We start from the raw sequence: 55558 nt of genomic DNA, 5'->3' as shown, positions 1-55558 counted from the left end.
GCCACGCCGTGCACTGGCAGGAGGCCCGCGGCGGCTCCGGCAGCCCCGTGGGGGCCCTGACCGCCCTCACCCCGGCCGTGCGCCGGGCCGGGCGGATCGTCGTCGGAGACCCCTTCTCGCGGCTCGTGCAGCTGCTGCTGGTCCCGGCCCGCACCGCCGAACTGGTCGTCGTGGACGACGGCACCGCCACCATGGAGTTCATCGCGCAGCTCGGGCGCGGCGAGCGGCTGCGCCGCTGGCACCGCACCGGCGGCGGGACCCTGTCCCGGGCGCGCGAGCTCGCGTACGCCCCGGTGTCGGGGACGGCGCGGCGCCGGCTGACCCCGCGCGGCGGGCGCGTCACCGAGGTCTTCACCTCGATGCCGGTCACCCCGCTGCCCGGGATGCGGCTGCGCGTGAACGACTTCGCCTGGACCCGCTCCCGCTTCGGCCCGCCCCGTCTGACCAAGGGCACCGACCTCGTGGGCACCTCCCTGGTGGAGACCGGGGTCGTCGACCCGGCCCGCTACCTCGACGCGGTCCGCGCCCTGACCCTGGAGCACGGAGCGACCCGCTACTTCGCGCACCGCCGCGAGTCCCCGGAGAAGCTGCGCGCACTGAGCGCGGCGACCGGGCTGGAGATCGTGCGCCCGGACCTGCCGCTGGAGCTGATCGCCCGGCGCGGCCCGGTCGGCCGTACGATCGTCAGTTTCCCGTCCACCGTGGTCCACACGCTGCCCTACGCGCTGAGCGGGACCGGCGTGACGGTGGCCGTATGCGATATCGACCCCGCCTGGCTCACCGCCGCCGCCTCGCCGAGGGCCCGCAGCTTCCTCGCGGGCGTCACCGAAACGGCCCGTGATGTGCGCAGACTCCCCGCTCAGGCAGCCCCCGCGGCCGGATGAGCGCGCGAGTTTACCCCCGGCAGCATACGGTCATGCGTCCAGAGGCCGGGTTTCTTTCCCCTAACGGCATGAACTTTTGGTGATCTCCGGCCAGTTGACCCATCCGTGGGCCTACCCTTCAACGGGTGAACCAGTTGATGTCCCGCGAGTCCCAGACCGCCCTGCCCGGCACGCCCGACCGGCCCGAGCTGCCCGGCAAGCTTCCGGACCACCTGCGTGCCGAACTGATCGCCTTCCGACGGGACTTGCACATGCATCCCGAGCTAGGACACCAGGAGTTCCGCACCACGGCGGCGATCAAGGCCCGGCTCGAAAAAGCAGGCCTGCGCCCACGCGTGCTGGACTCCGGCACGGGGCTGATCTGTGACGTCGGGACCCGGGACGGGGGGCGGCCGATGCTGGCCCTGCGCGCGGACATCGACGCCCTGCCGATTCCGGACGCCAAGACGCACGTCGCGTACCGCTCCACCGTCCCGGACCGCGCCCACGCCTGCGGGCACGACGTGCACACGGCCGTGGTCCTCGGCGCGGGCCTGGTGCTCGCCGAGCTCGACCGCCAGGGGCTGCTGCCCCGCCCGGTGCGGCTGCTGTTCCAGCCCGCCGAGGAGGTACTGCCGGGCGGCGCGAGCGAGGCCATCGAGTCCGGGGTGCTGGACGGCGTGGGGCGGATCATCGCGGTCCACTGCGACCCGCGCGTCGACGCGGGCCGGATCGGACTGCGCACCGGGGCGATCACTTCCGCTTGTGACCGTCTGGAGGTCAGCCTCTCCGGCCCGGGTGGTCACACGGCCCGCCCGCACCTGACCACCGACCTGGTGACGGCCGCCGCCCGCCTCGCCGTCGACGTCCCCGCCCTGCTGACCCGGCGCATGGACGCCCGCTCGGGCATGTCGGTCACCTGGGGCCGGATCGAGGCGGGTCACGCCTGCAACGTCATCCCCATGCAGGCGGAGCTGTCCGGCACCGTCCGCTGCCTGGACCTGAACGCCTGGTACGAGGCCCCCGACATGATCCACGCGGCGATCGACGAGGTCGCCACGATGCACGGGGCGAAGTTCGAGATCAACCACGTGCGCGGGGTCCCCCCGGTGGTCAACGACCCGGTCGTCACCGAACTGCTGCGGGAGGCGATGGCGGCCCGCTGCGGAGCCGGGTCGATCGAGGACACCGAGCAGAGCCTCGGCGGCGAGGACTTCTCCTGGTACCTGGAGCACGTCCCCGGCGCCATGGCCCGCCTGGGCGTCCGCAGGCCCGGCGACACCGCCAAGCGCGACCTGCACCGGGGCGACTTCGACGTCGACGAGAGCGCGATCGCCGTCGGCGTGGAGTTCTTCACCGCCGCCGCGCTGCTCGACGGCTGCCGCGCGGGCGTGGCCGGATAGCGCACGAGCGGCAAAGCGGGGGCAAAGTCCGTACCCCGATCCGTTCTCCACCAGTGGGGCTGTCCAGCCCTTGGTACACAAGGGCTGGGCACATGTCGCGTTACCGATCGGTCACTGTCCGGTTCGCGACGATCCGATAACGACTCATGAACGGGCCTTTAACTGACATCTACGCGCGTTACGATCGCCGCTAAACCAGCGCCGGTCGTGGCGCTTCGGTCAGGTTTTGAAGGAGCCTCCCCTTGCGCCGGATCACCAGGATCGCCACCGTGGGCATCGCGTCCGCGGCGCTGGCCCTCTCGGCCACCGCCTGTGGCGGAAAGAAGTCCTCGGACGCCTCGTCCTCGTCGTCCTCCTCGTCCTCGGAGACGAAGAGCGCCGGCGCCGCCATCGCCTACGACGTCGGCGGCCGCGGCGACCAGTCGTTCAACGACGCCGCCTACGCGGGCCTCGAGAAGGCCGAGAAGGACCTCAAGGTCAAGACCGCCGAGGCGGAGCCCACCGAGGGCGAGAGCGAGGCCGACAAGGTCCAGCGCCTCACCGAGCTGGCGCGCAAGGGCAACAACCCGGTCATCGGCGTCGGCTTCTCCTACGCCCCGGCCATCAAGAAGGTCGCCGCGAAGTTCCCGAACACCACGTTCGGCATCATCGACGACACCTCGGTGACCGACAAGAACATCGCCAACCTGGTCTTCAACGAGGAGCAGGGCTCCTACCTGGCCGGCGTCGCCGCCGCCAAGGCGTCGAAGTCCAACACCGTCGGCTTCATCGGCGGCGTCGAGGTTCCGCTGATCAAGAAGTTCCAGGCGGGCTTCGAGCAGGGCGTCAAGGACACCAACCCCAACGCCAAGGTGCTGTCGGCCTACCTGACCCAGCCGCCGGACTTCTCGGGCTTCGCCAAGCCGGACCTCGGCAAGGCCACCGCCAAGGGCCAGCTCGACGGCGGCGCCGACGTGATCTACGCCGCCGCCGGTCTCGCGGGCTCGGGCGCCATCGAGGCCGCCTCCAGCGCCGGCAAGTGGGCCATCGGCGTCGACTCCGACCAGTACAACCAGGCCGGTCTGTCGAAGTACAAGGACCACATCCTGACCTCGGTCACCAAGGACGTCTCCGACGCGGTCTACAACCTGATCAAGTCGGTCAAGGACGGCAAGCCGGAGTCCGGCGAGGTCCGTTACGGCCTGGACAAGAACGGTGTCGGCCTGGCCGACTCCAACCCGAAGTACAAGGAAATGACGGACGTCACCGCCGCGGTGGAGAAGGCCAAGGCCGACATCATCGCGAAGAAGATCACCGTCAAGACCGCGCCGTAAGGCCCTTGTCTGACGCGTAGTCGTGGTCCCCGGGGTCCGGAAGCGGTCAACCCGCTCCCGGACCCCGAACCGCGTCTCCGCCCCCAGTCCGTGCGAACTTGTGGCCAGTTGGCCGCAAGTTTTCACTTTCGACAGTGCTACGCGCGTAGAGGCATCGTGGACGCGATACCTTCTCTCCCCCGCCCTGTCCCCCCTGCCAACTTGGCTTTCCAGCTCCTTCCGCGCCAAGGAGAGTGCGTCATCAACGCGTCCAGCCCCCCTCTCGCCGTAGAACTGCACGGCATCACCAAGCGTTTCCCCGGCGTCGTCGCCAACAAGGACATCGCCATCTCCGTCCGCAAGGGCACGGTCCACGCCCTCATCGGCGAGAACGGTGCCGGCAAGTCGACCCTGATGAAGATCCTCTACGGCATGCAGAAGCCGGACGAGGGCACCATCGCCATCGACGGGGAGCAGGTCTCCTTCAACAACCCGGGCGAGGCCATCGCCCGCGGCATCGGCATGGTCCACCAGCACTTCATGCTGGCCGACAACCTCACCGTCCTGGAGAACGTCGTCCTCGGCGGCGAGAAGCTCTACGGCATCGGCTCCAAGGCCCGCAAGAAGATCATGGAGATCTCGGACGCGTACGGCCTCGGCGCGCGCCCCGACGCCCTGATCGAAGACCTCGGTGTCGCCGACCGCCAGCGCGTGGAGATCCTCAAGGTCCTCTACCGCGGCGCGAAGACCCTCATCCTCGACGAGCCCACCGCCGTGCTCGTGCCGCAGGAAGTGGACGCGCTCTTCGACAACCTGCGCGAGCTCAAGGCCGAGGGCCTGACCGTCATCTTCATCTCGCACAAGCTGGGCGAGGTGCTGAAGGTCGCCGACGACATCACCGTCATCCGCCGCGGCACCACGGTCGGCACCGCCGACCCGAAGACGGCGACGACCAAGCAGCTCGCCGAGCTGATGGTCGGCACCGAGCTGCCCTCGCCGGAGACCCGCGAGTCCACGGTGACCACGACCCCGATGCTCAAGGTCGAGAGCCTGACCGTCGCCGAGTCCGGCACGGTCACCACCCCCGAGACCTCCGCGCCGGCCCCGGGCGACTCCGACACCGACCTGCGCGAGGCCCCGGTCGCCGGCCGCCTCCTGCTCGACGGGATCGGCTTCACCATCCACAAGGGCGAGATCCTCGGTATCGCCGGCGTCGAGGGCAACGGCCAGACGGAGCTGATCGAGGCCCTCATGGGCATGATCAGCCCCGACGCGGGCGTCATCACCCTCGACGGCGCCGACATCACCAAGATGCCGGTCCGCAAGCGCCGCGAGGGCGGCATCGGTTACATCCCCGAGGACCGCCACCGGCACGGCCTGCTCCTGGAGTCCCCCCTCTGGGAGAACCGCATCCTCGGCCACGTCACCGAGCGGCCCAACTCCAAGGGCGGCATCCTCGACCCGAAGGCCGCCCGCAAGGACACCGAGCGGATCGTCCGCGAGTACGACGTCCGTACCCCCGGTATCGACGTCACCGCGGCCTCGCTCTCCGGCGGCAACCAGCAGAAGCTGATCGTCGGCCGCGAGATGAGCCACAACCCGAAGTTCCTCATCGCCGCCCACCCCACCCGTGGTGTGGACGTCGGCGCGCAGGCGCAGATCTGGGACGCCATCCGCGAGGCCCGTCGCGAGGGCCTGGCCGTGCTCCTGATCTCGGCCGACCTGGACGAGCTGATCGGCCTGTCCGACACGCTGCGCGTCATCTACCGCGGTCGCCTGGTCGCGGACGCCGACCCTGCGACGATCACCCCCGAGGAGCTCGGCACCGCCATGACCGGCGCAGCCAGCGGGCACCTCGAAGCCCAAGACGACCACTCCGCCGGGGTCGACGGCGACACCACGGAGGACGAGGCCCGATGAAGAAATTCGACAAGGACCGGCTGCTCCTCGCAGCTGCCGGACCGGTGCTCGCGCTGGTCAGCGCCCTGGTGCTGACCATGATCGTGCTGGCCCTCTCGGGCGTGGACCCGATCGACCCGCTGCGGATCATGATCGAGCAGGCGAGCTACGAGGACATCCAGGTCCTGATCATCAATCAGGCCGGCATCTACTTCCTGGCAGCCCTGGCCGTAGCCATCGGCTTCCGGATGAACCTCTTCAACATCGGCGTCGACGGCCAGTACCGCCTCGCGGCGATGATCTCCGCCGTGGTCGGCGCCTCGGTCTCGCTGCCCGGGCCGCTGCACGTCCTGCTGATCGTGCTCGTCGCCATGGTGACCGGTGCCTTCTGGTCCGGCATCGCGGGCATCCTCAAGGCCCGCCGCGGCGTGAGCGAGGTCGTCTCCACGATCATGCTCAACGCCATCGCGACCTCGCTGATCGCCTGGCTGCTCCTGCCGAAGAACCTCGGCGTGCAGCCGCCCGGCTCGAACGACCTGACCACCGGTGACATCCCGGAGTCCGGCTGGTTCCCGGCCCTGTCCCTGTCCGGCGGCGACATCTACGGCTTCACCTTCATCGCCTTCGCGCTCGGCGTCGTCTACTGGTTCGTGCTCAACCGGACCCGCTTCGGCTTCGACCTGCGCGCCTCCGGCGCCAGCGAGTCCGCCGCGCAGGCCTCCGGGGTCGAGCCCAAGAAGATGATCATGACTGCGATGCTCATCTCGGGCGCGGTCGCGGGTCTGACAGGCATGCCGCTGCTGCTGGGCGAGTCGCACACGTACAACCTGTCCTTCCCGCTGGGTGTGGGCTTCACCGGCATCACCGTCGCTCTGCTCGGCCGCAACAACCCGATCGGCATCTTCTTCTCGGCCTTCCTGATCGCCTTCATCGACAAGGCGTCCGCCGGTCTCGACACCGAGGGCTACGCCAAGGAGATCGGCACGATCATGCAGGGCCTGATCGTGATCGCGGTCGTCGTCAGCTACGAGCTCGTCCGCCGCTACGGCATCCGCCGCCAGCAGCAGAAGGTCGGCGAAGAGCTGGCCGCCGGCCACGCCCTCAAGACCGACAACAAGGAGGTCGCGGCGTGAGCACCAGCACCGTTTCCGCGACGAGCGCCGCGCCCAAGGGCGGCGGCCGCCGCAAGCTCACCCTGCCCTGGATCCTGCTGATGATCGCGGGAGGCCTCGCACTGATCTCGGTCGTCCGGCTGATCTCCGGAGCCAACGACCTGACCTCCGTCGGCCAGGTCTCCGGCGCCCTCCAGCTCGCGGTGCCGATCGCCCTCGCGGGCCTCGGCGGCCTGTGGGCCGAGCGCGCGGGCGTGGTCAACATCGGCCTCGAAGGCATGATGATCCTCGGCACCTGGTTCGGCGCCTGGGCCGGCTACCAGTGGGGTCCGTGGACCGGTGTCCTCGTGGGCATCATCGGCGGCGCGATCGGCGGTCTGCTGCACGCGATCATCACCGTCACCTTCAACGTGAACCACATCGTCTCCGGTGTGGCGATCAACATCCTGGCCGTCGGCTTCACCCAGTACCTGTCGAACTTCACCTTCGACAAGACCCCGGGCGGCTCCTCCAAGCAGTCCCCGCGCATCGATTCGATCACCGAGATCACGATCCCGGGACTCTCGGACTGGATGGCGACCCTCCAGGGCAAGCACTGGTTCCTGATCTCGGACGCCGCAGGCGTCATCGGCGGTCTGGTCACCAACCTCTCGCTGCTGACCGTCGTCGCGGTGCTCCTGGTCCCCGCCACCTGGTGGGTGCTGTGGCGCACGGCCTTCGGCCTGCGACTGCGCTCCTGCGGTGAGAACCCGATCGCCGCCGAGTCCCTCGGCGTCAACGTCTACAAGTACAAGTACATCGCGGTGATCGTCTCCGGCGCGATGGCCGGCCTCGGCGGCGCCTTCCTCGCGATCGTCTCCACCGGCATCTACCAGGAGGGCCAGACCGGCGGCCGCGGCTACATCGGTCTCGCCGCGATGATCTTCGGTAACTGGATGCCGGGCGGCATGGCCCTCGGCTCGGGCCTCTTCGGCTTCACCTACAGCCTCCGCCTGCGCGGCGGTGCCGAGAACGTCCACGCGATGCTGCTGCTCCTGGCGATCCTGCTGGTGCTCGTCGTCGTCTGGCAGCTGTACAAGAAGAAGCACGTCCAGGCCGCCGTCGCGGCGGTCTGCGCCGTCGGCCTCTTCATCTGGTACGCGCTCACCGACCAGGTGCCGAGCCAGTTCGTCGACGCCGCCCCGTACCTGACCACGCTGCTCGTGCTCGCCCTGTCGGCGCAGCGCCTGCGGATGCCCAAGGCGGACGGCATGCCGTACCGCAAGGGCCAGGGCAAGTGACCGCGGAACACGCGGTGGACTGGGAAGGCCTGCGGGCCGCCGCCCGGGTCGCGATGACCCGGGCGTACGCCCCCTACTCGGGCTTCCCGGTCGGGGTGGCCGCGCAGGTCGACGACGGCCGGGTCGTCACCGGCTGCAACGTCGAGAACGCGAGCTACGGACTCGGCCTGTGCGCCGAGTGCGGCCTGGTCTCCTCCCTCCAGGCCACCGGCGGCGGCCGTCTCACCCACTTCACGTGCGTGGACGGCAAGGGCCAGAGCCTCGTCCCCTGCGGGCGCTGCCGCCAGCTGCTCTACGAGTTCGGCGGCCCGGACCTGCTGGTGGACACGCCCGACGGGATCCTCCCGCTGAGCGCGATGCTGCCGCAGGCCTTCGGGCCCGACCACCTGAGATAGCCGTGCCGACGGCCCTCCGCCCCTGCCGGGCGGAGGGCCGTCCCGCTTCCGGTGGGCCGGTCGGGCCCCGCTCGAACCCCCCTCGAACATTTCCTGAACTCCCTCCCCCATCTCTATGCGCGTAGAAGGAAGTCACCTCATGGACGTCATCTCCGTCATCCGGACCAAGCGGGACCGTGGTGAGCTGAGCCCCGAGCAGATCGACTGGGTCATCGACGCCTACACCCGCGGGGTCGTCGCCGACGAGCAGATGTCCGCTCTGGCCATGGCCATCCTGCTCAACGGCATGAACCGGGCCGAGATCGCCCGCTGGACCGCCGCGATGATCGCCTCCGGCGAGCGGATGAACTTCGACTCCCTCTCCCGCCCCACCGCCGACAAGCACTCCACCGGCGGCGTCGGCGACAAGATCACCCTCCCGCTGGCCCCGCTCGTCGCCGCCTGCGGCGCGGCCGTGCCGCAGCTCTCCGGCCGCGGCCTGGGCCACACCGGCGGCACCCTGGACAAGCTGGAGTCCATCCCGGGCTGGCGCGCGCTGCTCTCCAACGAGGAGATGCTGAACGTCCTCGACACCACCGGCGCCGTCATCTGCGCGGCGGGCGACGGCCTGGCCCCGGCCGACAAGAAGCTGTACGCCCTGCGCGACGTCACCGGCACCGTCGAGGCCATCCCGCTGATCGCCTCCTCGATCATGTCGAAGAAGATCGCCGAGGGTACGGGCTCGCTCGTCCTGGACGTCAAGGTCGGCACCGGCGCGTTCATGAAGAACATCGAGGACGCCCGCGAGCTGGCCTCCACCATGGTGGCCCTCGGCACCGACAGCGGCGTCAAGACGATCGCCCTGCTCACCGACATGTCCACCCCGCTCGGCCTGACCGCGGGCAACGCCCTGGAGATCCGCGAGTCCGTCGAGGTCCTGGCCGGCGGCGGCCCCTCCGACGTGGTCGAGCTGACGCTGGCCCTGGCCCGCGAGATGCTGGACGCCGCGGGCATCAAGGACGCCGACCCGGCGAAGGCCCTGGCCGACGGCTCCGCGATGGACGTGTGGCGCCGGATGATCTCCGCCCAGGGCGGCGACCCGGACGCCGCCCTGCCGGTGGCCCGCGAGCAGCACGTGGTCACCGCCTCCGCCTCGGGCGTCCTGACCCGCCTCGACGCGTACGCCGTCGGCGTCGGCGCCTGGCGCCTGGGCGCGGGCCGCGCCCGCAAGGAGGACCCGGTCCAGGCCGGCGCGGGCATCGAGCTGCACGCGAAGCCGGGCGACACGGTCACCGCGGGCCAGCCGCTGATGACCCTGCACACGGACACGCCGGAGAAGTTCGAGTACGCCCTGGCCTCCCTGGAGGGCTCCTACGACGTGGCCCCGGCGGGCACGGCCTTCTCGGCCACCCCGATCGTCCTGGACCGCATCGCCTGACGCGCGGCCCACCCGTACGGCTGAACGGGACCGGTGGACGCCCACCGGTCCCGTTCGTCATGCTGGGATTGGTGACGAACCGATTGAGGAGCACACCATGAGCGCACTCACCGTCCAGCACGAGCCATCCGGTGGCGAGGGCTGGGACGCGCTTGTCCGCCTCTGGGAGGAGTCGGACTGGCCGGAGGGCTGCAAGGTGGAGATCATCGAGGGGATCGTCACCGTGGCACCACCGCCCGCCAACCAGCACAACTACATCGCAGGGAAGCTGCACCGGTCACTACTGGCTGCCGTTCCCGACGACTGGGATGTCTACCAAACCCTCAACGTCGCAGTGCCGTCGCGCAGTGGGCTCTACGTTCCGGATCTGGCTGTGGTACCCGCCGAGGTGGTCAACGCGGAGGGGAACTTCGTTCCGGCCGCGGCAGCCGAGCTCGTCGTCGAAATCACGTCCAGGTCGAACGCCGTCAACGACCGCGTGTGCAAGCTCAACGGCTACGCCGCCGCAGGCGTCCCCCTGTACCTCCTCATCGACCCGCACGCGACGGGCGGGCCCGCCATCTACCTCTACGGTGAGCCCAGCGACAGCAAGTACCGCGTCCTGCACGCGGGCAAGTTCGGTGAGGCCGTCCTGCTGCCCAAGCCGTTCGAGCTCACTCTCGACACTTTCAGCTTCCCCCGCCCCTGACCCTCAGCGCCGCGGCAGCGCCTCCCCGCCCCGTGGGCGCGCCGCTGGCCATTGTGTTGACCCCCGATGAGTTCCAGGCGCGCCGCCGGTCAACCCGTCATGAAGATCGGACGGCTCGTACTGCCCGGACCCGCCCCCGGTGCCGAGGACGCGGCGCGGCTCTGCGCGCGCCTCGCCCTGCTCTACGACGGCGGGGCCGACGCGGTGGTGTGTGACGCGACGGCCGTGACCGCGCCCGGACTCGGGGCCGTCGAGGTGCTCGCGCGGCTGCGGCTGGCCGCGCGGGGGCGCGGGGCCTTCACCGTGACCGGCGCCGGCCCCGCACTGCGGGCCCTGCTGGGCCTCGTAGGCCTGTCAGAGCTGCTCGGGGAGGCCGAACAGCGGGAACCAGCGGGCGGTGTCGAGGAAGGCGTTGAGGCCGACGATCTTCCCGTCTGAGATCTCCAGTACCTGGAGCGCCCACGGCACGTGCCCGGTCCCCGAGGGGGCGGGCCGGTACTGGCCGAAGGCCGGCATGCCGTTCGCCGTGGTGGGGACCAGACGGGAGCCCTTGCAGCCGATGCCCTGGTTCAGGTGCCACGCCGCGATGTCGGCGTGGCCCCGCAGCCACAGGTCGAACGGCGGCATCGACAGCACCGCGTCCTCGTGCAGCAGGGCCGTCAGCCGCGTGATGTCGTAGGCCTCGAAGGCGGACAGGTACCGCCCCAGCAGCTCGGCCTGCGCGGCGTCGAGGGGGTCGGCCGCCTCGCTCTCGCGGACGCGCTGCCCGGAAAGGGTGGCCCGGGCCCGCTGGAGGGCGCTGTTCACCGACGCGACCGTGGTCTCCAGGAGCTGCGCGACCTCCTCCGCCTTCCAGGCCAGCACCTCCCGCAGGATCAGCACGGCCCGCTGCTTGGCCGGCAGGTGCTGGAGGGCGGCGACGAAGGCCAGCCGGACGGACTCCTTGGCCAGCGCCAGCTCCGCCGGGTCGGCGGTCTGCGGCAGCACCCGCGCGTCGGGCACCGGCTCCAGCCAGGTCACCTCGGGCCGCTCGCTGAGCACGGCGGAGGCCTGGTGCTGCGGGGCGGTGAGGTCCATGGGACGGGCCCGCTTGTTGCCCGCGTTCAGCAGGTCCAGGCAGACGTTGGTGGCGATCCGGTACAGCCAGGACCGCAGCGAGGAGCGGCCCTCGAACTTCTCGTACGCCCGCCAGGCACGGATGTACGTGTCCTGCACCGCGTCCTCGGCGTCGAAGGCGGAACCGAGCATCCGGTAGCAGTAGCCGGTCAGTTCGACGCGGTAGCGGTCCATCGCGGCGTCGAGGTCCGGCGGTGTCGTCGCGAGGTCACTCATGGTGTCGCCCCCAGGTAGTTCCGTCTGTGACGGAAACTACCCGAGGGGTCCGACAACGGCAGCCGGGAGCGCGGGGGACTGTCAGGTTCCGGGCTTGCGCCCGTACACGAAGACGTCCTCGCCGTTGCCCAGCAGGCTCCAGTACGCCTTCGCGTCGGCCGTCGTCATGTTCACGCAGCCGCCGGAACCCGGAGGGTTCCACATGCTCTTGGTCACCGAGTGGAAGGCGATCCCGCCGTCGAAGAACTGCGCGTACGGCATCGAGACGTTGTAGAGCGTCGACCAGTGGTCGATGGACCGGTAGTAGATCTTCTTCAGGCCGGTCCGCGTCGGGGTCTCCGCCTTACCGGTGCGCACCGCCACCGGCCCGTACTTCAGCGTCGCGCCGTCCTGGATCCAGCTGAGCTGCCGGGTCAGGTCCACGCAGGCGATCCGGCCCAGGTTGGTGGGACAGGTCCCGGCCGCGTTCGGGTTCTTGCCCGCGGCCCGCTGCGCGAGCATCGTGTTCATCGTCTGCCAGGTCAGCGGGCCCGCGTACCCCATCGTGGGGGTGATCCCGTGGGTGGCCTGGAAGGACTGGATCGCCGCGCAGTCGGCCGCCGACTGCACCCCGTCCACCGGCCGCCCCAGGAACTGCTCCACCTGACGCTGGTAGGGCCCGGTGGTCACGTTGCACGAGGCGGTGGCGGCGGCCTGGGCCGTCCCGCCCCCCGTCAGCACCACCGGTACCGCGAGGGCCAGCGCCCCGCCGAACACCACCGCGGCACGCCGCTTCGCGCGCACCCGTATCCCCGCCATGGGGTCCTCCCCTGCCCTCGCCCCGGGCGTTCGGGGGCCCCATGCCCCGGAAACACGGCGAGTCGCAACGCGAGCGTAGGGTCTGGAGCCGCTTTCGTCAGGAGGTCCGGCACAGTGAAATATGCAGATCGGACGGCCGTTCGCCCGGCCGTCCGATCTTCTGTCCCGGTAGTTCCGGGTCGGTCCCGTCGGTCCCGTCGGTCCCGTCGGTCCCGTCGGTCCCGTCGGTCCCGTCGGCGCCGTCGCTCAGCGGGCCGCCGCGGCCGGAGCCGCGAGCCGCCGTCCGCGCGCCCGCTCCACCCGGGCCGCGTGGGACCCGTAGAGGGTGATCGACGCGACGCCCACCACCGCCAGCAGCGCGATGCCGACCGTGGCCGCCCAGCCCGAAGCGTGGTAGGCCAGCGCGCCCAGGGTGCCGCCCGCGCTGGAGCCCAGGTAGTACGCGGACTGGTAGAGCGCGGAGGCCTGCGCCCGGCCCGACTTCGCCGTCCGGCTCACCGCCGCCGAGGCCACGGCGTGGCCCGCGAAGAAGCCCGCCGTGATCAGCACCAGCCCCGCCAGGATCGCGGCGAGGGAGTCGGCCAGCGACAGCAGCAGACCCAGCGCGGTCGTGGTCACCGCCAGGTACAGCGCCCCGCGCCGACCCGTACGGGCCACCAGCTGACCGGCCGCGGCCGACGAGGCCGTACCCACCAGGTAGACGAGGAACACCGAACCGACCACGCCCTGCGGCAGCGAGAACGGCTCGTCCACCAGCCGGTAGCCGATGACCGTGTACACCGCCCCGAAGACGGTCATGAACAGCGCGCCGATCCCGTAGAGCCGCAGCAGCAGCGGATCGCGCAGGTGCCCGGCGACGGTACGTCCCACCGCGCGCGGGTTCAGCGAGGCCGGCCGGAAGAACCGTGCCCGGGGCAGCAGCACCAGGAAGGCCGCCGCGCAGGCCAGCGCCATCAGACCGACGGCAAGCAGCCCGGCCCGCCAGCCCCACAGCTGCGCGGCCCAGCCGGTCACGATGCGGCCGCTCATGCCGCCGATGGAGTTGCCCGCCACGAACAGGCCGATCGCCCCGACCAGGGCCTTCGGCTTGACCTCCTCCGCGAGGTACGCCATCGCGGAGGCCGGGATCCCGGCGATCGCCGCGCCCTGCACCGCGCGCAGCGCCACCAGCCACTCCAGGTTCGGGGCGAAGGGGACGAGGAGGCCGACGCCGACTGCGATCACCATCGACCAGGTCATCATCCGGGTCCGCCCGAACCGCTCCGACAGCGCGCTGAGCGGCAGGACGAACAGGGCGAGCGCGCCGGTGGCCGCCGACACCGTCCAGCTGGCCTGACCGGCCGTCACGCCGAAGCCGGCGGAGACCGCGGGCAGCAGCGCCTGGGTGGAGTAGAGGAGGGCGAAGGTCGCCAGTCCGGCGGCGAAGAGCGCGAGGCTCATCCGGCGGTAGCCGGGGCGGCCGGGGGAGTGGGCTTCGGGCTGCGGGAACGACGCGGTGGAGGCACCCGAGGTGACGGGTGCCCCGGTATGAGCGGGAGGCATACGTCGAAGGTAGGCCCCTGTTTTTCATGCGTCCAATGCACGAATTCGCGATAATCGATCCACTCGCGCATCACCACAGCTCAGGGGCGTACATGTCAACGAACCGTTACGAAGAAGACATGGCCGTGACACGCCTGCTGGCCCCGCGCCTCGCGTACTTCACCGCCGTCGCCCGGCACGAGCACGTCACCCGCGCCGCGCACGAGCTGGGCGTCCCGCAGTCCACCCTGTCGAGGGCGATGGTCCGCCTCGAACAGGACCTGGGCGTCACGCTGTTCGCCCGCAAGGGCCGCACCGTCGCCCTCACCACGGCCGGCCGCACCTTCCTCGCCTCCGCCGAACGGGCCCTGGAGGGCATCGCCCGCGCGGCCGGCTCCGTCCAGGAGGACGCCGACCCCTCCTTCGGGAAGGTCGCCTTCGGCTTCCTGCACACCCTGGGCCCCGAGACCGTGCCCGGCCTGATCCGCGCCTTCCGGGCCGACCACCCGCGCGTACGGTTCTCCCTCGTCCAGAACTACGGCGAGGCCATGCTGGAGAAGCTCCGGGCCGGAGAACTCGACCTGTGCCTCACCTCGCCCCTGCCCGACGCCCCCGACCTGGTGGCCCGCCGGCTCGACGAACAGCGGCTGCGCCTGGTGGTCCCGGACGACCACCGCCTCGCGGTGCGCAAGCGGATCCGGCTCGCCGAGGCCGCGGAGGAAACCTTCGTCACCCTGGAAGCGGGCTACGGCCTGCGCCGCATCACCGACGACCTGTGCGCGGAAGCGGGCTTCACCCCGAAGGTCGCCTTCGAGGGCGAGGAAGCCGAGACCCTGCGCGGCCTGGTCGCGGCGGGCCTGGGCGTGGCCCTGCTGCCGCCGCCCGCCGTGCCCCGGCCGGGGGTGGTGGAGCTGACGGTGACGGCGCCGCGCGCGGTGCGCCAGATCGGCGTCGCCTGGCTGGACGGCCACCCCGACACCCCGCCGGTGGCGGAGTTCAAGCGCTTCCTGCTGTCCCGCCGCGGGCGCCTGATCCCCGAACTGGAGCCGCTCGTCTAGCCGGGCGGTCGCGTTTCAGTACGGCAGCCCGATCAGCCCCCAGCCGCGCTCCCCGGCCCCCGTGGCCACGTCACCCCACTCGCGCAGGAGCGCGCCGGCGACGTCGAAGGTGGCGAACCAGGCCGGCCGGCGGCCGGCCGAGGCGGCGAAGGGCTCCCGGAGCTCCTCCAGCCGTGGCGCGGCCGTCTCCCAGGCGCGGGTCAGCGCCGCCACCTCGTCCGGGGAACCGAGCGCGAGCACCTCGGGGCGCCACGGTGCGGGGTCGCCCGGGAAGCCGGGGGCGGGCCGGGGGCCGTCGTCCGGTTCCGCTGCCGCCTGCTGGTCCGGGCCGTGCCAGAACAGGCCGCCCAGGAAACGGTCGAGGGCCTCCCGCAGCGCGGGTGAGGCCGACGGGCGCAGGTCCTCCCAGGCCTCGGCGAGCCGGAAGTGCCAGGCGTAGGTACCGGTGGTCCCGAAGAACCGGTACTCGGCGCACCACGGCGTCCGCCGCTGCCACACCCAGCCGCCCGGCACGGTGCGGTCGGCCTCCTCGCACGGATCGCAGCAGTAGTCCGGGCACACGGCGTCGATCAGGGCGTCCAGGCGCGCGGCGGCCGGTATCCGGGCCAGGTGTTCCCAGTCGGCCATGACCACGGTGATGTCCAGTCCCATCGCCGCAGACTAACAACGCGTCAGCGGACCGGTCCGCCGGTTCCGGGGTCCCGGTCCGGGCGGCGGTCCGGGTGGTGGTCCGCGGCAGCGGAGAGCAGGTACCCGGCCTGGAAGCGGGACTTGGCGCCCACCGCCCGCATGATTTCCGCGATGTGCCGCTGGCACGTCCGCTCCGACATCCCCAGCCTGCGCGCGATCACCTTGTCCTCCAGCCCCTCCGACAGCAGCCGCACGATCGTCTGCCGCAGCTCGTCCGAGATCGACCGGGCCGCCTCCGGACTCACCGTCGTGGCGAACGGCTGCGCCCCCAGCCAGGACCGCTCGAAGGCGGCCGTCATGAAGTGGACGACGCTCGGCTCCCGGACCACCAGTGCCGCCCCCGTCCGGTCCGGCACCGCCATCAGCCCGGTCCGCGCATCGAAGATCAGCATCCGCATCAGCCCGTCGCCCAGCGTCCGCACCTGCGCGCCCAGCGCCGTCACCCGCTCGACGTACGCCGCCGTCGGCCGTGAGTAGCGCGCCGTGTGCTGGTAGATCGTCCGCATCCGGACCCCGCGGGCCAGCAGCGACTCGTCCCGCCCGACCGCCTCCTCCAGGGTTTCCTGCGGCCGCCCGCCGCCCGGCTGGGAGGTCAGCAGCTCCCGCTCGCACCCTGCCGCCAGCTCCGTGATCAGCCCGCGCACCGCCCCCAGGTCCGTCACCAGCTCCAGCCGGCCCGCCCCGCTCAGGTCCCGGTGCGCGGCCCCCGCCTCGTACGCGGGCACCAGCGCCTCCAGCCGTCCGCGCAGCCGGTCCATCTCGTCGTGGGTCTCCCGTACGAGCAGCGCCAGCGGGGCCAGCGCGCGGGCCGCCGCCGCCCGGGGCGCCACCGCGGTCCACCGCTCGGGGCCCGTCCCCGGGGCCCGCTGGAGCAGGTGGCCGGCGGCCAGCTCGGTGATCGCGGCACCCGCGCGGACGCCGAGGGCCGAGGTGGCCTCGGCGGCGGTGAAGGCCGGCCGCTCCACCGCGTAGGCGTAGAGGCGTTGCGCGGCGGGGCTCAGATCGCCCCCGCCCTCCGCCCGGTCGACTTCCTCGGCATCCACTGGCATATGCCTATTCGTCCCTGTGTGTGTCTGTTTATAAACCCCTCGTGTTCCCGCAAGGCGGCAACTCGACGCCTGAAAGGGCGACTCAGGCATATGCCGGACCGGCACAGTGGGGGCACGGCGTGACGGGGGGAGCGCGGTATGCGGCAGCAGGGGACGACCACCGGACCACGGCACCGACCCGTGGCGGTCCTGCTCGGCCCGCGCCCGGCCGAGGTGGCCGCCGCCCGCCGTGCGGGCGCGCGCGCCGTGGTGGTCGCGCCGGATCCATCGGTGCCATCCGACCGTGAGGGGGCGGAGCGGCGGGTACGGACGGACTGGCGCGACCACCCCCGCCTGGTCCGGGCCGTCGCCCGGCTGGCGGAGGCCGGCCACGGCCGGGCCCGCGTCTTCGGCTTCGGCCCCGCCACGGCCCTGGCCGCCGCCCGCGCCAACGAGGCCCTCGGTCTGCCCGGCACCCCGGCCTCCGCCGTCTCGGCCCTCATGGACAAGGCCGCCCTGCGCGCCCGCGCCAACACCCTCCACCCCGCCCGGCCCGTCTCCTTCGCACGCTGCGGACGGGCCGCCCTGATCCCCTTCCTCACCACCCTCATCGGCTACCCCTGCGTCATCAAGCCCCGGGCGGGCACCCACGGCGAAGGCGTGCTCGTCGTCCACGACGAGGCCGGGGCACGGGCCGCCGCCCCGTACTACCCCGAGATCACCGACCTGCTGGTGGAGGAGTTCCTTGAAGGCCCCGAACTCGCCGTCCAGACCCTCTCCCGGCAGGGCCGCCACCGCGTCCTCGGCTGGACCAGGACCCTGCCCGCCCCCGACCCCGACCGGGGCCCCTGCCCCGACCCGGGCCCGCCCGCCCACGCCCCCACCGCCGCCGGCCACGACGCGCCCGTCGCCCTCGACCCCGCCACCGCCGAAGCCGTACGGGCCCTCGTACGCGGCGTACTCGACCTCGCCGGCCACCGCGACGGCCCCTCCCACACCGAGGTCGTCCTCACCGCCCGCGGCCCCCGCCTGATCGAGACCCACCCCCACCCCGGCGCCGAGGAGGTCACCCAGCTGCTGCGCCTCGCCCACGGCACCGACGTACTCGCCCACGCCCTCACCGCCGGCCTCGGCCTGCCCGCGCCCGTCCGCAAACCGCCCGCCACCGCCCACGCGGGCCTGCGCTACGTCGACTTCCCGCCCGGCGGCGGCCCCGCCGGCGCCGCCGAAGCCCTCGCCGCCGCCCGCGCCCTGCCCGGAGTGGTCCGCGTCCGGCTCCAGGTCCCGCCGGACGCCACCGTCCACCGGGCCCCCACCGGCACCCTCCACCACGCGTACGTCCTCGCCACCGGCCCGACCCGTCCCGCCCTCACCCGCAGCCTGGACCGGGCCACCACCCTCCTCCACACCCCCACCCCGGCCCCGCGCACCGGCTAGGCCCTGTCGGCCCAGACCCCGCCCCACACACCGAATCCACGCGGGATTCACCTCACCCGGTCACCCTGGGGACATGGCGATGACCCGACGCGATCTGCTGGCGGCCGCCGCGGCCGCCCCGCACGTCCCCTCCGCCGTCACCGGCACGGGCACCGGCACCGGCACCGGGGGAGCCCCCACGACCAGGACCCTGCGCGGCACCATCCCCGCGGGCGCCCCGGACTTCGTCGAAGTCCCCCTGGACGTCCCCGCCGGCGTACGCGAGCTGCACGTCTCCTACACCTACGAGAAGCCCCCGGTGCCGTCCGGCACCCCCGGCAACGCCCTCGACATCGGCATCTTCGACCCGCGCGGCACCGCCCTCGGCGGCCACGGCTTCCGCGGCTGGTCCGGCGGCGCCCGCTCGGAGTTCTTCCTGCGCACCGACGCGGCCACCCCCGGCTACCTGCCCGGCCCCATCGACGCCGGCCGCTGGCACCTGCTCCTCGGCCCGTACACGGTGGCCCCGCGAGGGCTCCCGTACGAGATCACCGCGACCTTCACCTACGGACCCGCCGCCCCCGCGGCCCCGCGCCGCTACCCGCCCCAGCGCGCCCGGGGCCGCGGCCGCGCCTGGTACCGGGGCGACTGCCACGTCCACTCCGTGCACTCCGACGGGCGCCGCACCCCGGCCGAGATAGCCGCCCTCGCCCGCGCCGCCGGCCTGGACTTCATCAACTCCTCCGACCACAACACCCACTCGGCGCACACCGCCTGGGCCGACGTCGTCCCCCCGGAGCTCCTGGTCCTCACCGGAGAGGAGGTCACCACCCGCACCGGCCACGTCCTCGCCGTCGGCACCGACCCCGGCACCTTCGTCGACTGGCGCTACCGGGCCCGCGACGACCGCTTCGGCCGGTTCGCCCGTACGATCCGGGGCGCGGGCGGCCTCGTCGTGCCCGCGCACCCGCACGCCACCTGCATCGGCTGCGCCTGGAAGTTCGGCTTCGGCGAGGCCGACGCGGTGGAGGTCTGGAACGGTCCCTGGACCCCGGACGACGAGGTCGCCCTGGCCTCCTGGGACGCCACCCTGCGCGGCGCCCGCGGCGACCACTGGCTCCCGGCCGTCGCGGCCAGCGACCACCACCGCGACCCGGACCGTGTCGGCACCCCGCAGACCGTCGTCCTGGCCGACGACCTCACCCGCGAGGCGGTCCTGGCGGGCCTGCGCTCCGGACGGTCCTACGCCGCGGAGTCCGACCGCGTCACCGTCTCCTTCGACGCAGTGACCGACCGCGGCGCCCACGCCGGCATCGGCGGGCGCCTGTCCACCCCGGGCCCGGACACGGACGTGCTCGTAAGGCTCTCGGTGACCGGCTCCGCCACCGCTGGCTGCGAGCTGCGGTTGGTGACCGACCAGGGCGTGGTCCTCACCGTCCCCGCCGCCGCGCCCGACGCGGTGCCCGCCCCGTTGGAGTGGCACACCACGCCGGCGCGCTCGGCCTACGTGCGGGCGGAGGTCCGCCACCCGGCGGGCGCCCCGCCGCTGCCGGGCGCCCCGGCGGCGCTCACCAATCCCGTCTTCCTCGACGGGTGACGGATCAGGACGACGGCTTCGCGAAGTTCCCGTACCCGGTCCAGTCCAGGACCACGCACGGCTCGTCGCCCAGCACCCAGGCGTCGTGTCCGGGCGCGATCTGCAGGAAGTCACCGGTGCCGAACTCGCTGCTCTCCCCGTCGTCCATGACGACCTGGATGCGTCCGCTCACCACGTAGCCCGTGTGCGCGGCCTCGCAGCTGTCGGTGCCCGCCAGCGGCTTCACGTGCTCGGACCACTTCCAGCCCGGCTCGCACACGGCCCGCCCGACGGGCCCGTCGGCGGTCTGGAGGAGGTCCATCCTGCCCTTGCCGCCCTCGAACGACCGCGTCTCGTCGGCGCTGTCGAAGCTTCTGCGCACCAGTCCGGCCATCGGTGACCGCCTCCCGCAAGGCACCCCGAGCCACCCCGAGTCCACTCCTCACTCTACGCTCGCGCCGCCCGCCCGACAGTGGATCCTCAGCCCCGCAGGGACCGCCCGAATCCCGAGGCCAGCGGCATCCGCAGCCCCAGCGGCGGCGGCGCGGCCAGGGCGTCGGTCACCGGCCGCGAGTACCGCCCGGAGAACATGGACCCGAGGACGAAGTCCACGCAGAGCGCCACCACTTCCGCCTGGTGGTCCCGCAACCCGTGGCCGTCGGAGTGCACCTCGAACCGACAGGTAGAACGATTCGCCTTCTTGGCCCGCGCCGCCAGCCGGAAGGAGGCCTCCGGGTCGCTGCGCGCGTCGTTCGTGCCGTGCACGATCAGCACGTGCCGGCCCGCGAGCTGTTTCACCGGTTCAGGGGAGGCCCCGCGCGCGGCCTCCGTCAGACAAGGGGCTAGCGCCAGCACCGAGTTGACGGCATCGTGCCCCGCCTCCCGCAGTGCCGCCCCGCCGCCCGCGGAGTAGCCGGCCAGGCACACGGGCACGTCCCCGTAGAGCCGTAACGCCTCGTCCACCGCCCACCGCGCGGCCTCCTCCCGGGAGCCCGCGCCGTGCGCCACGGTGTGCGCGACCAGCCCGTCCCGTCCGCCCGTCCGGGCCAGTGCCCGCGCGAGCGGACGCACCGGACCGGGGGAGAATCTGGACGCTCCGGGAAGCAGGAGCACCACACCACTGACCGTCGAACCCGAGCCGTTCGCGCCGGCCGCCCGCCCCAGACGGGCCCCGCGCGCCGGCGGCGCATGCTGTGCCATGGCGGAACAGTCTCAGACTGACAGGTGTACGCCACCCGTCCGTACGGTCTCTGTTACATATCGACCCCCTGCGCCAACCGGTGCTCTACGCGCGTAGGAGCTAGAGTGCGCAGATGACGAGCGAGACCCCCAACCTGCCCACCCCGGATCAGATCCGCCGCTCCCCGAAGGTGCTCCTGCACGACCACCTCGACGGTGGCCTGCGCCCCGGGACCATCATCGAGCTGGCCCGCGAGGTCGGCTACGAGAACCTCCCCGAGACCGATGCCGACAAGCTGGGCATCTGGTTCCGCGAAGCCGCCGACTCCGGCTCCCTCCCGCGCTACCTGGAGACCTTCGCGCACACCTGCGCGGTCATGCAGACCAAGGAGGCCCTCTTCCGGGTCGCCGCGGAGTGCGCCGAGGACCTGGCCGAGGACGGCGTCGTGTACGCCGAGATCCGCTACGCCCCGGAGCAGCACCTGGAAGCCGGCCTGAGCCTCGAAGAGGTCGTCGAGGCGGTCAACGACGGCTTCCGCGAGGGCGAGCGCCGCGCCAAGGCCAACGGTCACCGCATCCGCGTCGGGGCGCTGCTGACCGCCATGCGGCACGCGGCCCGCGCGCTGGAGATCGCCGAACTGGCCAACCGCTACCGCGACAACGGCGTGGTCGGCTTCGACATCGCCGGTGCCGAGGCCGGGTTCCCCCCCACCCGTCACCTCGACGCGTTCGAGTACCTCAAGCGCGAGAACAACCACTTCACGATCCACGCGGGCGAGGCCTTCGGCCTGCCGTCGATCTGGCAGGCCCTGCAGTGGTGCGGCGCCGACCGGCTCGGCCACGGCGTGAAGATCATCGACGACATCGAGGTCGCCGAGGACGGCTCGGTGAAGCTGGGCCGCCTGGCCTCGTACGTCCGGGACAAGCGCATCCCCCTGGAGATGTGCCCGACCTCGAACCTGCAGACGGCCGCGGCCGCCTCGTACGCCGAGCACCCGATCGGTCTGCTGCGCAAGCTGCACTTCCGTCTGACGGTCAACACCGACAACCGGCTGATGAGCGGCACCAGCATGAGCCGCGAGTTCGAGCACCTGGTCGATACCTTCGGCTACTCGCTCGACGACATGCAGTGGTTCACCGTCAATGCGATGAAGTCCGCGTTCATTCCTTTCGATGAACGACTGGCCATGATCAACGACGTGATCAAGCCGGGCTATGCGGAGCTGAAGTCCGAGTGGCTGTTCCGTCAGACCGCTTCGACCAGCGGAACTGTATCGGCCTAGGCCACGGAATGACCCACGGAAAGCGCCCGGGAGCACCAACTCCCGGGTGCTTTCTCATATGGTCTTATGTTTGCGGCCGAGGGTTTGGAGTGACTAGCTTGCGGAGCCGCTCAATTCCCCGTCGCAAGGACAATTCATGAAGCTGTCAGCTGCCAAGTCCCTCGGTCTCGCTGTCGTCGGAGCCGCCCTCGCCGCGGGCGCTGCCGGTACCGCCTCCGCCGCCGGGCTTCCGGCCGCCAACCTGACGGACGCCCTCAGCACCGTCACGGGGGCCACCAGCTCGCTCACGAACCAGACCGAGCACGGCCAGGACGGCCAGCAGTCCTCCGACCCGACCGCGCCGGTCACCGGCCTGCTCGGCGGCCTGGCCCCGGCCACCGGCGCCCTGAACGGCCTCGGCGGCTGACGCTGCCGCGATGCGCACGCGCGTGCGGCGGACGCACACCCCTTCGAACGGGTGTGTACTCCGCCGTGCGGTGTGCCACGATCGCCCCCAACTGCCCGCCGACGCACGGGGTATGAGGTCTAGGTCATGCGCATGAAGGCACGAGCGACGATGGTCGCGCTGGTTCCCTGCCTGCTCCTCGCGGCGGTGGGGTGCAGTGGATCCCCGGCCCCCGCCGCGGGCAGGTCACCGGACCCGAAGGGTTCCGCGGCGGCCCCCGCCCCGGGCGCCTCCGGCGCCCCGGTCGTCTCCGCCGCGCCCAAGGCGAAGGACGCCACCCTGGAGGCGGCTGCCCTCCGGCAGGGCGACCTGGCCGGCTACCAGATCTCCGCGCAGGGCAAGAACCCCAACGCCCCCGAGGGTCAGCCGCAGGCGGACAAGAAGGCCTGCCAGCCCCTCGCCGACGTCATGGGCGACAAGCCGGACCCGGCGGCGCACGAGACCGTCAACCGCGGCATCGGCTCGCAGAAGCAGGCCGGGCTCGCGGTCTCCGCCTCCGTCAGCTCCTACAGCGAGAGCGACGCCAAGCGGGTCCTCTCCCGGCTGCGCGAGGCCGTGGCGGCCTGCGGCGCGGGCTTCACCGCCACCGTCCAGAAGCAGACCGGCAGCTACCGCGACGTGAAGGCGGCCCCCTACAAGGCCGACGGCGACGAGAGCGTCAGCTGGACCACGACGGCCGCCGCCGCGGGCGTCTCGGCGCAGGTCCACCTGGTCGTCGTGCGCGAGGGGGACCGGGTCGTGCGCCTGATGGCCCTCAACGTGGCCTCCGCCGACAAGAAGGTGCTGGTCCCGCAGGAAGTGGCCGACAAGCAGCTGGAGAAGGTGCGCAAGGCGGGCTGAGCGCCGCTCGGATTCCGCCGGGGCCCGCCGGGGACCGCGGCGGGTCCACCCCCGCGACCGGGGTGGCTGCGGCGGGTACTCACCGCGGCCGATCTACCAGGCCGTCCGCACTTACCAGGCGGTCCGCACCTACCAGGCGGTCCGCGCCGAACCGGTGGCGGAAGAGGCCTTCTCGTTCGGCATCAGCAGCCACAGCGCCAGGTAGATCAGGAACTGCGGGCCGGGCAGCAGGCACGAGAGCACGAAAATGATGCGCATCGTCCGCGCTTTGATTCCGAAGCGGCGCGCGAGGCCGGCGCAGACGCCACCGATCATCCGTCCGTCACGGGGGCGGGTCAACGCGCTCATGGTCTGTCTCCTTCGTGTCGGGACTTTCGTATCGGAACCGCTCGGAATCCCGTGTCCCGTGCGATGTCTCAATACTCCCGCGGTACCGCCGACAGCACCTCGGCCCAGGGGGCGAGGCCGACCCTGGTAATTCTCGGGGTGGACCCCTGAGGCCGCAGCGAGCGCCGCATCCGGGCCCTCAGGGCCGGCAGCACGGCGAGGTGGACGAGGACCACCCCGAGCGTGTTCAGCAGCAGCGAGTCCACGTCCACGACCCGGCCCGGGACCGCGCTCTGCAGCATCTCGATGCTCAGGGAGATCAGTACCGTCGCGGCCGTCGTGCGGCCCAGCGAGGACCACGCGCCCAGCGACGTATGGGTGAGCCGGCCGCCGACCAGCGGCAGCAGCGCCCCCAGCGGGGCCAGCAGGGCCACCCCCTCGCCGATCCGCTGCGCGGCCTCCAGCGGCCCGTAGGCGAGGTCCGCGCGGATGCCCTCCAGGAACTCCAGGTTCGCCGCCGCCGCCCAGGGGACGTCCAGCGGGCGCAGGGTGAGCCATCCGACGAGGACCAGATGAGCGGCCAGCAGGGCCCCGCTCAGGAGGCGGAGCCGGAGCGGGAGCTGTGTGGCGGTGGCGGCGCTGCCGCTGCCCTCAAGACGGTGCACACCCGGGAGGACGCACCCCCCGGCGGCGCCGGTTCCGGACCTGCCGGGGGAGTGACGTAATTCGCCGGTCGCGCGCCGGGTCAGCCCGTGGCGAGCAGGACGATCAGCGCGACCGCACCGACGACGGCGGGGGCGATGATCTCGTAGGCCCACTTCACGGTGACGGAGCCCTGCGCCGTCGGCCGCCCCGCCCCGCGCTCGGCGAGCTCGCGCAGCTCGTCCACGACCTGGTCGGCGGCGGCGCGCTGGGGCCCGGCCGCGGCCGCCGCGTCCGCGGCGTCGTCCTGCCCGAGCCCCTTGCCGCTCAGCGCGTCACGGCGGCTGAACTTGCGGCTCGCCTTCTTGCGCTCGCGCAGCGACACCGGCACCGACCAGAGCTGGTACTTCGACCCCTCCGCGAGCACCTCCGCCGAGTACCCGGCGCGGACCGCGTCCACGGCCGCCCAGGGCAGCTCGATGACGCGGAAGGGGTTGCGCACCCGCATCCGGTCGTCGTTGGCGAAGACGGCCGGCCGCAGGGTGAAGGCGACCGTCAGAGGTACGGCGAACAGCGCGATGGCGAGTCCGACCCAGCGGGCGCTCCCCTCGCCGCGTACGACGGCGTCCCCGCACAGCCACGCGATCAGGGCCAGCAGCCCCACCCCGGTGACGACGGCCATGGGGGAGCGGTAGACGCGGTCGGCGTAGACCGGCTCGTGGGGGGAGGGCGTAGTCATGCCGCCGATTGTGCCGTACACCCGGCCGGGTGCACCGATGACGGATGTCACGCGCAGATGTGCGCGAGGGGGGTGACAGGAAGCTACGCGCGTAGATATGCTCATGTGGTGACCATGCCCACCACCCTCACCGCATTCGCTGACGTGACGACGTCCGACAGCGCGCTGCGCCGCTTCCTGCACGGGCTGCCCGGCGTAGACGCAGTCGGCCTGGAGGCCCGCGCGGCCTCGCTCGGCACCCGCTCGATCAAGACGACGGCCAAGGCGTACGCCATCGACCTGGCCATCTCGATGATCGACCTGACCACGCTCGAGGGTGCGGACACCCCGGGCAAGGTGCGGGCGCTCGCCGCCAAGGCCGTCAACCCCGACCCGACCGACCGCGGCACGCCGATGACCGCCGCGGTCTGCGTCTACCCCGACATGGTGGCCACCGCCAAGGCCGGGCTGAACGGCGCCGACGTCAAGGTCGCCTCCGTCGCCACCGCCTTCCCGGCCGGCCGCGCCGCCCTGCCCGTCAAGCTCGCCGACACCCGTGACGCCGTCGCCGCCGGCGCCGACGAGATCGACATGGTCATCGACCGTGGCGCCTTCCTCGCCGGCCGCTACCTGGACACGTACGAGCTGATCAAGGCCGTCAAGGAGGCGTGCGTCCGCGAGGACGGCACCGCCGCCCGGCTCAAGGTGATCTTCGAGACCGGCGAGCTGTCCACCTACGACAACATCCGCCGCGCCTCCTGGATCGGCATGCTCGCGGGCGCCGACTTCATCAAGACCTCCACCGGCAAGGTCGGCGTCAACGCCACCCCGGCCAACACGCTGCTGATGCTCGAAGCCGTCCGCGACTTCAAGGCGCAGACCGGCATCCAGATCGGCGTGAAGCCGGCCGGCGGCATCCGGACGACCAAGGACGCGCTGAAGTTCCTGGTCCTGGTCAACGAGACCGCGGGCGCGGACTGGCTGACCAACGAGTGGTTCCGCTTCGGCGCCTCCAGCCTGCTGAACGACCTGCTCATGCAGCGCCAGAAGCTGAGCACCGGGCGTTACTCCGGTCCCGACTACGTGACGGTGGACTGATCACCATGGCATCCCTCTTCGAGTACGCACCGGCCCCCGAGTCCCGCTCGGTCGTCGACATCGCCCCCTCCTACGGGCTCTTCATCGACGGCGAGTTCACCGACGCCGCCGACGGCAAGGTCTTCAAGACCGTCTCCCCGTCCTCCGAGGAAGTCCTCGCCGAGGTCGCCCAGGCCGGCGCCGCCGACGTCGACCGCGCCGTGAAGGCCGCCCGCAAGGCCTTCGAGAAGTGGTCCGCGCTGCCGGGCTCCGAGCGCGCCAAGTACCTCTTCCGCATCGCCCGGATCATCCAGGAGCGCAGCCGCGAGCTGGCCGTCCTGGAGACCCTGGACAACGGCAAGCCGATCAAGGAGACCCGCGACGCGGACCTCCCGCTCGTCGCCGCGCACTTCTTCTACTACGCGGGCTGGGCGGACAAGCTCGACCACGCGGGCTACGGCGCGAACCCGCGCCCGCTGGGCGTCGCCGGCCAGGTCATCCCGTGGAACTTCCCGCTGCTGATGCTGGCCTGGAAGATCGCCCCGGCGCTCGCCACCGGCAACACCGTCGTGCTGAAGCCCGCCGAGACGACCCCGCTCTCCGCGCTGTTCTTCGCGGACATCTGCCGCCAGGCGGGCCTGCCCAAGGGCGTCGTCAACATCCTCACCGGCTACGGCGACGCGGGCGCGGCCCTCGTCGAGCACCCGGACGTCAACAAGGTCGCCTTCACCGGCTCGACCGCCGTGGGCAAGAAGATCGCCCGCCACGTCGCCGGCACCGACAAGAAGGTCACCCTGGAGCTGGGCGGCAAGGGCGCCAACATCGTCTTCGACGACGCGCCCATCGACCAGGCCGTCGAGGGCATCGTCAACGGCATCTTCTTCAACCAGGGCCAGGTCTGCTGCGCGGGCTCCCGCCTGCTGGTCCAGGAGTCGATCCACGACGAGCTGCTGGACTCCCTCAAGCGCCGCCTCTCCACGCTGCGCCTGGGCGACCCGCTCGACAAGAACACCGACATCGGCGCGATCAACTCCGCCGAGCAGCTCGCCCGGATCACCGCGCTCGCCGAGACCGGCGAGGCCGAGGGCGCCGAGCGCTGGTCCCCCGCGTGCGAGCTCCCGTCCGCCGGCTACTGGTTCGCCCCGACGCTCTTCACGAACGTCACCCAGGCGCACACCGTCGCCCGCGACGAGATCTTCGGCCCGGTGCTGTCCGTGCTGACGTTCCGCACCCCGGACGAGGCCGTCGCCAAGGCCAACAACAGCCAGTACGGCCTGTCCGCCGGCATCTGGACGGAGAAGGGCTCGCGCATCCTCGCGGTCGCGAACAAGCTCCGCGCGGGTGTCGTCTGGGCCAACACGTTCAACAAGTTCGACCCGACCTCGCCCTTCGGCGGCTACAAGGAGTCGGGCTTCGGCCGCGAGGGCGGCCGCCACGGCCTGGAGGGCTACCTCGATGTCTGAGTCGACCCGTCTGAACGTCTTCAAGACCTACAAGCTGTACGTCGGGGGCAAGTTCCCCCGCTCCGAGAGCGGCCGGGTGTACGAAGTGACGGACTCCAAGGGCAACTGGCTGGCCAACGCCCCGCTGTCCTCCCGCAAGGACGCCCGTGACGCGGTCGTCGCCGCCCGCAAGGCCTTCGGCGGCTGGTCCGGCGCGACCGCGTACAACCGCGGCCAGATCCTCTACCGCATCGCCGAGATGCTGGAGGGCCGCCGCGAGCAGTTCGTCCGCGAGGTCGGCGAGGCCGAGGGCCTGTCGAAGTCGAAGGCCGGCGCGGTCGTCGACGCGGCCATCGACCGTTGGGTCTGGTACGCGGGCTGGACGGACAAGATCGGCCAGATCGTGGGCGGGGCCAACCCGGTCGCGGGCCCGTTCTTCAACCTCTCCACCCCCGAGCCGACGGGCGTCGTCACGGTCGTGGCCCCGCAGGACTCGTCGTTCCTGGGCCTGATCTCGGTGATCGCCCCGGTGATCGCCACCGGCAACACCGTCGTGGTCATCGCCTCGGAGGAGTCTCCGCTCCCCGCCCTGTCCCTGGGCGAGGTGCTGGCCACCTCCGACCTCCCGGGCGGCGTGGTCAACATCCTCTCCGGCAAGGCCGGCGAGATGGGCCCCCACCTGGCCTCCCACCAGGACGTCAACGCCATCGACCTGGCGGGTGCCGACGCGGCCCTCGCCAAGGAGCTGGAGATCGCGGCGGCGGACAACCTCAAGCGCGTCCTGCGTCCACAGCCTGTGGACGACTGGAGCGCCGACCCGGGCACCGCGCGCATGACCGCCTTCCTGGAGACGAAGACGGTCTGGCACCCGACGGGCTCCCTGGGCGCGGGCGGAAGCTCTTACTAGGCCGGCTTCGCCGACGCGGCCCCTTCGGTTCAGCCGACCGTGGGGGCCGCAGGCGTAGGCGGCAGGCCTACTTCGGCAGGACCGGGGACAGCAGGGAAGTCACGGCGGCCGTCGGGAGCTCCTTCACCGACGGGCCCTGCGTCAGGATGCCGGTGACCGCGGTGGTCCCGACCGAGGGGAAATCGGCCACCTTCGTGGCCACGCCGTTGTCCAGGGGGTCCACGCCGGTGTGCGCCAGCGGGTTCACCTTCAGGTTCCCGATCGGATTGGCGACCCCCGCCACGGCCGCCGGGACGTCGAGTTCCCCGGCCTGTGCGGCGCCCGCCGCCATCGCCAGGGCCGCGCCGGCCATCGAGAGGGTCAGGCCGGCGGCGCGGAGCCGCTTCGGCGAAGGGTCGGAGGCTGCGTGACGTGCCATGGGTTCCCGCCTGTGCTCGTAGTCGAGTGCGCACGCAGCGTAGCCGAGGGCGTCCGCCCGATTCCAGCCGCCGATCGGTGTGAGGGTCGTCGCAGCGGCTGTCCGCGGTGTGTTGATACGCCGGGTAATGCCGCACACTTATGACCCGTGAGCTGTTCATCTCCCCTTCCCACGCGCGTCGTCCTGCTGACCGGTCCCTCGGGATCCGGCAAGTCCTCGCTCGCGGCCCGCTCGGGCCTGCCCGTACTGCGCCTGGACGACTTCTACAAGGAGGGGACGGACCCGACCCTCCCGCTGGTCGAGGGCAGCTCCGACATCGACTGGGACTCCCCGCTCTCCTGGGACGCGGACGCCGCCGTCGCCGCCATCGAGGAACTCTGTGCGACGGGTCGTACGGAGGTCCCCGAGTACTCCATCGCCACCTCCTCGCGCACCGGCTCGGAGGCCCTGGACATCGACCGGACCCCGCTGTTCATCGCGGAGGGGATCTTCGCCGCCGACATCGTCGTGCGCTGCCAGGAGCTCGGGCTGCTCGCGGACGCGATCTGCCTGCGCGGCCGGCCCTCGACCACCTTCAGGCGGCGGCTCGCCCGGGACCTGCGGGAGGGCCGCAAGTCCGTCCCGTTCCTGCTGCGCAGGGGCTGGCGGCTGATGCGGGCCGAGCGCGGCATCGTGGCGCGGCACGTCGGGCTCGGCGCGCACGCCTGCGCCCGTGACGAGGCCCTCGGCCGTCTCGCCGCCGCGGCGGCCGGCCGTCACCGTACGGCGAACACCCCGGCCTGATCCGCCTGAACCGCGGGGGAGAAATGAAAAGGCGGGATCACGCGGACCCCCGCCCGCTTGATCCCGCCTCTTCTCCCCCCGCGGCCCCCGCCCCACCCCCGTAGGACGGACCCCCCGACCGCTTGGTCTTTGAGCGTTACGCGACGAGCTCCCCGAAGGACTCCGCCTCGTCACGCCCGAAGCTCAGCGCCTCGTCGTCCCGCAGCCGACGCAGCGACCGCCAGATGCTCGACTTCACCGTGCCGACGCTGATGCCCAGGATCTCGGCGATCTCCGGGTCGGTGCGGCCCTCGTAGTAGCGCAGCACCAGCATCGTGCGCTGCGGCTCCGGGATCCGGGCCAGCGCCTGCCACAGGACCGCGCGCAGTTCCGTGCCGCGCATCGCGTCCGTGTCGGAGGCCGTCTCCGGCAGTTCCTCGGTCGGGTACTCGTTCAGCTTGCGCCGACGCCAGGCACTGATGTGCAGGTTGGTCATCGTGCGCCGCAGGTAGCCGCCGACGGCCGCCTTGTCGCTGATCCGGTCCCAGGCGCGGTACGTGGAGAACAGCGCGCTCTGCAGCAGGTCCTCCGCCTCGTGGCGGTCGCCGGTGAGGTGGAAGGCCGTCGCGTAGAGCGCGGCCCGCCGCTCCTGGACGTAGGCCGTGAACTCCGCCTCCGAGGTGGAGGACGGGGTGCGCGGTGCGGGAACCGCCTGGTACTGGTTCGCGTCAATGGCTGTGACGTGTGCGGGCCGCGGACGGGCGACCGTGACGTTACGGACACCCGCCCGGCGGTTCACATCGTGCAGCCGCGTGACAACCGCGCTGGTCGTGGTGCTGTGCAGCGTGTTCATCTCGCGCCCCCCGTCGTGGAGTCTGCTTCGGTCCGTGCTTGATGACAGAAGCCTGCCCGCCCGAGATAACCGGGGTGTCCTTCGACTGTCACAGGCCTGTCACAGCCACCCGCGGCCGGATCCGGGACGCCACGACGGTCGAGTCCCGACGGCCGATGGGACAGAATGAGCCCGTGCCTTTCCTGTTGCTGATCGAGGACGACGACGCCATCCGCACGGCCCTCGAACTTTCCCTGTCACGCCAGGGCCACCGTGTGGCCACCGCGGCGACGGGAGAGGACGGCCTGAAACTGCTCCGCGAGCAGCGGCCGGACCTGATCGTGCTGGATGTGATGCTGCCCGGGATCGACGGCTTCGAGGTGTGCCGGCGGATCCGCCGCACCGACCAGCTGCCGATCATCCTGCTCACGGCCCGCAGCGACGACATCGATGTCGTCGTGGGCCTGGAGTCGGGTGCCGACGACTACGTGGTCAAGCCCGTCCAGGGCCGGGTGCTCGACGCCCGGATCCGGGCCGTGCTGCGCCGCGGTGAGCGCGAGGCGAGCGACTCCGCCGTGTTCGGGTCCCTGGTCATCGACCGGGCCGCCATGACGGTGACGAAGAACGGCGAGGACCTCCAGCTGACCCCGACCGAGCTGAGGCTGCTGCTGGAGCTCAGCCGCCGGCCCGGCCAGGCGCTCTCGCGCCAGCAGTTGCTGCGCCTGGTGTGGGAGCACGACTACCTGGGCGACTCGCGTCTCGTCGACGCCTGCGTACAGCGGCTGCGCGCCAAGGTCGAGGAAGTGCCGTCCTCACCCACGCTGATCCGTACCGTCCGGGGTGTCGGCTACCGGCTGGACTCCCCGCAGTGATCAGAGCCCTGTTCGCGGGCCGGCGCTGGACCAGCCTGCGGCTGCGGCTGCTGGTGGTGTTCGCACTGGTCGCGCTGACGGCCGCGGTCTCCGCGTCCGGGATCGCCTACTGGCTCAACCGCGAGGCGGTGCTCACCCGTACCCAGGACGCGGCCCTCGGGGACTTCCGCCAGGAGATGCAGAACCGGGCCGCGGCGCTGCCCGCCGACCCGACCGCGGAGGAGATGCAGCGCACCGCCGATCTGATGGCGGGCAGCAGTCCCGGCTACAGCGTGCTGCTCGTGCACGAACGCAAGGACGGCCGCAAGGTCTTCGGGGCCGCCGGCGCGGACTCCTTCGGGCTGGACGACGTACCGAAGTCGCTCCAGCACGCGGTGAACGACCGGCAGAAGACGACGGCCGCCAACGACGCCGAGTACCACATGTACTGGCAGCGGACGAAGCCGAACGGGAACCCGTACCTCGTCGGCGGCACCCGGATCGTGGGCGGCGGGCCGACGGGCTACATGTACAAGTCCCTCGCCACGGAACGGGCCGACCTCAACGCCCTGGGCTGGTCGTTGACCATCGCGACGGGCCTGGCGCTGCTCGGCTCGGCGCTGCTCGCGCAGGCGGCGGCGCGGACCGTGCTCAAGCCCGTACAGCGGCTCGGGGACGCGGCGCGCCGGCTCGGCGAGGGGGAGCTGGACCACCGGCTGGAGGTGTCGGGCACCGACGAACTCGCCGACCTGGCGCACACCTTCAACAAGACGGCGGAGGCGCTGGAGAAGAAGGTCGCCGACATGAGCGCGCGCGAGGAGGCGAGCCGGCGGTTCGTGGCGGACATGTCGCACGAGATGCGCACGCCGCTGACGGCGCTGACCGCGGTGGCCGAGGTGCTGGAGGAGGAGGTCGAGTACCTCGATCCGATGATCGCGCCGGCGGTGGGGCTGGTCGTGAGCGAGACGCGGCGGCTGAACGACCTGGTGGAGAACCTGATGGAGGTCACCCGCTTCGACGCGGGGACGGCGCGGCTGGTCCTGGACGACGTCAACGTCGCCGACCAGGTGACGGCCTGCATCGACGCCCGCGCCTGGCTGGACGCGGTCGAACTCGACGCCGGGCGCGGGATCGTGGCGCGGCTCGACCCGCGCCGGCTCGACGTGATCCTGGCCAACCTGATCGGCAACGCCCTCAAGCACGGCGGCTCGCCGGTGCGGGTGTCGGTGGCCGTGGAGGGGGAGCAGCTGGTGATCGCGGTCAGGGACAACGGCCCGGGCATCCCCGAGGAGGTGCTTCCGCACGTCTTCGACCGCTTCTACAAGGCGAGCGCGTCCCGGCCGAAGTCGGACGGCAGCGGGCTGGGCCTGTCGATCGCGATGGAGAACGCGCACATCCACGGCGGTGACATCACGGCCGAGAACGGCGCGGACGGCGGGGCCGTCTTCACCCTGCGGCTGCCGATGGACGTGGGGAAGGTGGTCCCGGATGACGTGGACGCGTAGGGGGCCCGCCGCTCTGGGCGGCTTCGTGGCACTGCTGGTGCTGTCCGGCTGCGGGATCCGGGCGACGACGGTGCCGGTGGACGTGGGCGCGGCGCCGTCCCGGGTGTCCTGCGACACCCCGGCGCAGCCGGCCGGCGCGAGCGGGGTGCAGGGCTTCCGGGCCACGGTGGAGCTGGTGTGCGGTTCGCAGCTGGTCGGTGTGGAGCGGGTTGTTCCGGTGCCCGAGAAGCGGTCCGGGCGCGAGCCCGTGGCGCTGGTCGCGCAGGCGCTGCTGGAGGTGCTGGAGAAGCGGCCGGCGGGTGAGGAACGTGACGCGGGCTTCACCTCCGTGGTTCCGGACGGGCTGTCGGTCGCCCCGGCGCGGCAGGGCGACCCGGCGGGGACGCTGAGGCTCAGCCGCAAGCCGGAGGACCTGGAGCCGGTGGCGCTGGCCCAGGTGGTGTGCACGCTGGCGGCGAGCGACGCGGTGTCGGCGGGCCCGGGCCCGGTGGTCCTGGGCGGCCCCGACGCGGACCCGCCGCGCGCGTGGGAGTGCACGGAGGCGGTCCGCTCCCGCCCGGAGTCGGTCCCGACGCTGGGGGAACTGGTACGGCCTTCGGCTTCGCCTTCGGGGTCGCCTTCGGGGTCGGCTGGTTCGGCCGGGTCCTGAGGGGCGACTGCGCACCCGTCTTCCGGGTGCGGGCGGGCGGTGGGGGAGCGGGACCCGGCCGGTCGGCATCGGGGAGGGGCTGGGGGTTTCCCGCCGGTCCATCGTCCTTCCGTGCCGGTCCGGTCCCTCAAGGGCGCTCCCTGCGGTCGCGTCGCTTCGCGATGGCCTTCGGCCACCCTTGACCGACCGGCCCGTCCCGGAACGCCAAAGAACCGGCGGGAAGCCCCCGGAAGGACGGTCACGGGGGACGAGCGGCAGGAGCGGCCGCATCAGCGAACCGGCGGGCCGCCTGCGGCCGGGCGCGGGCCGATACGCCGCCGATCCGGGTCTGGGGACGGCCTCCCCGCATGAAACGGCGACTTGAGCGTCCTGCGGGGCATTCGGGCGCGGCGGATCGCTACGCGCTTCGCTCGGTGTGGCGTCCGGCGGCCGTCCGGGGCCGATCGCGGTCAGTTCTGTGGCCACCGGCGGTTGAGGGTGGCTTCCAGGGTGTCGATGTAGTCGGCGGGCACGATGTTGCTTACCGCGGTGGTGAATTCGAGACCGGACGGGTCGCGGACGTAGGCGAGCCGCACCCATCGGTCCGCTCCGGCATCGGAGACGTTCTCGTTGACCACGGCCATCAGCTCGCCTTCGGTACCGGAAGCGATGTCCCTGACCCGGCGGTGCAGGAGGCGGTGGGGGACGTACTCGTACTGCTCACTCATCGGACGCCCCCTCGAAGGAATCGAGGAACCGCTCCCAGCCGGTACGAGCACGATCGAGGAGTTCCAGGCTGGGCGCCTTGGTTCTCGACTTCGTACCGTCGGGATCGAAGGATCGGATTGCTGTCGTCTCGTGTCGCGTTGTCGCCATGTCGCACCCTCAAGTCGTCTGCCGGACGGTGTGATGTTCTCGTCGGCTGGCGAGGAGCTACAGGGATGCAACGTCCTACTTTTGCGCCCTTAGTCAGTGATGCCCAGGAACTCGGCCAGTTGCCGCAGGCCCGGGGGGCGGTGCGGTCCCTCCCACAGGTCCGACACGATTGCCACGGCCAAGGTGTGATGGCGCAGCCACGCCGGCGCTACCTTGCGCAGTCTTTCCAGTGCTTTCACGGCCCCGGCGGCGTCTCCCATGTCCGTGTGGGCGCGGGCCAGATCCAAGAACAGCCACGTGCGCCAAGAGGGTGGGGTGTCATGGCTGAGCCTTATTCCGCGGGCCAGCGTCAGGGCTTCTTCCGGCCTCTCGTGCTGGACTGCGAGGCGTACTCGTTCAATGCGTACGGATGACCGGCTGAAGACCGAGACCAGCCTGCCGTCGACTGGCGGAGGCAGCGTGGCCAGACGGCTCGCCGCCTTCTCCGCAGTGACCATCATGTCGTTGGCGGTCTCGTAGTCGTCGCTGCGCGCGTACGAGGTCGCTGCGGACATCAACAATCCCCCCCACACGCGGACACCTTCTGAGGTGTTGGTGTGTTCGCGCTCCACAGAATCCGCAGCGTGCACGGCCAGGTTCCTGGCGTCGTCCAGGCGGGCCTGGCGTTGGTAGGCCCAGGCAACGGAGTTCGACAACATCGGGGCCAGTAAGGGGTCCGACGAGTCACCGGCAGCAGCGTAGGCGCGCTCCAGGGCCGACAGTGCGAGGTCCGTCTTTCCCAGCCGGATGGCCAAGTGCCCACCCAACTGCAGAGCCTTGCCGAGGGCTGCCTGCCCGGCTGCTCGCTGGTCGGCGTTGCCGATGGCTGCCAGGAGGCGGGCGTCGGCGATGATGTCGGGCAGCGAATCCATGAGGCGGCCGAAGCCTGCCGAGTGGTAGAGGGCCCATCCGTCCGCCAGCTCGGCCCGTAGGAGGGGAAGCGAGAGCCGCTCAACGCCTCTGGGTTCCACGGGCGGAGCGAACAGGGGCGGCATGATCGCGCGTCGGACTGCAACGAGCGCAGGCGAATCGGCCTCACCGTTCGACGGCACCGCGGGAGGATCGCCCAGCAGGCTCGTGAGCTCGACGCCCAATCCCTTCGACAGGGCGTGCAGCGTGGGCAGTCGAGCACTGTGCTTGCGTTTCTGTTCCAGCTTGCGCACGACGTCCACGGACACGCCGGACCGCTCCGCCAATCCCTCCTGCGTGAGATCGGCGAAACGGCGGAGTCGGCTCAAGCGGTCGCCCAAGTGCTCATTGGCCATAATGCAAAGCTACGCCGTGAGTGAGGCCAGCCGTTGGCAGATGTGGTCGATCGCGGTCGAGGCCACACTCCTCGATCTGATCGGGGGGAAGGCGGAGTGGCGGGAATGAGTTCGAGGTGATCCGTATCCGCATCGCGGCCCGCAAGGTCAGGCTCGGGTGACTGCCGACCAGTCGGTGCGCATCGGCATCGAACAGCTCGACGGCCCGGCTGCGGCGTTGGCCGAGGACGCCTTTCGGTTGGTCTATGCCGAGGCGTTCGCCGGACCGCCCTATGCCGAAACCGAGGTGGACGTGTCGGCTGCCTTCCGGCGTTTTCGGACCTGGACCCGCAAGGGCACCTTCCGGGGGGTCCTGGCGGCGACGGATGGCGGTGAGCCGGTGGGTATGGCGTACGGCTACGTGCTCGGCCCACAGGCGGGTTGGTGGGACCAGCTCACGGAGCCGGTGCCCGAGGACATGCGCCGCGAGGACGGCCGACGGACCTTCGGGCTGATGGAAATGGCCGTCCGTGCCGGCTGGCGACGGCAGGGCGTCGCCAGCCGCCTGCACGAGGCCCTGCTCACTGCTGTCGACGCCGAACGGGTTCTGCTCAACGTCCACCCGGACAGCCGTGAGGCCGTGGCCGCGTACCGCGCATGGGGATATCGCAAGGTGGGCGAGGCGCAACCGTGGCCCGGGGCGCCCCTGTACGACGTGATGCTGCGGGTCGCGAAGGCCTGATCAGCCGTGGACGGTCGGCGGATGCCGGGACGGTGGGTGTCCGAGGGCTGCGAGGATCGCGGACTCCTTGTGTGGGGCGATGCCGTGTTCGGCGGCTCGGGGGTGCTGGACGGGACGCCCGTCGGCCTTCAGCCAGTTCCACGTGTCGTCGATGGTCGTGGTCAACGGGCGACAGGAGAGTCCGGCGGCCACGGCGCGGGACGCGTCCACGGACCACACCCCGGAGGCCGTGCGCCACAACGGCATCTCGGTCCACTGGCGGACTCCGTGTTCCGCCAGCACGGCCGGATCGGCCCAGACGACATGTCCGGCGCCGCCGGTGACGGCGAGGCAATGGGTGAGGAACTCCCCGATGGAGAGCGGGGCCGGATGGGCGAGGTTGAACGCTCCGCCGCCGTCGCGCGCGGCTTGGTCCAGGGCGAACGCGGCCACGTCGCGCACGTCCACGGGCTGGATCGGACGGAGGGAGGGAGCGGCGGCGAGGATCGCCCCGCCGCGCTCGGCCCGCCGCAGCCACCATGGCAGGCGTCCCACGTACTCGCCCGGTCCCAGGATCACCCCGGGACGGAGGATGACGGCCGCGTCGTCGAACGTCCGGCGAACGGCCTTCTCCGCCCCGGCCTTCTGGAACCCGTACTGCGTGGGGGAGCCGTCGGCACCGGTGTGCCCGAACGACTCGTCGGCGTCGGCCGGGGCGTCCAGCAGAGGCGAGTCCTCCGTCAGGGGCTGGTGCGGCCACCCTTGGTAGACGGACACGGTGGAGACGTGCACCCAGCGTCCGGCCGCCGGGCGCAGGGCCTCGGCGGCGGCCAGCACCGTGCGGGGGGACATCTCCCCGGACGACGTGTCGATGACGGCGTCCCACGGACCCGACGCGGCCAGCCGCTTCAGGTCGGTGGCGTCGGTCCGGTCTCCCCGTACCGTCGTGATGCCCTCGGGCACGGCGCCGGAGCGGCCCCGGTTGAACGCCGTCACGTCCCAACCACGGGCGAGCGCGCCCTCGATCACCGCTCTGCCGAGGAACCAGCCGCCACCCAGTACCAGGATTCGCATGCCGGTGACCCTGCCACGCATGCCCATGAGGCGCAGCCGTACACCCGGTGCTTCCTCGGAAGCGGTGAGCCGCCCCGCAACGCCGACGGCCCCCCGGACCGGGGTGGGTTCGGGGGGCCGTGAGGGGGGTGGGGCCTGCTACAGGCCCATCGCCGCCGAGAGGTCCTTCTTGATGGCGTCCAGGATTTCCTGGCCCGTCGTGCGGGCGGTCGTGAGGTCGGAGGCCTCGGCCACCGGGACGACCACCTCCAGGTAGCACTTGAGCTTGGGCTCGGTGCCCGACGGGCGGCAGATCACCCGGGCCTTGTAGGCGCCGTCCAGGTAGTAGCGCAGGCCGTCCGTGGGCGGGAGCTTGTCCGTGCCCCGGTTCAGGTCCTCCGCCGAGACCACGCGCAGGCCCGCCAGGGTGGTCGGGGGTTCCGCGCGCAGGGCGGCCATCGCGTTGGCGATCACCGAGAGGTCCTCCACGCGCACCGACAGCTGGTCGGTGTGGTGCAGGCCGTGGGCCATCGCCAGGTCGTCCAGCAGGTCGGTCAGGGTGCGGCCCTGTTCCTTGAGGACCGAGGCCAGTTCCGCGACGAGGAGGGCGGCGGTGACGCCGTCCTTGTCGCGGACGCCCTCGGGGTCCACGCAGTAGCCGAGCGCCTCCTCGTAGCCGTAGCGCAGGCCCTCGACGCGGGCGATCCACTTGAAGCCCGTCAGGGTCTCCTCGTAGCCGACGCCGGCCGCCTCCGCGATCCGGCCCAGGAGGCTGGAGGAGACGATCGACTCGGCGAAGACGCCCCGGGCGCCCTTGTGGACCAGGTGGGCCGCCAGCAGCGCGCCGACCTCGTCGCCGCGCAGCATGCGCCAGCCGTCGGCGGTGGGGACGGCCACCGCGCAGCGGTCCGCGTCCGGGTCGTTGGCGATGACGATGTCCGGGTTGACCTCGGCGGCCTTCGCGAAGGACAGGTCCATCGCGCCCGGCTCCTCCGGGTTGGGGAAGGCGACCGTCGGGAAGGCCGGGTCCGGTTCCGCCTGCTCGGCGACGAGCACCGGCGTCGGGAAGCCGTGTCGGGCGAAGGCGGCCAGGACCACGTCCTTGCCGACGCCGTGCATGGCCGTGTAGACGGTCCGCACGCCGCGCGGGGACCCGGGGGTCAGCACGGCGTCCGTACGCGCCAGGTAGGCCTCCAGGACCTCGTCGCCGAGGTCCTGCCAGCCGGAGCCGGGGCGGGGGACGGAGTCCAGCGTGGTGACCTCGGCGATCTCCGCCGCGATCTCCGTGTCCGCCGGGGAGACGATCTGCGAGCCGTCGCCGAGGTAGACCTTGTAGCCGTTGTCCCGCGGCGGGTTGTGGCTCGCGGTCACCTCGACGCCGGCGACGGCGCCCAGGTGCCTTATGGCGTACGCGAGGACCGGCGTGGGGAGGGGGCGGGGCAGGACGGCCGCGCGCAGGCCGGCGCCCGTCATGACGGCCGCCGTGTCGCGCGCGAAGTCCGCCGACTTGTAGCGCGCGTCGTAGCCGACGACGACCAGGCCGCCGGCGTGGCCCTGGGCCTTCAGGTAGGCCGCCAGGCCCGCCGCCGCCCGGATGACCACGGCGCGGTTCATCCGCATCGGGCCCGCGCCGAGCTCGCCGCGCAGACCGGCGGTGCCGAACTGCAGCGTGCCGGAGAAACGGTCCGCGAGGTCCGCCGTGTCGCCGGACGCGAGGAGGGCGGAGAGCTCCGCCGCCGTCTCCGGGTCCGGGTCCTCGGCCAGCCAGGCCTGCGCCCGGGTGATCAGGTCGTCCTGTGCCTGTGCCTGTGCCTGTTCCTGCACTGCTTCCGCCTTACCTCTCGTACGTCGTCGATCAGATGCGGGCGAGGACCTGCGTCAGCAGCGTGCCCATGCGGGCGGCCGAGTCGCGGCCGGCCTGGAGGACCTCTTCGTGGTTGAGCGGCTCGCCGGACAGGCCCGCCGCCAGGTTGGTGACCAGGGAGATGCCCAGGACCTCGGCGCCGGCCTCACGGGCGGCGATGGCCTCCAGCACGGTGGACATGCCGACCAGGTCGGCGCCCATCACGCGGATCATGTTGATCTCGGCCGGGGTCTCGTAGTGCGGGCCGGGGAACTGGACGTAGACGCCCTCCTCCAGGCTCGCGTCGATCTCCTTGCACATCGCGCGCAGGCGCGGCGAGTACAGGTCGGTGAGGTCCACGAAGTTCGCGCCGACGATCGGCGAGGTGGCCGTCAGGTTGAGGTGGTCGCTGATCAGGACGGGCTGGCCGGGCTTCATGCCCTCGCGCAGACCGCCGCAGCCGTTGGTCAGGACGATGGTCTTGCAGCCGGCGGCGACGGCGGTGCGGACACCGTGCGCGACGGCGGCGACGCCGCGGCCCTCGTAGTAGTGGGTCCGGCCGAGGAAGAGCAGCGCGCGCTTGTCGCCGATCTTGTACGAGCGGATCTTGCCGCCGTGGCCCTCGACGGCCGGGGCCGGGAAGCCGGGCAGCTCGGTAACGGGGAACTCGGCCTCGGGCGCGCCCAGCGCCTCGGCGGCGGGGGCCCAGCCGGAGCCCATGACGAGGGCGACATCGTGGGAATCGACGCCGGTCAGCTCGCGCAGGCGAGTGGCGGCGGCGTCGGCGGCGGCGAAGGGGTCGATAACAGATGCATTCACGCCGACGAGCGTAGCCGCTTATCGCCTACGCGCGTAGATGGCGCAGCTCACGGTGTTCGGATCGTTGCCTTGTCGTTTCCGCCGAAACGTCCCCGTGGTCCCGGTCCGGCCTCTGCGCAGCCTCGAAGGCCGGTCGGGGAACCGTGGAGGTCAGCAGGGGCGCTTGCGGAGTTCCATCACGTAGTCGTGCGGGGCGCCGGCCGATTCGGCGGCGTCGGCGATCTCGCCCAGGTACCGAGCGGAGGGCAGACCGCCCTCGTAGCCGTTGAGCACGTACACCCAGGCGGCCTCCTCGCCGTCCAGGGTGTGGACCCGGATCCGCATGCGCCGGTAGATGTCCAGACCGACGCCCTCCCAGCGGTCCATGGAGTCCTCGTCCAGCGGGGCGATGTCGTACAGGGCGACGAAGACCTGGTGGCGGGGGGCTTCGACGATCGTGGCGAGGGCGCCCTCCCACCCCATCTGCTCGCCGCCGAAGGTCAGCCGCCAGTCGTTGATCCAGCCCGTGCCGCGCAGCGGCGAATGCGGAGCGCGGCGCGTCATCAGCCGCGGGTCGAGGTTGCCGGCGTACGCGGCGTAGAGCGACATGAGGTCGAGGGTACGGGAGGGGCGGCCCGGCCCGCGTGCCCGGATGGCGCAGCGGGGTCGGGACCGGGGGAGAAGCACCTTGATGAGTGCGGGACAATGGAGCACGGAATGCATCCCCCGGGGAGACCCCCCGGACCGCCGGCCGGGGCGGCAGCCGGCCGGGTAGACGTGAGGCGGACTTTTCGTGACCCGGATCGTGATCATCGGCGGCGGACCCGGCGGGTATGAGGCGGCCCTGGTGGGGGCCCAGCTCGGCGCGGAGGTGACCGTCGTCGACTGCGACGGTCTGGGCGGGGCGTCGGTGCTCACCGACTGCGTGCCCTCGAAGACTCTCATCGCGACCGCCGAGGTCATGACGACCTTCGACTCGTCGTACGAGGAACTGGGCATCGTCGTCGCGGACGACACCCCGCACATCGAGCAGGCCGCGCGCGTCGTCGGCGTGGACCTCGGCAAGGTGAACCGGCGCGTCAAGCGCCTCGCGCTCGCCCAGTCCCACGACATCACCGCGTCCGTGACCCGGGCCGGCGCCCGCGTGCTGCGCGGCCGCGGCAAGCTCGGCGGCCCGCAGGGCATCGACGGGACCCGGGACGTCATCGTCACCGCGGCCGACGGCACGGAGACGATCCTGACCGCCGACGCGGTGCTGATCGCCACCGGCGGCACCCCCCGCGAGATCCCGGACGCGATGCCCGACGGGGAGCGGATCCTGAACTGGACCCAGGTCTACGACCTGGAGGAGCTCCCCGAGGAGCTCATCGTGGTCGGCTCGGGCGTGACCGGCGCCGAGTTCGCCGGCGCGTACCAGGCCCTCGGCTCCCGGGTGACCCTGGTGTCCTCGCGCGACCGCGTCCTGCCGGGTGAGGACCCCGACGCGGCGGCCGTGCTGGAGGACGTCTTCCGGCGCCGCGGCATGAACGTGGTCGGCCGCTCGCGCGCCGAGTCCGTCAAGCGGGTCGGGGACCGGGTCGAGGTCACCCTGTCGGACGGGCGGGTCATCACCGGCACGCACTGCCTGATGGCCGTCGGCGCCATCCCGAACACCCGGAACATGAACCTGGAGGAGTCCGGGGTCCGGCTCAAGGACTCGGGCCACATCTGGACCGACAAGGTCTCGCGCACCTCCTCGCCGGGCGTGTACGCGGCCGGTGACGTGACCGGGGTCTTCGCGCTGGCGTCCGTGGCCGCCATGCAGGGCCGCATCGCGATGTACCACTTCCTCGGCGACGCGGTGACCCCGCTGAACCTGAAGACCGTCTCCTCGAACGTCTTCACCGACCCGGAGATCGCCACCGTCGGCTACACCCAGGCCGACGTGGACGCGGGCAAGATCGACGCCCGCGTGGTGAAGCTGCCGCTGCTGCGCAACCCGCGCGCGAAGATGCAGGGCATCCGGGACGGCTTCGTGAAGATGTTCTGCCGTCCGGGCACCGGCATCGTGGTCGGCGGCGTGGTCGTCTCGCCGCGCGCGAGCGAGCTCATCCACCCGATCTCGATCGCGGTCGACAACAACCTGACGGTCGAGCAGATCGCAAACGCGTTCACCGTGTACCCCTCCCTGTCCGGTTCGATCGCCGAAGTGGCGCGGCAGTTGCACACCCGCAAGGCGGCGGGCGAGGCGTAGGCCTCGGGCAACCGCCCCTGCCCGTACGGGGTTTGGGGCGGTCGTCGAGGTCGGGGGGTGGAGCGGCCCCGGCGGTGCACCCGGCCGTCGGTCCGCGTATACCACCAGTCGACCCACCGTATGGACAACTTCGGTATTCCGGCGCAAAGAGCTGAAAGCAGTCGATCGCTGGGGTTACTGTCAGTTTCGTGTTCGCTGCAGAACGTCGCCAATTGATCCTCGAAATGGTGCGGGCCAACGGAGCGGTATCGCTCCGGGAGCTCGCCCGCGTAGTCCAGACCTCCGAAGTGACCGTGCGCAGGGACGTGCGGGCACTGGAGGCAGAAGGACTCCTCGACCGCCGGCACGGCGGTGCGGTCCTGCCGGGCGGTTTCACGCGGGAGTCCGGCTTTCCGCAAAAGTCCCACCTCGCGACGGCGGAGAAGACCGCCATCGCCGATGTCGCGGCCGGCCTCGTCGAAGAGGGCGAGGCCGTGGTCGTCGGCGCGGGGACGACCACCCAGGAGCTGGCCCGCCGGCTCGCCCGGGTGCCCGGTCTCACCGTCGTCACCAACTCGCTGCTCGTCGCCCAGGCCCTGGCACACGCCAACCGGGTCGAGGTGGTGATGACCGGCGGCACCCTGCGCGGGTCCAACTACGCCCTCGTCGGCAGCGGGGCCGAGCAGTCCCTCCAGGGGCTGCGGGTGTCGCGGGCCTTCCTGTCCGGGAGCGGGCTGACCGCCGAACGGGGGCTGTCCACCTCCAACATGCTCTCCGCGAGCGTGGACCGGGCGCTGGTGCAGGCCGCGGCCGAGGTGGTGGTGCTCGCCGACCACACGAAGCTCGGCACCGACACCATGTTCCAGACCGTGCCGACGGACATCATGACGCGGCTGGTGACGGACGAGCCGCCGCCCCACGACGACCGGGCCGCCACCGAGCTCCAGTCGCTGGCCGACCAGGGCGTGCAGATCACCGTGGCGGGCTCCTCGGCGGCCTCCGGCGGGGGCCACGGCGGAGCCCCGGGTGGGGACGGCATGCAGGGCCGCAGGCCCCGCCGGGAGTCCCCCCTGCCGGTCCAGCGGCGCGGCGGCCCCACCGCCCAGCTGCGCAGCGCTCCCGCCTCGATGCTGGAGCAGCAGGCCGGCGAACGGGCGCGCGTCGCGGACATGCGGCGCCGCTGACCCCGGACCGTTCCGGGACGGTGTCCGTCGGGCGGCTCCCGCCAGGGTGGCCCGCCGCGCACCGCGGGGACGGTCCGGACGACGACGAGGCCCCGCCCGGTCAGCCGGGCGGGGCCTCGTCGTTGCCGCGGTGCGGTCCCGGACGTCAGTCCTTGATCTCGCAGATGGTGGCGCCGGAGGTGAGGGAGGCGCCGACCTCGGCGTTCAGGCCCACGATGGTGCCCGAGCGGTGCGCGTTGAGGGGCTGCTCCATCTTCATGGCCTCCAGGACGACGACGAGGTCGCCCTCGTTGACCTGCTGGCCCTCCTCTACGGCCACCTTGACGATGGTGCCCTGCATCGGGGAGGCCAGGGTGTCGCCCGAGGCGGCCGGGCCGGACTTCTTGGCGGCGCGGCGCTTGGGCTTCGCACCGCCGGCGGCGGCGGTGCGGGCCAGGGTCATGCCCAGCGAGGACGGGAGGGAGACCTCCAGGCGCTTGCCGCCGACCTCGACGACCACGGTCTCGCGGCCCGGCTCGTCCTCGGTGTCCTCGGCCGCCGGTACGACGAAGGCCGGGATCTCGTTGACGAACTCGGTCTCGATCCAGCGGGTGTAGACCGTGAACGGGTTGCCGTCGGCGGGCGCGAAGGCGGGGTCGGCGACGACCGCGCGGTGGAAGGGGATGGCGGTGGCCATGCCCTCGACCTCGAACTCGGCCAGGGCGCGGGCGGCCCGCTGGAGGGCCTGCTCACGGGTGGCGCCGGTGACGATCAGCTTGGCCAGCAGGGAGTCCCAGGCGGGGCCGATGACCGAGCCGGACTCGACGCCGGTGTCCAGGCGGACGCCGGGACCGGTGGGCGGGGCGAACTTGGTGACGGTGCCCGGCGCGGGAAGGAAGCCGCGGCCCGGGTCCTCGCCGTTGATGCGGAACTCGAAGGAGTGGCCGCGCAGGGCGGGGTCGCCGTAGCCGAGCTCCTCGCCGTCGGCGATGCGGAACATCTCGCGGACCAGGTCGATGCCGGAGACCTCTTCGGTGACCGGGTGCTCCACCTGGAGGCGGGTGTTGACCTCCAGGAAGGAGATCAGGCCGTCGGCGGAGACGAGGAACTCGACCGTGCCGGCGCCGACGTAGCCGGCTTCCTTGAGGATGGCCTTGGAGGCGGCGTACAGCTCGGCGTTCTGGGCCTCGCTGAGGAAGGGCGCGGGGGCCTCCTCGACGAGCTTCTGGTGACGCCGCTGCAGGGAGCAGTCGCGGGTGGAGACGACGACCACGTTGCCGTGGCTGTCGGCCAGGCACTGGGTCTCCACGTGGCGCGGCTTGTCGAGGTAGCGCTCGACGAAGCACTCGCCGCGGCCGAAGGCGGCGACGGCCTCGCGGACGGCGGAGTCGTAGAGCTCCGGGATCTCTTCGATGGTGCGGGCGACCTTCAGGCCGCGGCCGCCGCCGCCGAAGGCGGCCTTGATCGCGATCGGCAGGCCGTGTTCCCGCGCGAAGGCGACGACCTCGTCCGACCCGGACACCGGGTCGGGGGTGCCGGCGACCAGCGGGGCGCCGGCGCGCTGGGCGATGTGCCGGGCGGCGACCTTGTCACCGAGGTCGCGGATGGCCTGCGGCGGCGGGCCGATCCAGGTCAGGCCCGCGTCGATGACGGCCTGGGCGAAGTCCGCGTTCTCGGACAGGAAGCCGTATCCGGGGTGGATGGCGTCCGCTCCGGAGTCGGCGGCGGCCTGCAGGACCTTCGCGATGTCGAGGTAGCTGGTGGCCGGGGTGTCACCGCCCAACGCGAAAGCTTCGTCTGCCGCGCGGACGTGCAGGGCGTCCCGGTCCGGATCGGCGTAGACGGCTACGCTCGCGATCCCGGCATCCCGGCAGGCCCGGGCAACGCGGACAGCGATTTCGCCACGGTTGGCGATGAGCACCTTGCGCACGATGGCTCCCTCCTTGAAACAAGCTGAGTTTAGGGACAGCCGACACGGCCTTTCGACCCTTCCCCGGTGGTGAGCTTGCCCACACAGAGCGTGATGCGAGCGTCCCTCCGGCGGGAAAGCCCTTGTGTCGCCCCAGGTCAGGGAGATCCCCGACTGCACAGTAACCCCGTTGCACAGTGCAGGTCTCTGTTCGGCGGGTCAGCGGCCCCCGCTGATTCTTTGTCGAGTCCCTACGAACGGCCTATGCATTCTTTGAGTGAGAGCCGTCACGGAGGGCTCCCGTAACGAAGCCGCCCCGAGCTCTTGTCCGCAGGTTTACTCGTTAGTAGCCTCCAGTGCGTCGAACACACTTGTGGTGTGCGGGGGATGGGGGCGTCGTGCTGCGCAGACTCGTGGCCGGGCTGGGCGCGCTCGCGCTCGTCGCGGAAGCCGCGGTCCTGGTGCTCGTCCACCTCGTGCTCGGGCGGACCACCGCGAACCAGTCGATGTCCATCGCCGGCAGCGATCCGGACCTCATGAGCAAGGCGACCTACGGGCTGGGGGCGGCCATCGGCGCCTTCTTCCTGCTGGGCGCCGTCCTGCTCGCCCTGACGGCCCTGCGGGACCGCGCGCCCGGCCGCTTCGCCCGCGTCGTGCTGATCGCCGCCGCCCTGGCCCACGTCCTGCTTGGCGCCATCGCCGCGGCGCTCGTCGGCTGGGGCGCCTTCACGGCGGCGATGGTGATCCTCTGTCTGCTCGTCCTGGCCCTGACGCTCTACGCCGGGGGCCGGGACGAGCCGTCGGACTTCAAGGGGCTCAGGCCCACAAGTCCGTGATGGACACGTCCAGTTCGCCCAGCAGGGAGCGCAGCAGCGGCATCGACAGGCCGATGACGTTGCCGTGGTCCCCGTCGATGCCGTCGATGAACGGCGCCGACAGCCCGTCCAGGGTGAACGCCCCGGCCACGTGCAGCGGCTCGCCGCTGGCCACGTACGCGGCCACCTCGGCGTCCGTCGGCTCGCCGAAGCGGACCGTCGTCGAAGCGGTGGCCGAAACCTGACGCCCGGTCGTCGTGTCGATCACACAGTGCCCCGTGCGCAGCACCCCGGCGCGTCCGCGCATCGCCTTCCAGCGGGCCGTGGCCTCCGCCGCGTCGGCCGGCTTGCCCAGGGCCTCGCCGTCCAGTTCCAGCACCGAGTCGCAGCCGATCACCAGCGCGCCCGCGGCCTCCGCCAGGCCCGCCACCACGCCCGCCTTGGCCTCGGCCAGGGCCAGGGCCAGACCGGCCGGCTCGTCGTGGCTGAGCGTGTCCTCGTCGAACCCGCTGACGATCACGTGCGGGGCCAGCCCGGCCTGCCGCAGCAGGTTCAGCCGGGCGGGGGAGGCGGAGGCGAGGACGAGCGTGCGCTGTGGCTCTACGGTCATGGGGGCCATCGTAGGGCGGACGCGGCCCCGGCCGGCGGGCCGTCCCCCTAGAAGGGGGCGATGCCGAGCACGTACACCCCGACGGCCATCGCGAGGGCGAGCACGACGAGCAGCCGCCGGAGCATCGCCTGGGCGTCGCGCATGTCCTTCGGCGGCTCGTTCTTCGGGTCTGACCAGAGCATGCTCCGATCCTTGCCCCGGGACGCCGGTGGCGCCTGAGTACTCGTACTCAGGCGCCACCGTCCGTTCGCGCCATCTTCCGGGCGCCGGGTCCGCCGGGTCTCCCGCGGCCGGTTCCGTCAGTGCTGGCCGGGCCAGTACGTACGGCCCCACGCGCGGGGACCGGGCTGCGGCAGCCGGTGCCGTGCCACCCGGCGCGGAGCGGCCCACTCGTCCGGGACCCGGGGCGCGCCCGACGGGGCCGAGGCCAGCGCCGCCGCGCGCGCTCGGACCACCGCCAGTGCGGCGGCCAGCTCCTCGGGGGTCGGGTTGCCCTTGACGACCTTGATCATCACTGTGAGCTCCTCGGGGGCCTAGAGGGGGATGTTGCCGTGCTTCTTCGGGGGCAGGGACTCCCGCTTGGTCCGCAGCTGGCGCAGCCCCTTGACCACGTGGGCGCGGGTCTCGGACGGCATGACCACCGCGTCGACGTAACCGCGCTCGGCGGCCGTGTACGGGTTGAGCAGCGCGTCCTCGTACTCGCCGATCAGGCGGGCGCGCACCTCCTCGACCTCATTCTCCCCCGCTTCGGCGATCGTGCGCCGGTGCAGGATGTTCACCGCGCCCTGCGCGCCCATGACGGCGATCTGCGCGGTGGGCCAGGCCAGGTTCAGGTCGGCGCCCAGGTGCTTGGAGCCCATGACGTCGTAGGCGCCGCCGAAGGCCTTGCGGGTGATGACGGTGATCAGGGGGACGGTGGCCTCGGCGTAGGCGTAGATCAGCTTCGCGCCGCGCCGGATGATTCCGTTGTACTCCTGGTCGGTGCCCGGCAGGAAGCCCGGGACGTCGACGAACGTCAGCACCGGCACGTTGAAGGCGTCGCAGGTCCGCACGAACCGCGCCGCCTTCTCGGAGGCGTTGATGTCCAGGCAGCCGGCGAACTGCATCGGCTGGTTGGCGACGATGCCCACCGGGTGGCCCTCGACGCGGCCGAAGCCGGTGAGGATGTTCGGGGCGAACAGCGACTGCGTCTCCAGGAACTCGCCGTCGTCCAGCACGTGCTCGATCACGGTGTGCATGTCGTACGGCTGGTTCGCGCTGTCGGGGATCAGCGTGTCGAGTTCGAGGTCGGAGTCCGAGACCTCGGTGTCCGCCTCCTCCGGGAAGGAGGGCGGCTCGGAGAGGTTGTTCGACGGCAGGTAAGCCAGCAGGGACTTGACGTACTCGATGGCGTCCTTCTCGTCGCCCGCCATGTGGTGCGCCACGCCCGAGGTGGAGTTGTGGGTGCGCGCACCGCCCAGCTCCTCGAAGCCGACGTCCTCGCCGGTGACCGTCTTGATGACGTCCGGGCCGGTGATGAACATGTGCGAGGTCTGGTCGACCATGACGGTGAAGTCGGTGATCGCCGGGGAGTACACGGCACCGCCGGCGCAGGGGCCGACGATCAGGCTGATCTGCGGGATCACGCCGGACGCGTGCACGTTGCGGCGGAAGATCTCGCCGTACATGCCGAGCGCGCTGACGCCCTCCTGGATGCGGGCGCCGCCGGAGTCGTTGATGCCGACGAGGGGGCAGCCGGTCTTCAGCGCGAAGTCCATGACCTTCATGATCTTCTGGCCGTAGACCTCGCCGAGGGCTCCGCCGAAGACGGTGAAGTCCTGCGAGAACACCGCCACCGGGCGGCCGTCCACCGTGCCGTAGCCGGTGACGACGCCGTCGCCGTAGGGGCGGGTCTTCTCCAGGCCGAAGTTGGTGGAGCGGTGCCGGGCGAACTCGTCCAGCTCTACGAAGGACCCCTCGTCCAACAGCAGCGCGACACGCTCACGTGCCGTCAGCTTGCCCTTGGCGTGCTGCTTCTCGACGGCCCGCGCGGAACCGGCGTGGGTGGCTTCCTCGACGCGGCGCCGCAGGTCCGCGAGCTTGCCCGCGGTTGTGTGCATGTCGATCGGCTCTGAGGGTTGGGACATCGGGGTCGCGGCTCCCTGTGTGGTGTCAACTGCCTGGTCAATTGATTGACTGCTGCTGGCTACTGGTGCGTAGCGTATCGGCGGGCATGGCGCTCGGCAGTGCGGCGTTTGACACACCTAATGTGGCTTGCATGACGCCATCAGATGCAGCAGCCGGACCCTCCGCGGGACGCTGGTCGAGCCTGGACCGGCCTCCCCTCAACGCCGCCGCCCTGCGCCGGGCCCTCGTCGTCGAGGGCGGCCTGTGGACCTCCCTGGAGGTGGTCCCCGCCACCGGCTCCACCAACACCGACCTCGCCGCGAGGGCCGCGGACCTGTCGGAGGGGGCCGTGCTGGTCGCCGAGGAGCAGACCGCCGGGCGGGGCCGCCTGGACCGCAGCTGGACGGCTCCGGCGCGCTCGGGGCTGTTCTTCTCCGTCCTGCTCAAGCCGGGGGAGGGGGTGCCGCAGGAGCGGTGGGGGTGGCTGACCCTGCTGGCCGGGGTGGCCGCCGCGCAGGGCCTGTCCCGGGCGGCGGGCGTGGACACCTCCCTGAAATGGCCCAACGACCTGCTGGTCACGGTGGACGGGGAGGAGCGCAAGGCCGCCGGGATCCTCGCGGAGCGGGTCGCGGACGGGGTCGTGGTCGGCATCGGGCTCAACGTCACGCTGACCGAGGACGAGCTGCCGGTGCCGGCGGCGGGGTCGCTGCTGCTGGCGAAGGCGGCGGTGACGGACCGGGAGCCGCTGCTCAAGGCGGTGCTGCGGATGCTGGAGGAGTGGTACGGGCGCTGGCGCGAGGCCGGCGGGGACCCGGCCGAGAGCGGCCTCCAGGAGGCGTACGCGGCGAGCTGCGCGACCCTGGGCCGGCACGTGCGCGCGGAGCTGCCCGGCGGGCGCTCCCTCACCGGAACGGCCGAAGCGGTGGACGCGGACGGGCGGCTGGTGATCCGGACGCCGGAGGAGGAGCGGGAGGCGGTGGGCGCGGGCGACGTGGTCCACCTGCGCTCCGTGCGCTGACGCTGCCGCTGCGGGGCGGGCGGGACGAGGGCTCCGCCCCCCCCGGGACCCCGCTCCGGGGCGGGGTGCTTCCGGGGGCTCCGCCCCGGTCCCCCGCGCCTCGAACGCCGGCGGGCTGGATTTCGGCCACCCCGCGTGCAGCCCGGCCGCAGCTCCCGGCCCGTACCGCACCCGCAGCCCGCACGGGGTTCCCGAGCCGAAGGGGCGCGCCGGGGGAACAGCCCGTGCGCGCGGAGCAAACCGGGAGGAACGAGCGGTTTGTGAGCACGGACGGGCTGTGAGTCCGGCATCCAGCGCCCCGGAGGCGAAGGAACCCCAAAATGGAAGGGGAGTGAGCTACGGCACACCTGCCGTATGGTTTAGGCGATCCCGGTCCCGCGGTGATCACCCGGTTTCGCAGTGCGCACGGAATGGACAGGAGGCGGCCCTTGACCGTCGACGACCCTACGTCCAGCGCGTCCGGGTCCGGTCCGGGCCCGGGGACCGGCTCCGGCTCGGGGCCCGGGACGCCGATCGGGCGCGACCAGCACACCCCGATGCACGAGGTGGACCACACCGCCCAGCCCACGGCCGACCCGCTCGCGATCCGGCTGGAGCAGCTGATCCTGGGCGCCGAGCGGCGCTACACGCCCTTCCAGGCCGCCCGCAGCGCCGGGGTGTCGATGGAGCTGGCCTCGCGGTTCTGGCGGGCCATGGGCTTCGCCGACATCGGGCAGGCGCGGGCGCTGACGGAGGCCGACGTGCTGGCGCTGCGCCGCCTGGCCGGTCTCGTGGAGGCGGGGCTGCTCAGCGAGCCGATGGCCGTGCAGGTGGCCCGGTCCACCGGGCAGACCACCGCCCGGTTGGCGGAGTGGCAGATCGATTCCTTCCTGGAGGGCCTGACGGAGCCGCCCGAGCCCGGCATGACCCGTACGGAGGTCACGTACCCGCTGGTCGAGCTGCTGCTGCCGGAGCTGGAGGAGTTCCTCGTCTACGTGTGGCGCCGCCAGCTCGCGGCGGCCACCGGCCGGGTCGTGCAGGTCGCGGACGACGAGGAGATGGTCGACCGCAGGCTCGCGGTGGGCTTCGCCGACCTGGTGGGCTTCACCCGGCTGACGCGCCGGCTGGAGGAGGAGGAGCTCGGCGAGCTCGTCGAGGCCTTCGAGACCACGGCCGCGGACCTGGTGGCGGCGCACGGCGGCCGGCTCATCAAGACGCTCGGCGACGAGGTGCTGTACTGCGCCGACGACTCGGCGACGGCGGCGGAGATCGCGCTGCGGCTGATCGAGACGATGGAGGCCGATCCGCAGATGCCGGAGCTGCGGGTCGGGATCGCCTTCGGGACCGTGACGACCCGGATGGGCGACGTGTTCGGGACGACCGTGAACCTCGCCTCGCGCCTGACCTCCATAGCCCCGAAGGACGCCGTGCTGGTGGACGGGGCGATGGCCGAGGAGCTGAGCCGGACCGGAGCCGCGCCGAAGTCGGAGAAGGGCGCCGAGGCCGAGGAGGGCGGCGGCTCGTACCGTTTCGCGCTCCAGCCGATGTGGCAGCGGCCGGTCCGCGGTCTGGGTGTCGTGGAGCCCTGGTCGCTGACGCGCAGGACGCCTAAGATCCCCGGGTAACGTTCGTTAACCGGGAGGGTGGCGTGGCTGTGGACGAGGTCCGGTACGGGGAGTTCGTCGCGGTGCGGCGCCATGGTGACGGCGGGGCCGTCGCCGAGCTGGTGCTGGACCGGCCCAAGGCGATGAACGCCGTTTCCACGGAGATGGCGCGGTCCATCGGGGCGGCCTGCGCGGCGCTCGCCGCCGACGCCTCGGTACGGGTGGTCGTGCTCTCCTCCACCCATGAGCGGGCCTTCTGCGTGGGCGCGGACCTCAAGGAGCGCAACTCCTTCTCGGACGCCGAGCTGGTGCGCCAGCGGCCGACCACCCGGGGGGCCTACGGCGGCGTGCTGGAACTGCCGATGCCGACCGTCGCCGCGGTGCACGGCTTCGCGCTGGGCGGCGGCTTCGAGCTGGCGCTGGCCTGCGACGTGATCGTGGCCGACGAGACGGCGGTGGTCGGCCTGCCCGAGGTCTCGGTCGGCGTGATCCCGGGCGGCGGCGGTACGCAGCTGCTGCCCCGGCGGGTCGGGGCGGCCCGGGCGGCCGAGCTGATCTTCACGGCCCGGCGGGTGGAGGCCGCGGAGGCGCTCTCCCTGGGCCTGGTGGACTCGCTGGCCCCGGCGGGCGAGGACCGTGCGCGGGCCCTGGAGCTGGCGGCGGCGATGGCGGCGAACTCCCCCGTCGGGCTGCGCGCGGCCAAGCGGGCGCTGCGGCTGGGCCACGGGATGGACCTGGCGGCAGGGCTGGAGATCGAGGACGCGGCCTGGCGCACGGTGGCCTTCTCCGGGGACCGGGCCGAGGGCGTGGCGGCGTTCAACGAGAAGCGCAAGCCGAACTGGCCGGGGGAGTAGGGCGGCCCACGGGCAGCGCCCGCGGGCAGCGCCCACCGGCAGCGCCCACCGAAGATGCCCGGCCGCCGGCCGCCGTCACGCGGTGTGATCGTAGGATCGCAGAAATGCGCGCCAACTGTCACTAAATCAGACAAACCCCCTAACCTGGGGCGATGGGAGTTGACGGGCGGCTTCGGGCCGTCGTGGGCCTCGCGCAGGCCATGGCGGCCGCCTGCGCGCCGCGGGACAGCGTCCGGGCCGCAGCCCGGGGCGCACGGGTGGCGATGGACGGGTCGTTCGCCGCCATCTCCGCCTGGGAGCGCGAGCGGGGACGGCTGCGGGTGCTCGTCAACGAGGGAGAACGGCGGGCCGGGGAGGAGGAGTTCCCCGAGGACGAGTCCTATCCCGTGCACGACTTCCCTGAGATCACCGAGTTCCTGCACGAACGCTGGGCCGGCGGGGGCGGGCCGCACGCCTGGGTCGAGAGCGCGGTCGGCGACCGGCCGGGCCGCCGCGGGGAGGCCCTGCGCCGGCGCGGGCGCGGCAGCTGCGTGGTCGCGCCGATCGTGCTCAGCGGGCGGGCCTGGGGCGAGCTGTACGTCGCCCGGGACGAGGGGCTGCCCGACTTCGACGACGACGACGCCGAGTTCGCGGCGGTCCTCGCAGCGGTGGTCGCGGCCGGACTCGCCCAGAACGAACGGCTGGAGGAGGCGCGCCGACTGGCCTTCACCGACCCGCTGACCGGCCTCGCGAACCGGCGGGCCGTCGACATGCGGCTCGACGAGGCCCTGGAGGAACACCGGCGGGCCGCGGCGGTGGTGAGCCTGGTCGTCTGCGACCTCAACGGCCTCAAAAAGGTCAACGACACCCTCGGGCACGCCATGGGCGACCGGCTGCTGGAACGGTTCGGCTCGGTGCTGAGCCTGTGCGGGGCCATGCTGGCGGGCACGCTCGTGGCCCGGCTGGGCGGCGACGAGTTCTGTCTGGTCAGCGTGGGGCCCTCGGCCGACGAGGTGGTCCGGGTGACCGAGGAGGTGTGTGCGCGCGCCGCCGAACTGGAGCTGGGCGAGGGGGTGGCCTGCGGGGTCGCCTCGACCGGGGACCCGATCGGGCCGGTCAGGTCCTCGCGCAGGCTCTTCCGGCTGGCCGACGCCGCCCAGTACAAGGCGAAGGCCGCGCGGTCGGCGCGGCCGGTGGTGGCGGGCCGGGACACCGCCGTGGTGCGGCTCGCCGACGCCGCCGCACGCGAGGCCCCGGGCGAGCGGCGCCGCTTCCGCGGGCGGCAGTGAGGGGCGCGGGGAGGGATCGCGGCGCGGTCGGGGCGCGGTGGTGGCGAGGTCGCGGCGGGGTCGTGGCGGGTAAGGGGCGCCGGGTGAGCGCGATCGTGACAATTTCCCCTAGTGACATGAAGCGATTCAATCCGTAGGGTGCTGAATATGGATATGCACACTGTCGTGGTGGGAACCTCCGGGACCACCGCCGAGGACGTCATCGCAGTCGCCCGAGGCAACGCGCGGATCGAGCTGTCCGGCGAGGCCCTGGACGCCCTCGCCCGCGCTCGGGAGATCGTCGACGCGCTCGCCGCCAAGCCCGAACCCGTCTACGGGGTCTCCACCGGGTTCGGCGCCCTCGCCTCCCGGCACATCAGCCCCGAGCTGCGCGCGCAGCTCCAGCGCAACATCGTCCGCTCGCACGCCGCCGGCATGGGCCCGCGCGTCGAGCGGGAGGTCGTGCGCGCCCTGATGTTCCTGCGCCTGAAGACGGTGGCCTCCGGGCACACCGGGGTGCGCCCCTCCGTCGCCCAGACCATGGCCGACGTGCTCAACGCCGGGATCACCCCCGTCGTCCACGAGTACGGCTCCCTCGGCTGCTCCGGCGACCTGGCACCCCTCTCGCACTGCGCGCTCGCGCTGATGGGTGAGGGCGACGCCGAGGGCCCCGACGGCACCGTCCGCCCCGCCGGCGAACTGCTCGCCGAGCACGGCATCGAGCCCGTCGAGCTGCGGGAGAAGGAGGGCCTCGCCCTCCTCAACGGCACCGACGGCATGCTCGGCATGCTGGTCATGGCCCTCGCCGACCTCGACCGGCTCTACAAGTCCGCCGACATCACCGCCGCCCTCACCCTGGAGGCCCTGCTCGGCACCGAGAAGGTGCTCCAGCCCGAGCTGCACGCCATCCGCCCGCACCCCGGCCAGGGCGCCTCCGCCGCCAACATGGCCGCCGTGCTCAAGGGCTCCGGTCTCACCGGGCACTTCCAGGAGGAGTCCGCCCCGCGCGTCCAGGACGCCTACTCCGTGCGCTGCGCCCCCCAGGTCGCCGGCGCGGGCCGCGACACCATGGCGCACGCCGCCCTGGTCGCCTCCCGCGAACTGGCCTCCGCCGTCGACAACCCGGTGGTGCTGCCCGACGGCCGCGTGGAGTCCAACGGCAACTTCCACGGCGCGCCCGTCGCCTACGTGCTGGACTTCCTGGCCATCGCCGCCGCCGACCTCGGCTCCATCGCCGAGCGGCGCACCGACCGCCTCCTCGACAAGAACCGCAGCCACGGCCTGCCGCCGTTCCTGGCGGACGACGCCGGCGTGGACTCCGGCCTGATGATCGCCCAGTACACGCAGGCCGCCCTGGTCAGCGAGATGAAGCGGCTGGCCGTTCCGGCCTCCGCCGACTCGATCCCCTCCTCCGCCATGCAGGAGGACCACGTCTCCATGGGGTGGTCGGCCGCGCGCAAGCTGCGCACCGCGATCGACAACCTGACCCGGATCATCGCCATCGAGCTCTACGCGGCCACCCGGGCCATCGAGCTGCGCCACGGCCTCACCCCGGCGCCGGCCAGCCGGGCCGCGATCGCCGCGGCGCGGGAGGCGGGCGTGGAGGGTCCTGGGCCGGATCGTTTCCTCGCCCCCGACCTGGCCGCCGCCGACGCCTTCGTGCGCGCGGGCGGTCTCGTGGCGGCCGTGGAGCCGGTGACGGGCCCGCTGGCCTGATCCGGCGGTCCACCGCCGCAGTCGTACGAGGGCCGCGCCCCCGGGGGCGGGGCCCCGGGGGGGGGGCCCGGGGGGGGGGGGGGGGGCGCCCCGCGCCCCACCGCCCCCGCGCGGGGGGGCGGCGTGG

At 72.2% G+C, this 55558-nt stretch carries 55 protein-coding genes (1 of these 55 cut by a window edge); 32 read left to right on the top strand and 23 right to left on the bottom strand.

Features of this window, described 5'->3' with window-relative positions; translation table 11 throughout:
- The 10 genes from ABZW32_RS25425 to ABZW32_RS25380 form a co-directional block, all read left to right on the top strand.
- On the top strand, positions 1-884 hold the 3' portion of the coding sequence (locus tag ABZW32_RS25425; RefSeq protein ID WP_356219678.1) for a hypothetical protein. The gene continues 301 nt to the left of window position 1, outside the view; only the last 884 of its 1185 coding nucleotides appear in the window; the start codon falls outside the window, past its left edge; its stop codon occupies positions 882-884.
- A gap of 137 nt (positions 885-1021) precedes the next feature.
- Entirely contained in the window at positions 1022-2266 is a 1245-nt protein-coding gene (locus ABZW32_RS25420; protein ID WP_356219694.1) for an amidohydrolase, read from the top strand.
- A gap of 242 nt (positions 2267-2508) precedes the next feature.
- Positions 2509-3579, top strand: a complete 1071-nt coding sequence (locus tag ABZW32_RS25415) for a BMP family ABC transporter substrate-binding protein (RefSeq protein WP_356219676.1) — start codon at positions 2509-2511, stop codon at positions 3577-3579.
- 240 nt (positions 3580-3819) lie between these two features.
- Complete coding sequence (locus ABZW32_RS25410) at positions 3820-5478, top strand: ABC transporter ATP-binding protein (protein ID WP_356219692.1); 1659 nt, start codon at positions 3820-3822, stop codon at positions 5476-5478.
- The gene (locus ABZW32_RS25405; protein ID WP_356219673.1) at positions 5475-6590 is read left to right on the top strand and encodes an ABC transporter permease; all 1116 of its coding nucleotides are present in this window, start codon (positions 5475-5477) and stop codon (positions 6588-6590) included. The genes ABZW32_RS25410 and ABZW32_RS25405 overlap by 4 nt, the downstream gene beginning before the upstream one ends.
- Positions 6587-7849, top strand: coding sequence for an ABC transporter permease (locus ABZW32_RS25400; protein WP_356219670.1), 1263 nt, complete (start codon positions 6587-6589; stop codon positions 7847-7849). The genes ABZW32_RS25405 and ABZW32_RS25400 overlap by 4 nt, the downstream gene beginning before the upstream one ends.
- On the top strand, positions 7846-8244 hold the full coding sequence (locus ABZW32_RS25395) for a cytidine deaminase (protein ID WP_356219667.1): 399 nt from the start codon (positions 7846-7848) through the stop codon (positions 8242-8244). Before ABZW32_RS25400 ends, ABZW32_RS25395 begins: the two co-directional genes overlap by 4 nt.
- A 139-nt stretch (positions 8245-8383) precedes the next feature.
- The gene (locus tag ABZW32_RS25390) at positions 8384-9661 is read left to right on the top strand and encodes a thymidine phosphorylase (RefSeq protein WP_030231066.1); all 1278 of its coding nucleotides are present in this window, start codon (positions 8384-8386) and stop codon (positions 9659-9661) included.
- Positions 9662-9758: 97 nt separating this feature from the next.
- Complete coding sequence (locus tag ABZW32_RS25385; protein ID WP_356219665.1) at positions 9759-10349, top strand: Uma2 family endonuclease; 591 nt, start codon at positions 9759-9761, stop codon at positions 10347-10349.
- A 66-nt stretch (positions 10350-10415) separates the two neighbouring features.
- On the top strand, positions 10416-10787 hold the full coding sequence (locus ABZW32_RS25380) for an STAS domain-containing protein (protein ID WP_356219663.1): 372 nt from the start codon (positions 10416-10418) through the stop codon (positions 10785-10787).
- On the opposite strand, the gene ABZW32_RS25375 is transcribed toward ABZW32_RS25380, so the two are convergent.
- The 3 genes from ABZW32_RS25375 to ABZW32_RS25365 form a co-directional block, all read right to left on the bottom strand.
- Positions 10704-11681: a sigma-70 family RNA polymerase sigma factor gene (locus ABZW32_RS25375; RefSeq protein WP_356219661.1), complete on the bottom strand. Its 978-nt coding sequence runs from the start codon at positions 11679-11681 to the stop codon at positions 10704-10706. The genes ABZW32_RS25380 and ABZW32_RS25375 overlap by 84 nt on opposite strands.
- An 81-nt stretch (positions 11682-11762) precedes the next feature.
- A complete protein-coding gene (locus ABZW32_RS25370; RefSeq protein WP_356219658.1) occupies positions 11763-12479 on the bottom strand; it encodes a L,D-transpeptidase family protein in 717 nt (238 codons plus the stop codon).
- A 246-nt stretch (positions 12480-12725) separates the two neighbouring features.
- A complete protein-coding gene (locus ABZW32_RS25365; protein ID WP_356219655.1) occupies positions 12726-14021 on the bottom strand; it encodes an MFS transporter in 1296 nt (431 codons plus the stop codon).
- 119 nt (positions 14022-14140) lie between these two features.
- Between ABZW32_RS25365 and ABZW32_RS25360 the strand changes: the two genes are divergently transcribed.
- Complete coding sequence (locus tag ABZW32_RS25360) at positions 14141-15058, top strand: LysR family transcriptional regulator (protein WP_356219653.1); 918 nt, start codon at positions 14141-14143, stop codon at positions 15056-15058.
- A 15-nt stretch (positions 15059-15073) separates the two neighbouring features.
- Here the strand turns inward: ABZW32_RS25360 and ABZW32_RS25355 are convergent, their stop codons facing one another.
- Together ABZW32_RS25355 and ABZW32_RS25350 are read right to left on the bottom strand one after the other, a co-directional pair.
- A complete protein-coding gene (locus tag ABZW32_RS25355) occupies positions 15074-15709 on the bottom strand; it encodes a hypothetical protein (protein ID WP_356219650.1) in 636 nt (211 codons plus the stop codon).
- A 20-nt stretch (positions 15710-15729) separates the two neighbouring features.
- Positions 15730-16791 (bottom strand): helix-turn-helix transcriptional regulator, encoded by a 1062-nt coding sequence (locus tag ABZW32_RS25350; RefSeq protein WP_356219647.1) that lies wholly within the window; start codon positions 16789-16791, stop codon positions 15730-15732.
- A 144-nt stretch (positions 16792-16935) separates the two neighbouring features.
- Here ABZW32_RS25350 and ABZW32_RS25345 point away from each other — a divergent pair, with 144 nt between their 5' ends.
- Both ABZW32_RS25345 and ABZW32_RS25340 read left to right on the top strand, forming a co-directional pair.
- Positions 16936-18213 carry an ATP-grasp domain-containing protein gene (locus ABZW32_RS25345; RefSeq protein ID WP_356219645.1) on the top strand — a complete coding sequence of 426 codons (1278 nt, stop codon included), beginning with the start codon at positions 16936-16938 and terminating at the stop codon, positions 18211-18213.
- 73 nt (positions 18214-18286) lie between these two features.
- Positions 18287-19789 (top strand): CehA/McbA family metallohydrolase, encoded by a 1503-nt coding sequence (locus tag ABZW32_RS25340; RefSeq protein ID WP_356219644.1) that lies wholly within the window; start codon positions 18287-18289, stop codon positions 19787-19789.
- A gap of 4 nt (positions 19790-19793) precedes the next feature.
- Here the strand turns inward: ABZW32_RS25340 and ABZW32_RS25335 are convergent, their stop codons facing one another.
- Positions 19794-20162 carry a cupin domain-containing protein gene (locus ABZW32_RS25335; RefSeq protein WP_356219641.1) on the bottom strand — a complete coding sequence of 123 codons (369 nt, stop codon included), beginning with the start codon at positions 20160-20162 and terminating at the stop codon, positions 19794-19796.
- 86 nt (positions 20163-20248) lie between these two features.
- Positions 20249-20968, bottom strand: a complete 720-nt coding sequence (locus ABZW32_RS25330; protein ID WP_356219639.1) for an alpha/beta hydrolase — start codon at positions 20966-20968, stop codon at positions 20249-20251.
- 113 nt (positions 20969-21081) lie between these two features.
- On the opposite strand from ABZW32_RS25330, the gene ABZW32_RS25325 reads away from it, so the two are divergent.
- The 3 genes from ABZW32_RS25325 to ABZW32_RS25315 all read left to right on the top strand — a co-directional run bounded on the left by ABZW32_RS25325 (position 21082) and on the right by ABZW32_RS25315 (position 23515).
- Complete coding sequence (locus tag ABZW32_RS25325; protein WP_356219637.1) at positions 21082-22230, top strand: adenosine deaminase; 1149 nt, start codon at positions 21082-21084, stop codon at positions 22228-22230.
- Between the two features lie 136 nt (positions 22231-22366).
- Positions 22367-22636, top strand: a complete 270-nt coding sequence (locus tag ABZW32_RS25320) for a hypothetical protein (RefSeq protein WP_356219635.1) — start codon at positions 22367-22369, stop codon at positions 22634-22636.
- A gap of 132 nt (positions 22637-22768) precedes the next feature.
- Entirely contained in the window at positions 22769-23515 is a 747-nt protein-coding gene (locus ABZW32_RS25315; RefSeq protein ID WP_356219632.1) for a hypothetical protein, read from the top strand.
- 129 nt (positions 23516-23644) lie between these two features.
- Here the strand turns inward: ABZW32_RS25315 and ABZW32_RS25310 are convergent, their stop codons facing one another.
- The 3 genes from ABZW32_RS25310 to ABZW32_RS25300 form a co-directional block, all read right to left on the bottom strand.
- The gene (locus tag ABZW32_RS25310; RefSeq protein WP_356219629.1) at positions 23645-23863 is read right to left on the bottom strand and encodes a PspC domain-containing protein; all 219 of its coding nucleotides are present in this window, start codon (positions 23861-23863) and stop codon (positions 23645-23647) included.
- Between the two features lie 68 nt (positions 23864-23931).
- Complete coding sequence (locus tag ABZW32_RS25305) at positions 23932-24441, bottom strand: VanZ family protein (RefSeq protein ID WP_356219690.1); 510 nt, start codon at positions 24439-24441, stop codon at positions 23932-23934.
- 146 nt (positions 24442-24587) lie between these two features.
- Positions 24588-25223, bottom strand: a complete 636-nt coding sequence (locus ABZW32_RS25300) for a PH domain-containing protein (protein WP_356219626.1) — start codon at positions 25221-25223, stop codon at positions 24588-24590.
- Between the two features lie 114 nt (positions 25224-25337).
- Between ABZW32_RS25300 and deoC the strand changes: the two genes are divergently transcribed.
- From deoC to ABZW32_RS25285, 3 genes are read left to right on the top strand one after another with little or no spacing between them, the layout of a single operon-like run.
- Positions 25338-26300: a deoxyribose-phosphate aldolase gene (gene deoC / locus ABZW32_RS25295; RefSeq protein WP_356219688.1), complete on the top strand. Its 963-nt coding sequence runs from the start codon at positions 25338-25340 to the stop codon at positions 26298-26300.
- Between the two features lie 5 nt (positions 26301-26305).
- Positions 26306-27742 carry an aldehyde dehydrogenase family protein gene (locus ABZW32_RS25290; RefSeq protein WP_215148402.1) on the top strand — a complete coding sequence of 479 codons (1437 nt, stop codon included), beginning with the start codon at positions 26306-26308 and terminating at the stop codon, positions 27740-27742.
- Entirely contained in the window at positions 27735-28628 is an 894-nt protein-coding gene (locus ABZW32_RS25285) for an aldehyde dehydrogenase family protein (RefSeq protein WP_356219623.1), read from the top strand. Before ABZW32_RS25290 ends, ABZW32_RS25285 begins: the two co-directional genes overlap by 8 nt.
- A 67-nt stretch (positions 28629-28695) precedes the next feature.
- Here the strand turns inward: ABZW32_RS25285 and ABZW32_RS25280 are convergent, their stop codons facing one another.
- Positions 28696-29046 (bottom strand): hypothetical protein, encoded by a 351-nt coding sequence (locus ABZW32_RS25280; RefSeq protein ID WP_356219620.1) that lies wholly within the window; start codon positions 29044-29046, stop codon positions 28696-28698.
- Positions 29047-29232: 186 nt separating this feature from the next.
- On the opposite strand from ABZW32_RS25280, the gene ABZW32_RS25275 reads away from it, so the two are divergent.
- The gene (locus ABZW32_RS25275) at positions 29233-29829 is read left to right on the top strand and encodes an ATP-binding protein (protein WP_356219686.1); all 597 of its coding nucleotides are present in this window, start codon (positions 29233-29235) and stop codon (positions 29827-29829) included.
- A 136-nt stretch (positions 29830-29965) separates the two neighbouring features.
- On the opposite strand, the gene ABZW32_RS25270 is transcribed toward ABZW32_RS25275, so the two are convergent.
- Entirely contained in the window at positions 29966-30661 is a 696-nt protein-coding gene (locus ABZW32_RS25270) for a SigE family RNA polymerase sigma factor (protein WP_280919596.1), read from the bottom strand.
- A gap of 173 nt (positions 30662-30834) precedes the next feature.
- On the opposite strand from ABZW32_RS25270, the gene afsQ1 reads away from it, so the two are divergent.
- Genes afsQ1 through ABZW32_RS25255 form a run of 3 tightly spaced genes read left to right on the top strand, consistent with a single transcriptional unit; the run spans position 30835 to position 33645 of the window.
- Complete coding sequence (gene afsQ1 / locus ABZW32_RS25265) at positions 30835-31512, top strand: two-component system response regulator AfsQ1 (RefSeq protein ID WP_180291024.1); 678 nt, start codon at positions 30835-30837, stop codon at positions 31510-31512.
- A complete protein-coding gene (locus tag ABZW32_RS25260) occupies positions 31509-32996 on the top strand; it encodes a HAMP domain-containing sensor histidine kinase (RefSeq protein WP_356219617.1) in 1488 nt (495 codons plus the stop codon). The genes afsQ1 and ABZW32_RS25260 overlap by 4 nt, the downstream gene beginning before the upstream one ends.
- Entirely contained in the window at positions 32980-33645 is a 666-nt protein-coding gene (locus tag ABZW32_RS25255) for a hypothetical protein (protein WP_356219614.1), read from the top strand. Before ABZW32_RS25260 ends, ABZW32_RS25255 begins: the two co-directional genes overlap by 17 nt.
- 449 nt (positions 33646-34094) lie before the next feature.
- Here ABZW32_RS25255 and ABZW32_RS25250 read toward each other — a convergent pair whose 3' ends face one another.
- A complete protein-coding gene (locus tag ABZW32_RS25250; RefSeq protein WP_356219611.1) occupies positions 34095-34352 on the bottom strand; it encodes a hypothetical protein in 258 nt (85 codons plus the stop codon).
- Between the two features lie 237 nt (positions 34353-34589).
- Entirely contained in the window at positions 34590-35804 is a 1215-nt protein-coding gene (locus ABZW32_RS25245; protein ID WP_356219608.1) for a helix-turn-helix transcriptional regulator, read from the bottom strand.
- 157 nt (positions 35805-35961) lie between these two features.
- Between ABZW32_RS25245 and ABZW32_RS25240 the strand changes: the two genes are divergently transcribed.
- On the top strand, positions 35962-36525 hold the full coding sequence (locus ABZW32_RS25240; RefSeq protein ID WP_356219606.1) for a GNAT family N-acetyltransferase: 564 nt from the start codon (positions 35962-35964) through the stop codon (positions 36523-36525).
- On the opposite strand, the gene ABZW32_RS25235 is transcribed toward ABZW32_RS25240, so the two are convergent.
- The 4 genes from ABZW32_RS25235 to ABZW32_RS25220 all read right to left on the bottom strand — a co-directional run bounded on the left by ABZW32_RS25235 (position 36526) and on the right by ABZW32_RS25220 (position 40807).
- On the bottom strand, positions 36526-37578 hold the full coding sequence (locus ABZW32_RS25235; RefSeq protein ID WP_356219603.1) for an NAD-dependent epimerase/dehydratase family protein: 1053 nt from the start codon (positions 37576-37578) through the stop codon (positions 36526-36528).
- 138 nt (positions 37579-37716) lie between these two features.
- Entirely contained in the window at positions 37717-39381 is a 1665-nt protein-coding gene (locus ABZW32_RS25230; RefSeq protein ID WP_356219600.1) for a phospho-sugar mutase, read from the bottom strand.
- A 31-nt stretch (positions 39382-39412) separates the two neighbouring features.
- Positions 39413-40219: a purine-nucleoside phosphorylase gene (locus ABZW32_RS25225; protein WP_356219598.1), complete on the bottom strand. Its 807-nt coding sequence runs from the start codon at positions 40217-40219 to the stop codon at positions 39413-39415.
- A gap of 150 nt (positions 40220-40369) precedes the next feature.
- Entirely contained in the window at positions 40370-40807 is a 438-nt protein-coding gene (locus ABZW32_RS25220) for a gamma-glutamylcyclotransferase (protein ID WP_030231145.1), read from the bottom strand.
- Positions 40808-40991: 184 nt separating this feature from the next.
- Between ABZW32_RS25220 and ABZW32_RS25215 the strand changes: the two genes are divergently transcribed.
- Both ABZW32_RS25215 and ABZW32_RS25210 read left to right on the top strand, forming a co-directional pair.
- Positions 40992-42431, top strand: a complete 1440-nt coding sequence (locus tag ABZW32_RS25215) for an NAD(P)H-quinone dehydrogenase (protein WP_356219594.1) — start codon at positions 40992-40994, stop codon at positions 42429-42431.
- A gap of 188 nt (positions 42432-42619) precedes the next feature.
- Positions 42620-43594, top strand: coding sequence for a DeoR/GlpR family DNA-binding transcription regulator (locus ABZW32_RS25210; RefSeq protein WP_356219592.1), 975 nt, complete (start codon positions 42620-42622; stop codon positions 43592-43594).
- 145 nt (positions 43595-43739) lie between these two features.
- On the opposite strand, the gene ABZW32_RS25205 is transcribed toward ABZW32_RS25210, so the two are convergent.
- On the bottom strand, positions 43740-45503 hold the full coding sequence (locus ABZW32_RS25205) for a biotin carboxylase N-terminal domain-containing protein (protein WP_356219589.1): 1764 nt from the start codon (positions 45501-45503) through the stop codon (positions 43740-43742).
- Positions 45504-45880: 377 nt separating this feature from the next.
- On the opposite strand from ABZW32_RS25205, the gene ABZW32_RS25200 reads away from it, so the two are divergent.
- Positions 45881-46318, top strand: a complete 438-nt coding sequence (locus tag ABZW32_RS25200; RefSeq protein WP_356219586.1) for a hypothetical protein — start codon at positions 45881-45883, stop codon at positions 46316-46318.
- Here ABZW32_RS25200 and ABZW32_RS25195 read toward each other — a convergent pair.
- The 4 genes from ABZW32_RS25195 to ABZW32_RS25180 form a co-directional block, all read right to left on the bottom strand.
- Positions 46299-46916 carry a nucleoside triphosphate pyrophosphatase gene (locus ABZW32_RS25195; RefSeq protein WP_266841361.1) on the bottom strand — a complete coding sequence of 206 codons (618 nt, stop codon included), beginning with the start codon at positions 46914-46916 and terminating at the stop codon, positions 46299-46301. The genes ABZW32_RS25200 and ABZW32_RS25195 overlap by 20 nt on opposite strands.
- A gap of 38 nt (positions 46917-46954) precedes the next feature.
- A complete protein-coding gene (locus tag ABZW32_RS25190; RefSeq protein ID WP_356219583.1) occupies positions 46955-47089 on the bottom strand; it encodes a hypothetical protein in 135 nt (44 codons plus the stop codon).
- A 117-nt stretch (positions 47090-47206) separates the two neighbouring features.
- Complete coding sequence (locus ABZW32_RS25185) at positions 47207-47422, bottom strand: acyl-CoA carboxylase epsilon subunit (protein ID WP_356219580.1); 216 nt, start codon at positions 47420-47422, stop codon at positions 47207-47209.
- A gap of 18 nt (positions 47423-47440) precedes the next feature.
- Positions 47441-49033, bottom strand: a complete 1593-nt coding sequence (locus tag ABZW32_RS25180) for an acyl-CoA carboxylase subunit beta (protein WP_356219577.1) — start codon at positions 49031-49033, stop codon at positions 47441-47443.
- A gap of 131 nt (positions 49034-49164) precedes the next feature.
- Between ABZW32_RS25180 and ABZW32_RS25175 the strand changes: the two genes are divergently transcribed.
- From ABZW32_RS25175 to hutH, 5 genes are all read left to right on the top strand, one after another.
- Positions 49165-50031: a biotin--[acetyl-CoA-carboxylase] ligase gene (locus ABZW32_RS25175; protein ID WP_356219575.1), complete on the top strand. Its 867-nt coding sequence runs from the start codon at positions 49165-49167 to the stop codon at positions 50029-50031.
- Between the two features lie 536 nt (positions 50032-50567).
- Entirely contained in the window at positions 50568-51635 is a 1068-nt protein-coding gene (locus tag ABZW32_RS25170) for an adenylate/guanylate cyclase domain-containing protein (RefSeq protein ID WP_280919610.1), read from the top strand.
- Between the two features lie 29 nt (positions 51636-51664).
- Positions 51665-52468 (top strand): enoyl-CoA hydratase-related protein, encoded by an 804-nt coding sequence (locus tag ABZW32_RS25165; protein ID WP_356219683.1) that lies wholly within the window; start codon positions 51665-51667, stop codon positions 52466-52468.
- Positions 52469-52620: 152 nt separating this feature from the next.
- Complete coding sequence (locus tag ABZW32_RS25160; RefSeq protein ID WP_356219573.1) at positions 52621-53736, top strand: GGDEF domain-containing protein; 1116 nt, start codon at positions 52621-52623, stop codon at positions 53734-53736.
- Positions 53737-53889: 153 nt separating this feature from the next.
- Entirely contained in the window at positions 53890-55431 is a 1542-nt protein-coding gene (gene hutH, locus ABZW32_RS25155) for a histidine ammonia-lyase (RefSeq protein WP_356219681.1), read from the top strand.
- Positions 55432-55558: the final 127 nt, after the last annotated feature.

It is taken from the genome of Streptomyces sp. NPDC004667, assembly GCF_040609475.1.
In the GTDB taxonomy this organism is placed as follows: Bacteria; Actinomycetota; Actinomycetes; order Streptomycetales; family Streptomycetaceae; genus Streptomyces.
Note: the sequence above shows the minus strand (reverse complement) of the source record. Positions and strands in the feature narration are given on the sequence as shown.

Excerpts from the sequence above, each read along its gene's own strand:
- deoC (WP_356219688.1), top strand. The coding sequence starts at position 25,338 with ATGCCCACCACCCTCACCGCATTCGCTGACGTGACGACGTCCGACAGC.
- ABZW32_RS25375 (WP_356219661.1), bottom strand. The coding sequence starts at position 11,681 with ATGAGTGACCTCGCGACGACACCGCCGGACCTCGACGCCGCGATGGAC.
- ABZW32_RS25255 (WP_356219614.1), top strand. The coding sequence starts at position 32,980 with ATGACGTGGACGCGTAGGGGGCCCGCCGCTCTGGGCGGCTTCGTGGCA.
- ABZW32_RS25300 (WP_356219626.1), bottom strand. The coding sequence starts at position 25,223 with ATGACTACGCCCTCCCCCCACGAGCCGGTCTACGCCGACCGCGTCTAC.
- ABZW32_RS25360 (WP_356219653.1), top strand. The coding sequence starts at position 14,141 with ATGGCCGTGACACGCCTGCTGGCCCCGCGCCTCGCGTACTTCACCGCC.
- ABZW32_RS25405 (WP_356219673.1), top strand. The coding sequence starts at position 5,475 with ATGAAGAAATTCGACAAGGACCGGCTGCTCCTCGCAGCTGCCGGACCG.
- ABZW32_RS25310 (WP_356219629.1), bottom strand. The coding sequence starts at position 23,863 with ATGAGCGCGTTGACCCGCCCCCGTGACGGACGGATGATCGGTGGCGTC.
- ABZW32_RS25220 (WP_030231145.1), bottom strand. The coding sequence starts at position 40,807 with ATGTCGCTCTACGCCGCGTACGCCGGCAACCTCGACCCGCGGCTGATG.
- hutH (WP_356219681.1), top strand. The coding sequence starts at position 53,890 with ATGCACACTGTCGTGGTGGGAACCTCCGGGACCACCGCCGAGGACGTC.
- ABZW32_RS25420 (WP_356219694.1), top strand. The coding sequence starts at position 1,022 with ATGTCCCGCGAGTCCCAGACCGCCCTGCCCGGCACGCCCGACCGGCCC.
- ABZW32_RS25345 (WP_356219645.1), top strand. The coding sequence starts at position 16,936 with ATGCGGCAGCAGGGGACGACCACCGGACCACGGCACCGACCCGTGGCG.
- ABZW32_RS25370 (WP_356219658.1), bottom strand. The coding sequence starts at position 12,479 with ATGGCGGGGATACGGGTGCGCGCGAAGCGGCGTGCCGCGGTGGTGTTC.
- ABZW32_RS25285 (WP_356219623.1), top strand. The coding sequence starts at position 27,735 with ATGTCTGAGTCGACCCGTCTGAACGTCTTCAAGACCTACAAGCTGTAC.
- ABZW32_RS25355 (WP_356219650.1), bottom strand. The coding sequence starts at position 15,709 with ATGGGACTGGACATCACCGTGGTCATGGCCGACTGGGAACACCTGGCC.
- ABZW32_RS25320 (WP_356219635.1), top strand. The coding sequence starts at position 22,367 with ATGAAGCTGTCAGCTGCCAAGTCCCTCGGTCTCGCTGTCGTCGGAGCC.
- ABZW32_RS25170 (WP_280919610.1), top strand. The coding sequence starts at position 50,568 with ATGCACGAGGTGGACCACACCGCCCAGCCCACGGCCGACCCGCTCGCG.
- ABZW32_RS25380 (WP_356219663.1), top strand. The coding sequence starts at position 10,416 with ATGAGTTCCAGGCGCGCCGCCGGTCAACCCGTCATGAAGATCGGACGG.
- ABZW32_RS25235 (WP_356219603.1), bottom strand. The coding sequence starts at position 37,578 with ATGCGAATCCTGGTACTGGGTGGCGGCTGGTTCCTCGGCAGAGCGGTG.
- ABZW32_RS25385 (WP_356219665.1), top strand. The coding sequence starts at position 9,759 with ATGAGCGCACTCACCGTCCAGCACGAGCCATCCGGTGGCGAGGGCTGG.
- ABZW32_RS25390 (WP_030231066.1), top strand. The coding sequence starts at position 8,384 with ATGGACGTCATCTCCGTCATCCGGACCAAGCGGGACCGTGGTGAGCTG.
- ABZW32_RS25250 (WP_356219611.1), bottom strand. The coding sequence starts at position 34,352 with ATGAGTGAGCAGTACGAGTACGTCCCCCACCGCCTCCTGCACCGCCGG.
- ABZW32_RS25280 (WP_356219620.1), bottom strand. The coding sequence starts at position 29,046 with ATGGCACGTCACGCAGCCTCCGACCCTTCGCCGAAGCGGCTCCGCGCC.
- ABZW32_RS25290 (WP_215148402.1), top strand. The coding sequence starts at position 26,306 with ATGGCATCCCTCTTCGAGTACGCACCGGCCCCCGAGTCCCGCTCGGTC.
- ABZW32_RS25195 (WP_266841361.1), bottom strand. The coding sequence starts at position 46,916 with ATGGCCCCCATGACCGTAGAGCCACAGCGCACGCTCGTCCTCGCCTCC.
- ABZW32_RS25340 (WP_356219644.1), top strand. The coding sequence starts at position 18,287 with ATGGCGATGACCCGACGCGATCTGCTGGCGGCCGCCGCGGCCGCCCCG.
- ABZW32_RS25175 (WP_356219575.1), top strand. The coding sequence starts at position 49,165 with ATGACGCCATCAGATGCAGCAGCCGGACCCTCCGCGGGACGCTGGTCG.
- ABZW32_RS25335 (WP_356219641.1), bottom strand. The coding sequence starts at position 20,162 with ATGGCCGGACTGGTGCGCAGAAGCTTCGACAGCGCCGACGAGACGCGG.
- ABZW32_RS25190 (WP_356219583.1), bottom strand. The coding sequence starts at position 47,089 with ATGCTCTGGTCAGACCCGAAGAACGAGCCGCCGAAGGACATGCGCGAC.
- ABZW32_RS25160 (WP_356219573.1), top strand. The coding sequence starts at position 52,621 with ATGGGAGTTGACGGGCGGCTTCGGGCCGTCGTGGGCCTCGCGCAGGCC.
- ABZW32_RS25330 (WP_356219639.1), bottom strand. The coding sequence starts at position 20,968 with ATGGCACAGCATGCGCCGCCGGCGCGCGGGGCCCGTCTGGGGCGGGCG.
- ABZW32_RS25270 (WP_280919596.1), bottom strand. The coding sequence starts at position 30,661 with ATGAACACGCTGCACAGCACCACGACCAGCGCGGTTGTCACGCGGCTG.
- ABZW32_RS25365 (WP_356219655.1), bottom strand. The coding sequence starts at position 14,021 with ATGCCTCCCGCTCATACCGGGGCACCCGTCACCTCGGGTGCCTCCACC.
- ABZW32_RS25180 (WP_356219577.1), bottom strand. The coding sequence starts at position 49,033 with ATGTCCCAACCCTCAGAGCCGATCGACATGCACACAACCGCGGGCAAG.
- ABZW32_RS25245 (WP_356219608.1), bottom strand. The coding sequence starts at position 35,804 with ATGGCCAATGAGCACTTGGGCGACCGCTTGAGCCGACTCCGCCGTTTC.
- ABZW32_RS25315 (WP_356219632.1), top strand. The coding sequence starts at position 22,769 with ATGAAGGCACGAGCGACGATGGTCGCGCTGGTTCCCTGCCTGCTCCTC.
- ABZW32_RS25325 (WP_356219637.1), top strand. The coding sequence starts at position 21,082 with ATGACGAGCGAGACCCCCAACCTGCCCACCCCGGATCAGATCCGCCGC.